Origin of the sequence: Halalkalibacter okhensis, assembly GCF_000787375.1 — a bacterium.
Lineage (GTDB): Bacteria > Bacillota > Bacilli > Bacillales > Bacillaceae_D > Halalkalibacter > Halalkalibacter okhensis.
The window spans coordinates 1-57,671 of sequence record NZ_JRJU01000010.1; the positions used below are offsets into that span (position 1 = coordinate 1).

Consider the following 57,671-nt stretch of genomic DNA (forward strand, 5'->3'; position numbering starts at 1 on the left):
CCCCACCTAACGCATCTGCATGACCACCTAGAAACTTAGTAGCACTATGAATAACGAGATCAACTCCAAGTGTTAACGGATTTTGATTGATCGGGGTGGCGAATGTATTATCGACAAATACAAGCGCATTTACTTTTTTCGCTGCTTTTGTAATTCGAACAATATCCGTAATTTTCACCGTTGGGTTCGTTGGTGTTTCTAAATAAACCAATTGACACCCTTTTGCAATTTCCTTTTCCATCTCCTCATGATTTCCAGTTTCAACGAGCACAACTTCTATATTTAACCTTGGTAGAAATTCCGAGAATATTTTATTTGTTCCTCCATAGGTATCTTTAATAGAGACAATCCTATCACCAGGTTTAAGTATTGTAAGAAGCGCATTTGAAATGGCTGCCATTCCCGTTGAAAAGCTAGTAGCAGCGTCGGCATGTTCCAAAATTTTCACTTTGTCTTCAAATGATTGCACGGTTGGATTCGTATTTCTGCCATAAATATGGCCACTTCTTTTTCCAATCGCTACTTCATACCATTCATCGATATCATCATAATTATAGGCAACACTATGCACCACAGGTACTTGAGTTGCCCCGTGTACTAAATAATCTTTTTCTCCAGCCCATACCGACTTTGTTCCTACCTGTAAACCTTTTTTTGCTTCCATGTTGCCACCCCTTTCGTTTGTTACTTTCATCATATTCAATTGCACAAAGCAAAACATTCAACAATTTGTATGAAAAAAAATCAGATCTATTCATCTTTTTTTACAAATGTTCTGACAATGCTATACAATAGAACTTAATCATATTTATCTTCTCTTTTAATAACCTTGTTGTAAGGAGGACGGTTTATTATGACAATTACTATGAATCATGTTCAATCGTTAGAAATCTTTAAATCAGCAGTCATTCGCACGGGTGAATCTGAATTAGAAAAGACTACTGTAGATTGGATATCCGTGATTGAAACACCTGTCGAAACATTCGTCCGTAAAAATGAACTCGTTCTTACAACCGGGGTTGGCTGTGCCGATAATGATCAACTGTTCTATGAATTTGTTAAACAGATTATTGAAGCAGGTGCTTCCGCTTTAGCTGTTGCCCTTGGTCCTTTTGTTAAAGTCATTCCAAACTCTGTCATAGATCTTGCAAGGAAACATCAATTCATTTTAATGGAGCTAGAATGGTCCATTCGTTTTTCGGATATTTTAGAGCATGTTCTTGCTGAAATCCACGAACAAAAACATCAATATCTCGAAAAAATTGAAAATATCCGTAAATCCTTACTCGACTTCATTTTATCTGGCGAATCCTTACACTTAGTAGCTGATCATGTAGCTAAGTCAATTGATTGTGAAGTGTTAATCGCCGATAAGCGTGGTGTTATTCGTGGCAAGTCAAACATTTTCCCTGACGACTTATTAAATAGATGGGCTGAGTTTTTACATAAACAATTAGAAGAAGATGGGATTTATCATTCCCTTGATCAAACATTTGAATGGATTGAATATAATGGAGGTTATGCCTTACAATTAACAATTCATTCAACTGGAAACATCCAAGGTTATATTGTTGTCGGGGGATTTGGCGCTGAACCGTTTAGTGAAGAAGAACATACTGAATGGGTCATGTTACTTGAACATGTAACAACTGCTGTTGCAATTCATTTTTTACACGAACAAGCAGCAAAAGAGGCAGAATGGAGATTAAGAGATGATTTTGTATGGGAGTTATCTCGAGATGCAATCCCTTCTAACGAGCTGATTCTCTCAAGGGCAAAATCATTAAATTATCAAATAAATCTACCGTATATTTGTCTAGTAGGAAAAACCGAACAACTTGAGGAAAGCTTTCGATCTATGACTCATTTAGCAATTACATTTGACCACTGGCTACATGAGTGGATTCGCCATATGGAAGAAGAGGCAGAATCAATAGCTAAATCGATGGCATTAAAATCAATGGTCACTTATCAAAATGAAGAATTGATTATCTTTTTAGAAGTAAATCATCACGTTATGGAACAAGCAAAAACCTACATTACTAAATTACAAACTCGTTTTCAATTCCTGAATCCGTCTATATCGATCGCTTGGGGGATCGCCAAACAATACGGCTATTCTTGCTTTGCTACTAGTTACCAAGAAGCAAAAAAAGCAGTAGAAATAGGGCGAAAAAGAAACGGGAAAAACAGCATATCTATTTACGCTGATACGAAAGTAGATCGGGTGATGGATAGTTTATTAAAAAATGATGAATTAATTGATATCGCAAAGTCCATTCTTGATTCTTTGCTTCGTTATGCGAAAGAAAGACAAATTGACCTTCTTCATACATTTACAGCTTATCATCGAAATCACGGGAACGTCAGCCAAACAGCACGAGAATTGAATTTACACCGCCAATCACTTCTTTATCGTTTACGAAAAATTGAATCGCTAACAAATTGTTCCTTAGATGATCCTGATGAATTATTTTTGCTTGATTTGAGTATTCGTTTGTGGCTTCATGGTATGGAGTTGAAAGAAGCTGAATATAGAGCGTAATCTATATTCAGCTTCCTTTTCCACTATGATATTCCATACTCTTTCTTACATTCTTGCAATTTCTTAAGCGAAAGTTGTGCCCACTCAGACGGCTCTTTTTCAAGCTTTGTCATTTGCTCATCTAAAGCATGTATAAGGGATTCCCTGTAATTAGGAACATCCCCTTCATACCCCTTAAGTGACGAAAGCGGTACCCATGTTTTTTCAAACTCAGCCAAAGCTTTCCGCTGATGAAAAAGAGGGACATTCGTCATCTTAGGATTGTGAAGATCACCTTGTGTAGGATGTTTAACAACAGCTCTAATTTTCACTAGCGCACGGCCATTTTCTTCTTGCCTTTCAATTAATTCAGCAATGTAGGCCCCTGTTTTGTAAAACGCTCGTACTATAACATCTCCCAATGTAATCCCTCCTTAAATGTTACCAAACCCCACTATAAACATAAAAAGTAAATAAACAATAATTAATATAAAACCAATAGCAAAGCTCCATATGGCTCGCTTCTTATTATGATGTAATATACTATAAATACCAATAGCTCCAAATACCCCTGTTAATATAAACAAAAGAAATACACTAATTACGATGACGATTTCCTGTGACATGTGACCTCCTTATAACCCAGGGACTAAAAAAGTAAAGAGTCTCCACATAAATTCTGAAATTGGTACAAAATATTGTTCAGAAATAGCTCCGAGTTGACTTGTATCCGAAAAGCTGTCAATAATAATAAAAGTAAATGTTATTAATATGGCAATAATCGTCACAGCTAAAATAACAGCTAACACAAGAGCGTAAGCTAGTAAAATACGAATCGTCCATTTTAGCCATTCTGGACGACTTTTCCCTTCCATACGTGATTCCAAAACAATCCCTCCAACATTGATCATTCTATCTTTAATCCTACCAAAAAAATAAAGAGATTAAGAGAGATTTACGAAAATATCATGAACAAGTTCTTAATCTAGCTTCAATTTTATAAGTATTTCCTGAATTGGTACTCCTTCTGGCGTTGATACATCACTAAAATCAAAATCTCTAAGATTTAAGACCTGCGTTTCATTGACTTCTTCTTTAATCTCTTTTACGAGTGAGGATTCTTTCCATTCATTGTTTTGTCTAAGATCGTTTTTTTCATTTTCATCACCTTGCTCTTCTCTAGAAGCGTTCTGCTCAACTTCCATTTCTTCATACATTACCTCTACTGAAAACATTTCCTCACCCTGTTTTCCGTTAAATTGCATAAGAACAAATACCCAAACCGTTACAAACATCGCAAAAGCAGAAAAAATTAATAGTAATTGCTTAATCATGGATAAAACCTTTCTCAATTAGTATTCAATTTAAAATTATACCATATAAAAAAATGTAAAAGTGTATGAAAAATCACACTTTCTAAAAAAATTCAACTGACAAAAGACCGTGTATATTATAAATATACACGGTCCTTACTAGTCCATCTTGGAGGCATATCTTTACCCCAGTGAATGTTTGCAATTGTATGATGTTTTTCATGCTGATCTAAATACGTATGATAATGAAAATTAAATACATACCCTTGTTTAGGTGGCTGGTCTCTTCTTACATGAAAACGAAAAATATCTTCTCCACTTTCTTCGTTATAAAGATGGAAAATTTTCTCTCCCAAGCCAGCTGATGGAGTTGACGACATTTTTATTTGCTCCCAGTCTCGATCGGACAATGTTTCAGTTGTCTCGCGTAAGACTGAATTAAGTCGAGGTAGAATTTGCTCTTCAAAAGGCATACTAATCTTCTCACTAATTACCGCGCCAAATTTCAACATACTCTGTTCGGCTGCTTGTTTCATTATAAAATCATTAATTAGATCAGCCGATGATGCATTTCTGTGAATGTATTGCTCAGTTTTTGCCGGTAAGACGTCACCAAACAAATCATAACTATCTTCATTTACTTGATATATTAGCGGATTCTCATTACTTTCACCTTGTGTCTTCTGTGGCTCTTCAGCTTGTACGTCTCGAACAAAGTCAATCGACGGAACAAACAGTCCAAATGTAAGAAGAGCTGATGAAATGACGAGGCCACGCTTCACTTGTCGAAGCATATTCATACGCCCTTTCATAGTTTCAATTTTCTATTAACTCTATTCTCTCATGAAATCTATGAAAACGCCATTACAATCCCGTTACAAGCTTATGAAATTCTATGGTAAATTCGAACTCCCCATTAAGTAACGGTCACATTCTCTAGCTGCCTCTCGTCCTTCATTAATTGCCCATACAACTAAACTTTGGCCGCGACGATTATCTCCAGCTGCGAACACGCCAGGAACACTTGTCATGTACTTTCCGTACTCTGCATCAATTGTCGAACGAGATGTCGTTGCTATTGATAATTCTTCGATAATACGTTCTTCCGGACCTGTGAATCCAATTGCGAGTAGAACTAAATCAGCTGGCCATACCTTCTCGGTACCAGGAATTGGCGTACGGATTTTTCTACCTTTATCATCAATCGTTGTTTCTACACCGATGGTATGAATTTCTTTTACATTTCCCTGTGCGTCACCAACAAACTTTGTTGTACTAACTTGATGACTACGAGGATCTGTGCCATATACTGCTTTTGCTTCCTTTTGACCATCTTCAACTGTATGAATGATTGGGAATAAAGGCCATGGATTCTTATCTCCGCGCTCATCAGGCTTTTGGCGATTGATATCAAATTGAGTGATTGATTTTGCACCATGTCGCACTGATGTCGTAATACAGTCAACACCTGTATCTCCACCACCGATAACAATGACATTTTGGCCGTTTGCAGAAATATAATTCCCATCTTCATGATTTGAGTTTAGTAGACTTTTTGTATTAGCTGTAAGAAAATCCATCGCATAATGAATTCCTTTTAATTCACGACCTTCAACCTCTACGTCACGCGGCTTTGTAGCACCAGTACACAGTAGAACTGAATCGAAATTCTTTTTTAACTCAGTTGCTGAAATATCTTTCCCAATCTCTACATTTGTTTCAAATGTGATTCCTTCTTCTTCAAGAATTTTCACACGACGTTCAACAATATGATTAGCAAGCTTCACATCAGGAATTCCATATGTCAAAAGTCCGCCAATACGGTCTTCGCGCTCAAACACAGTCACAGAATGACCTGCTTTGTTCAACTGAGCCGCAGCAGAAAGACCAGCAGGACCTGAACCTACGACAGCAACTTTTTTACCAGTTCTTTTTGAAGGGGGTTGTGGTACAATCCACCCTTCTTGAAAACCGCGCTCAACAATGTGATATTCAATGCTCTTAATAGAAACAGCATCGTCACTAATTGCTACCGTACAAGATCCTTCACAAGGTGCAGGGCAAACTCGTCCTGTAAATTCAGGGAAATTATTTGTTTTGTGAAGCCTTTCAAGCGCTTCCTTCCATTTACCACGATATACTAAATCATTCCATTCTGGAATTAAATTGTATACAGGGCACCCAATTTCTCCAGAACCGTCCATTGTTGTTCCAGTTTGACAAAAAGGAACACCACAATCCATACAGCGAGCTCCTTGTTGGCGTAAAGCTGGTTCAGGCATTAAAATTTGAAATTCTTTCCAACTTTTTGTCCGTTCAAATGGATCTCGTTTAGTCGGATTCTCTCTTTTATATTCAATAAATCCAGTTGGCTTCCCCATCGCATTCACTCCAATCTCTTCTATCTCTACAAAATTAGAAGGAAAGATGAACTCAGAAAGACGGCTGATCTAAAAAGATACGATCCATCAGCTTAAGATCAATCATGCCGTCCTTTGAGACACCTTAACTATTTTCCACTTACACGTGATTTATCACTTTTATTTTCATCAAAAGCAACCATCACAGCATCACTATCAGTAAGTCCTTCTTGCTTCACACGGTTAATAGCTTCAAGCATTCTTTTGTAATCTTTCGGAATCACCTTAACGAACTTCAATAATGATTCGTTCCAGTTTGCAAGAACAGAAGCTGCCTTTGAGCTCTTCGTATAATCAAAATGATTTTCAAGTAGTGTACGTAAAAGATCCATGTCTTCTTGTGCTGTTAGATCTTCTAAATGCACCATTTCTTTGTTGCATTTAGATGCGAATGTCCCATCCTCATCAAGTACAAACGCTATCCCGCCAGACATACCAGCAGCAAAGTTTTTCCCCACTGAACCTAGGTTCACTACAACTCCACCAGTCATGTACTCAAGACCGTGGTCACCAACACCTTCAACCACAACACTCACACCAGAGTTACGAACAGCAAAACGCTCACCAGCAATCCCATTGATGTAAGCTTCTCCGCTTGTTGCTCCATAGAAAGAAGTGTTCCCAATTAGGATATTTTCTTCAGCTTTAAAGGAAGATCCTACCGGAGGGTGAACAATTATTTTCCCACCTGATAATCCCTTACCGGTATAATCATTCGCGTCACCTTCAAGACGTAAAGTCATTCCTTTTGGAACAAAGGCACCGAAACTTTGACCAGCTGACCCTTTAAAGTCAAATGTAATCGTATCTTCAGGTAATCCTTTTGCCCCATATTTCTTACTAATTTCGCTTCCGACAATGGTCCCAACTACACGGTCGATGTTTCTAATTGCAAATGTGCCTTGAACTTTTTCTCCATTTTCTAAAGCTGGCTTACTAGCTGCTAAAAGTTCTCTTGCATCCAGTGACAACTCAAGCTGATGATCCTGGCTCTTTGTACAGTAGTTGCTTTCATGATCTTCTGGATTAGGTTGATAAAGTAAGTTTGATAAATCAATGTGCTCTGCCTTCCAGTTATCAACCTCTTTATTGGTTTCAAGAAGATCTGTACGACCAATTAAGTCATCCAACTTTTTAAATCCTAACTCAGCCATAAGTTCACGGATCTCCTGTGCTACAAAGTGCATAAAGTTCTCAACATGTTCAGCTTGACCCATATACTTTTTGCGAAGTTCAGGGTTTTGTGTTGCAATCCCAACAGGACAAGTATCTAAGTGGCAGACACGCATGATGATACAGCCTAGAACAACGAGAGGTGCTGTTGAAAAAGCAAACTCTTCAGCCCCAAGTAATGCAGCAACAACGACATCACGTCCCGTCATTAACTTTCCATCCGTTTCAAGTGTTACACGGTCACGTAAGTTGTTTAGTAGAAGCGTTTGATGTGTTTCTGCTAAACCAATTTCCCAAGGTAAACCAGTGTGCTTGATACTTGTTCTAGCTGCAGCTCCAGTACCACCATCATATCCACTAATGATAATTCCATCAGCACGACCTTTTGCAACCCCTGCTGCAATCGTACCAACACCTGTACCAGCAACAAGTTTAACGCTCACTTTTGCTGTTGGATTCGCATTCTTTAAATCATGAATTAGCTCGGCTAAATCTTCAATCGAGTAGATATCATGATGTGGTGGTGGTGAAATAAGACCTACACCTGGTGTTGAACCACGAACTTCTGCAACCCAAGGATACACCTTGTTTCCAGGTAATTGACCACCTTCACCCGGTTTTGCTCCTTGTGCTACTTTGATTTGGATCTCATCCGCATTTACAAGGTAATGACTCGTTACACCAAATCTACCAGATGCTACTTGTTTAATAGCACTTCTGCGTAAATCTCCATTTTCATCCGGAGTAAAACGAGCTGGATCCTCTCCACCTTCTCCTGTATTACTTTTACCTCCAATGCGGTTCATTGCAATGGCAAGTGTTTCGTGTGCTTCTTGCGAGATCGAACCAAAGGACATGGCCCCCGTACGGAAACGTTTGAAGATTTCTTCTACCGGTTCAACTTCCTCAAGTGGAATAGATTTACGGCCATTCTTAAACGCGAGCAATCCGCGTAACGTTGTTTGCTCTTTTGTCTGCTCATTGATCGCATTTGAATACTTCTTAAATAAGTCAAAATTGTTGTTACGACAAGCATTTTGTAGCATATGAATCGTATGAGGATTGTATTGATGCGGATCTCCATTACGGCGCCATTGAAGATCATCCCCCGGATCTAATGCCTTATCCACACCTTCTTGCTTTGAGTAAGCACGGTTATGACGTGTACGCACTTCTTTTTCAATGATTTCTAGATTGACTCCACCAATTCTCGTTGTTGTCCATGTAAAGTATTTATCAACGACAGATTCATGTACACCAACCGCTTCAAAAATTTGTGCACCACGATAACTTTGAATTGTTGAAATCCCCATTTTAGAGAGAACTTTCATAATTCCTTTTGCTGCAGCTTTAATATATTTATTTACGGCTTCTACATAAGAAATATCTTCAAGTAAGCCATCTTGAATCAGTCCATCAATTGAATCAAAGACAAGATATGGATTAATTGCTTCAGCGCCATAACCTAATAAACATGCAAAGTGATGAACTTCTCTTGGCTCACCAGATTCAACAAGTAAGCTCACTTTTGTTCGCGTACCTTGACGAATTAAGTGATGGTGTAATCCTGATACAGCAAGTAAAGCCGGAATAGCTGCTTGAGTCTCACTCATTCCACGATCACTTAAAATAATAAGTGTATGACCACCTTTAATCGCAGCATCTGCGCGAGCAAATAGTGAATCTAATGCATCTTCTAGTTGACTATCGTCCTTTGATACATCAAACAAGATCGGTAATGTAATAGATTTAAAACCTTCCATTTTATTATGACGAAGCTTCGCTAACTCTTCATTGTCTAAAATTGGGTATGGAAGATGAATATGACGACAGCTTAATGGTTCAGGGTTTAACAAATTACGCTCTGATCCAATTGTTGTACCTGTTGCTGTAACTACTTCCTCACGAATTGCATCAATAGCCGGATTCGTTACTTGAGCAAATAACTGTTTAAAATAGTTGTACAAAAGTTGAGGTCTCTTTGATAATACAGCAAGTGGTGAATCATACCCCATTGAACCAACAGGATCAACTCCGTCTTTTACCATTGGTTGGACAACCTTTGACAACTCTTCATACGTATACCCAAAAGCTAGTTGACGTGTACCAAGGTTTTTAAAGTCAGTATTTTCAACGTGAGCCGTTTCAAGTACGTCTTCTAGTTGAATTAAATGCTCGTTCACCCAATCCTCATATGGATGTTCACTAGCAATTTGATGCTTAATTTCCTGATCTGGAATGATACGGCCTTCTTCTGTATCAACTAAAAGCATGTGTCCTGGGTGAAGGCGTTCCTTATAAAGGACGTTCTCAGGATCAATATCAAGTACCCCTACTTCAGAAGACATCACGATATAGTCATCTTTTGTTACATAATAACGAGACGGTCGTAATCCGTTACGGTCTAGGCATGCTCCAATTTGCTTTCCATCTGTAAATACAATCGCAGTAGGACCATCCCAAGGCTCCATTAACGTGCTATGGAACTGATAAAATGCTTTCTTTTCCGCACTCATTTGCTCATCATTTTGCCATGGTTCCGGTATCATCATCATGGCTGAATGAGCCATCGATCGACCTGATAACGATAAAAATTCAATCGTATTATCAAACATTGATGAATCTGAACCACTACTATCAACTACAGGTGAAATTTTTTCCATGTCCTCACCGAACGCCTCTGTTTCAAACATAGCTTCTCTTGCATGCATCCAGTTAACATTACCCTTTACCGTGTTAATCTCACCGTTATGGATCATATAACGATTTGGGTGTGCTCTTTCCCAACTAGGGAATGTATTTGTACTGAATCTAGAATGAACTAGCGCAATGGCTGTTTCAAAATCAGCATCAGGAATATCTAAGAAAAATTGGTCAACTTGTTCTGTCGTAAGCATCCCTTTATATACAATCGTACGACTTGAAAAACTTGCAAAATAAAATGACTCATCTGGAGGAACAAGACTTGCAAGTTCGTGTTCAGCACGTTTACGAATCACGTAAAGCTTACGTTCAAAATCTAATTCTGTTTTAAGTTCTGAGCTACGTTTAATAAAAAGTTGACGAATAAATGGCATTGCTGCTTTTGCCGCATTACCAAGCATGGAATCATCAACAGGAACATCGCGCCAGCCTAGAAGCTCCAATTTTTCTGTTTCTATAATGGCTTCTAGCCCTTTTTCGCAGTTCTCCCGTGCTTCTTCATCCTGTGGCAAAAATAGCATCCCTACTCCGTAGTCACCTGCTTCAGGAAGAGCTATACTATCTGCTAAACAGACTTTTTCAAAGAAATGATGGGGAATTTGTAACAGGATCCCTGCACCATCTCCTGTATTTACTTCGTCACCTTGCCCACCGCGATGCTCTAAATTTCGCAGAATTTGAAGTGCATCTTCAACTACTTGATGCGACTTCTTCCCTTTCATATGGGCTAAAAAGCCGATACCGCAATTATCATGCTCAAATTGTGGATCATATAGGCCTTGTTTTTTCGGTAATTGTGCGTACCGCATTGGCATCAACCCTTTCTCCAAAAAAGTAAAAATCAATCAACTCTCCCCAAAAACTATGAGCTAATATACAGGATCATATCATTTTTCTGACATTTCGGCAAATTGAAATTTGCGGAAATATGTAATGAAAGCGCTTCCTGTATGGTATTTCCTCAAAATTTTTTTCTGATTTGTTCATAACGACTAACCGCCCGTTTGTATAATAACAATGTTTATTGCATAAAAATTCAACCGTTTTGTTCAATACATATTTGTATCATTATTTCTTTAACACCTCAAATGAAATATCAACCTTATCTCGTATCTTCCCATTTGGACCATACGCTTGTTCAATAAAACGAATCGTTCCTCTTTTAAATAAAATAACTGTAGAAGCACGCGTCCCGTACTCGGTCCCTTTTATAAAAATTGGTGAAAGCATTCGTTCTAACTCAAGTGTAACGCCCGTATTTGGTAACTGATCATCACGAGCTAGCTCGTCATCCTGTAGAATATCCATACATTTGTTAATAAGCTGCTCTTCAGTGAATGGCTCATTAAGTACATATTCAAACTTTTGTTTTAATTTTCTTGTTTTTGGCCATTCAGTATTTAAACCTGCATTACTTATAACATGTATGCCCTTGTCTAAATTTTCCATAAGAGAACGGTTTGATGTGTAAATCCATTGATCACCACTCCCTGTGATCAAATTAAAGCCCTGATATTGATCTTTTTCTTTCAATACCTTTTTTACATAACGTTCCGGTTCATCATGAGTAAAAAGAAAATCAGTAACCAATACTCCTCGTGATTTCATCCTTTCTTGTTTAAACGGTTCTCTTACATTCGTTACGCCTGCCAGTCTGCCCGTCTTTGTCACGCCTAGCCAGGTCCCGCCCAATTCTAAATCTTTGCCAGCTACCACGTCGGGATTTTCTTGCCATATATGTGCCCTTTTTGTTTTCCTCTCAAAAAATTCATCTCTGTTGCTAACTAGAATCAAATCATAATCTGGATGAACATGTAATCCTACAGAAAGCAAACACATATAATCACGTCCTTTATTTTCTAATCTTTATTTCAAATGATAAAAGATCTAACACTTTATTTCTATTGATTTTCCTTCCCACTCCTTCATTAATATACCTGTTAATTCACGAAATGATCTAGTGAATGATTGTATTCCCTTCTAAAATCCATCATAATATTACATATCTTGAAACTGGATGTGCCTTAAATACGTAAGTTAAAATAAAGGCAGAAATCAAAGGCTGCTAAAAAGAAGTTCCACTTTCACTTTTTTAGCAGCCTAGAACATTGCACATCATCGTCATTTATGGAGGAGGATTAGGTCAAATGAATAACACGAACCAGCACACAAATAATGTACTAAATCAATACAAGCAAGATGATGATCTATCAAAACTCTTAAGCTCATTAGATTCTTTAGGAGAAACAGAACAACGGGAAGCAGGTGAATCGCTAGAAGCTTTAAAGCGTCCCGTAAAGGAAATGATGCAAGATCAATCAAACCAATTGCCTACTCAATTACACCAATTGAAGGAAACCGTCAGTCAGTTAGAACCAACATATTTGAAAGATAGCCAAACAAAAAAATGGATTAATAAACTACTACGTCGCAACCCTATCGAACAATATGCTCGTAAATACCAAACGGTCGAAGCACAAGTAGACGATATCGTAGAAGGGCTTTTAAGCGGTAAAGATAAGTTGCAAGAAGATACACTCATGCTTCACCAACTAAAAAAAGTCGCTAAAGAGCGGATCACTAATTTAAATGAGCAAATTGACCTTGGGAATCAATTAAATAAAATGCTTGAAGATGAAATGGTAAAAGAACAATGGGCTGATAATCCAAGCGAACTAAAAAAAGGGCAATTAAAAGTCATTTCACGTGTTAAAAACATGTCTCAAGCTGTTATGGTATTACAGCAATCTTTGGCTTCTGTTGATTTAATTGTTGAAAATAACGACAAACTTGAAGAAGCGATCTTTAATGCAATCACAATGACGAAAAATGTGATCACCGTATCAGCTTCCATTCAATTAGCACTATCAAATCAGCAAAAGGTGATTAAAGCCGTAAAAAATGTGAATGAGGCGACAGAATCCATGTTGCTGTCTAACTCTGAACTATTAAAACAAAACACTGAAGAAACGTTAAAAACGCTTGAAGAGCCTGCTATTGCTATTGAATCATTTCGTAAAGCTTATAACAATGTCTTTGAAGCCATTGAATTAACAGAGAAATCAAATGAACGAATTGTACAGACAGGCCAAGAGTTCATTACAGAACTTGACTCCTTAAACAAAGAAATGAGAACAAAATTATTAAATTAATAGTTGTGTCACTGTGGAAAGGCGGGGTTTGATGGAGTGGGTAGATAAAATTAAGTTGATGTTTACACCAGCTCACAAAAAGACAGTCGAGGATCATATTATTAAAGATACCTCGACTAGAAGCATGTTAGAAGATGCTGAAGAGTTACTTGTAAGAATGGCAGAAAATGCGCCTAACACTAATCAGAAGAAATCGATTCGCCGTAAACAAAAAGAATGGCTGATTAAAGTAAAAATAACACATAAAATGATCTCTGTCGTATTGCAGGACCAAAAACTCTCATCATCCCCTATCAAAAAAAGAATTGTCATTTCCTGTTATCGTAAATATATGAAAGCAAAAAATGGAATTGGCCTTTGTAAAGAAGCTTCGATCCATTATGTAAAGGATGGACGAGCTCACGTTCGCTCCATTCGTGAGTCTTCCTTGTTTCAAAGTCTTTTTTACAGAATTCATCACCTCGATTTAGCATATTCGAATGATGGGGTTTTGACTCAACAATCTACTAAAGAATTATTAACTACTCAGCAACAGCTTTTGCAAGAAACTAAATCAAATGACTTATCCATGTTACTTGAAGAAGCGAGGCGCTATGTTCGAACGGTAAATCAGTTTTCTGTAGACCCCCTCATCGAGGGCAAAATGCAAAGGCTCATACAGCAAGGCGAGAAATTACAAAGCGACTTTACTTTATTAGATTTTGAGGAACGACATACGGTAAGACGCATGTTTAAAGAGGATGTCCCTTCTATTATTCATACTTATTTATCGCTTTCTTTAAAACATCAAATAGATCATAAAGAAGAGCTTTATGTCGCTTTATCTAAAATGGAACTAACATTAATCAAATATGTTGAGCGTTTGGAGCAACTTCGGGTAGAACGTATGACTCATTTATTAAATTTACAATCAGTAAGGTATGATAAATAGCACCAATTAAAATTTGATAGGTTTTGTACTATTTTTCCTTGTCACCTTCGATATCTATGTTTACACTTACTGTAAGTGTTTTCATTCGATTGGAGGATATCATTTCATGTCGACTATTATGAAACTCTCACCATCCATCTCTTTAATTGACGGATATGATTCAAACCTTACCTACAGGACAGGTACATACGTATTACATGAAGAAAAAACGACATTAATAGAAAGTGGCCCTTCTCCTTCCGTTTCGTATGTGTTAGAGGGACTATCTGCACTTAATATTCACCCAGCAGATGTAGCATATCTAATCGTTACTCACATCCATTTAGATCATGCAGGCGGAGCAGGCCTTTTACTTCGGCATTGTCCTAATGCCAAACTAATCGTCCATCCTAGAGGATCAAGACATATGATCAATCCCTCACGCCTAATAGACGGGGCAAAAGCTGTGTACGGAGAAAGGTTTGATTCTCTCTTCGATCCGATTATTCCCGTAGCACAGGAGCGTATTATTGAACTTCATGATAGGGAATCAGTAAACATTGGGGAAGGATCAACACTCACTTTCTATGATACACCAGGTCATTCTAATCATCACTTTAGTATTCATGACTCAAAATCAAATGGGATTTTTACAGGTGATACATTAGGGGTTCACTATGAGTTGCTTCAAAAAGAAGGTCATCACTTTGTACTCCCTTCAACTTCTCCAAGCCAGTTTGATCCACATGCCTTGATAAAGTCATTAGAGTTGATTGAAGAACTTAACGTAGATGCGATCTACTTTGGACATTTCAGTGCTTCTTACCAACCTAGCTTAGTGTTTCAACAAATTAGAGAGTGGCTCCCACACTTTGTTTCTCAAGGTCAAGCCATTTTCGACAAACAAGGAAATGAAAAGGATTTAGCTGAAACTTTACACTTAATGATTCAAAGTGAGCTGGATCAAAAAAAGATTCCAAGGAGTCATCCAGTTTATGAGCATATACACCTTGACTTACAAGTATGTTCTTTAGGAATATTACAATATTTCCAAAAACAAGTTCAACAATAAGAATTCGGTCTTAACACTTGCCTACTTGCATAAAGTAAGCCTTCCTTTTTATAATATATATACTATTTTATTTGATACAATCACCGATGAAGCGAGGGGTTTTATGGACCGGAAACAAGCGCAATCAAACATTGGCAATATGGTAAAAATCAATGAAGGTGCCTCAGGTACTTATTATGGAACACTCCAGAAAGTAATTGCCGAGCCTAAAAAACCATGGAGAGGCATTGTCGTTGTCCAAGGTGTATTAGAACTACCTACTACAAAAGATAAAAACCACCCCTTAGAAATCGAGCCACTTCTATATAAAAAGGGAGAATCTTCCGAATTCGAAGGAGGAAAATTAACGGTCATCTTTGAAAAGGACCTTCCGAATACTTATGATTTAAGTGTTGAGTTAGCCGTTAAGAACCGACATAATGAATGGCAAGAGGAAATTAATACGCTTAAAACAAAACAAGATATGTTATTACACTATTTTTCTACATCTATACTTAATAGTAACAACTTACTACTACACAATCAAAAAACATCAGAGGTAATTACCTATACATTTCACCATGATGGCGATCGTTTCATACTAATTGATGAAAATGAAGAACGTCTAGATTTAGAAGACTGCCCCTTTACTATAAAATGGGAAGCTCAAAATGAAAAGATGATTGGTACATATGAACGAAATGGCGTATTTGTATCAGAGCATGGTTATCGGTATCGTCCGAAAGAAGGCGATCTATTTATGATTGATCGAGAGCAATTTGATCCCTATGTCATTCTTCGCAATGAGCTAGAACCAGCTGCTCTCTCTTCTTTCGAGAAAAATTTAGCTCATTTTCAGTTGACACATGATGATCTAGTTGATTGCCATAACTCTCTTTTAACACAGCTATTAAATACCCAAAATCAAAAAACGTTCCGCGGCGCTAATTTTTTACAATATAAAGGGACTAAAGGAATGATCCTTGTGCAGCATCATTATGAACGAACTCTAAATGATGATAAAAATGATCGGATTTATGACCGATTTGAATTTACAACTGACCAAGGAAAGCGAGCAATCGCGACCTATACGAATGAATATTCACGCTAAAAAGACGGTCTAGCTTTACCTGAAGATTTTCACCGCTAACAAGGCTTTTATTAGATATATCAACTCCACTGCATGAGCCCCAAAAAGGAAAACCTTTTGGGGCTCATGCTTTTTATTCATCTATTACGTTTGCTCGGCTTGAATACCAAGCTAGCATCCCACTAGCTTGGTATTGATCAAGGTCTACAACAGTGAATGACTTCCCAACAACACTTGATAAGATGGAAAAGCGGAAACTAGCTAACTGTTTTCGTCTTTGAAAAAAGGAGGAATGTATTTCAACTGCTTGAATTTTTGATTTTTCTGAGACCACAAGCATTTGACTTATTTTTCGATAACGAATCCAAATATGCGTATGATTCATTCCCGCCCCGGCATCTTTGTATTGTAATAAACCCAAAACAAAGCAAAGTGCAACAAGAATAAAGCCGTAATATCCTACTGGATGGATGAATAAGCCAATCAATACTGTTACTACTAACGGAATCGCTACAGCACGAATAAAGAAACGAATCAGTGATCGTTTAGGCACAGGTGTGACATGAAAATAGTCTGCATACTCCGGTAAAACCTTAGACAATACACCACTCATTTCTTCGTCATTGGTAATAGGAAGTAGTACAGTAGATAGTTGTTCATCATTTGTCCCACCACCGGCACTCTCAACATAGACAGAACCAAAACCAAAAGGTTGGCGAAATATATTTCGAACAACACGTACAGCTGTTACTTTATCCGTATGTATTGTAAGCTGTCTACGTTCAAGTAGTCCTCTTGAGATGACCAATTCGTTGTTAAATTTCTCAATATTAAACCGACCATATTTTAAGAGTGTCCCTATAAATGAAATACACCAAGAAATAAAAACAACAAAAACGATAATCACAAAAATGATAGCCACTCCTGAATCTGATAAGAACCCAAATATTTGTTCATAAATCGCTTCCGGTAAAAATTGTTCAACTTGAGTAAAAAGCGCAGCTACTGCCGAGATCGTTAACCCTAATCCACTTGATGTTAAAGCAGCAATGACTAACCGACTTGAGGACAGCTGCCAACTAAACTCTGCTTGATCCTCCTTTTGTATTTCTTCGTTCATTGATAAGTCGTGGTGCTTTTTTAGTAACTCTGAACGAATACCTTCTGCTTCTTCGCGGGTAATAGCGATCAAACTTACTTCTGGCTCTGCACCACCACCAGCTGTTTCAATTCTTACTTTAACTAATCCGAATAAACGTTGAAACACACCTGCAGTAACATCGATACTTTGGACGCGCTTTTGTTGTATATAGCGCTTCTTCTTAATAAGGAGTCCTTTCTGGATATAAAGTTCTCCTTCTACAATTCGATATCTGAATGTAAACCAGTTCACAATGCCGCTAATTATTACAAAAATTAGAATCCCTAACCAAATATATTCAAACCGAAAAAAACCATTCGAATCGCTCGTACTCCCTAAAAAGAAAGTTAAAATAAACGGAAGTAAAAAACTTCGTAAAGTAGTCAAAAACGAAACGAAGATCGCGGCTACATGTAGTCTCTTAAGTTCACTCATCCTCAGCCACCGCCGCCAACTCTGCAATTCGATCACGTAATTCATCAGCAACTTCGATTGTTAATGATGGAATTTGGTGAACTGTCGCCGCAGTAGAAATGGAAACAGCGGCTAATTTATACCTTCTTAATAAAGGGCCTTGCTCTGTGTCAACATGTTGGACCCGCGTCATAGGAATTAACGTCCGTTTGACAATAAATACCCCACGCTGTAAGTCGATTTCATCTGCCAACACTTCATAACGCCATTTTTTCCAACGTATCGGCGGAATGACAAGTACTGTAATAAAAAAATAAACTAGAAACCCACTTAATAATATCCAGAAGATCCACAGAGGAATTGCAAAGAAATATACAAGCACAGCATAACCAATTGGAATAAGAGCTACAAAGAGACTCTCAAAACATGCTCGAAGTCTCCAAACTGGCAATGCTTTTTTAGATAAGAGTTGAGATGGTTCGTGGCGCAAAACACAACCTCCTACTGTCAAAATAATCTACGAGCCCTCTTCCTCATCTGTTACATATATTATTTGGACACCTAGATCTTTCAATATACGTAATAAGGCACTGTTAAGCTCTTTGTCATAAACTAGGCCAATGGATTCAACAAGTTCTAATTCCTCAAGATGACCTGCTTGTGCATCTTCAATTAATTCCACCATGTCATCCATCTCTTTGCTTTTTAGCTCATTTAATACTTCTTCTAATGACAATATAATCCCCCCTAATCGTTGTTTTTCCGAGATTCGGTCATTTGCTTCCACACAGACCCTTTCGCTTCTTCTCCACCTTCAATTCTTGCAAGTGCCATTTTCGCTTGTAAAGCCACTTCAAATTCAGGATCTGCTGAGGCTTCTCTTAGCGCTTCAATTGCCCGTTCATCACCAATCTCATATAGGAACATTGCAGCACGCCAACGTACCAATTTATTTTTATCTGCTAATGCGTCAATCATAGCTGGTGTTGCCTCTTCCATCCCTAAGTCTGACAAACAGTCCCCTGCAGTTCGACGCACTGTAACAGATGAATCCTTTAATGCTTCATATAAATAAGGCAACACTTCCTTTGTTTCAATCATTCCAAGATAAACAGTTGCTAAACGTCTAATTGACGCCTTTTCATCTTGTAATGCTTTTGCTAGTACAGGAATATCCTTTTCCTTTGGATTCATCCGTTCAAGTAATGCATAGCGATCACGCCAATCTTCTTGATCAAGCATATCTAAAGAGACCTCGATAAATCGTTCGCGCTGAGCTGCTTGAATATCCTCTTTCCCATTTGCCATTGCAACGAGCCCATTTAGCCTCTCTTGGGAATAAGCAGCTGATAATTCATCAGCAACCTCTTTGGCAATATCATCTAGCTCACCGTAACGTACACCTTTTTCAACCCATTTCCGCTCCATTACCACATTGTCGTCTTCTTTTTGAGCATTGGCAATTGCAAGAGCAAAGCGTTCTGGTAACCCCTCACGTTTTTCCTGTTGCCCATCTGTTAATTTAATTTGCATTGGGATCCCTTTAAATGTTTGGACAAATACATTTACTTCTCCAAAATGATCATTCACTTCATTTTCCTCTGCTTGTGATTCGACATCTTCTCCAAATACAGCACGAACATGAGGAAGGATATTTTTCCAATCTACTTTTGGATGTCTATCAATTGCAATAAAATCTGCAACATGGTATACACCTTTCACTCCATCGATGCTAAACAATGATTGTATGTATGCTGGAGCTTCGTTTTTATTTTTCTCCGTATAGCTATTTCTAGCACTTTCACCAAGACTCTCGCTTAACGTTAATTTCATCGTATTAGGACTTGGTGTTGGTTCAATTGATGTTATTTTCATAAAAATTACCTCCAAAGCTTATTATCTCTCCACTCTTTGATCTTATCATAGCACCAATTTTCGTGCCAATCAGATGATTCTTCTCTAAGATTTAACTAGTATGTAAAAAAAATGATTAGAACCATGAAAAATATAGCTAGTCTGTTATAATAGAACAAAAGGGAGGGTTTTTTCAATGAGAATAGCTTTTTTATCTGATATTCATGGGAATGCTACTGCTTTAGAAGCAGTGTTACGTGATGTACAATCTCAACGTGTCGATAAGATTTGTTTCCTTGGTGATTTATGTTTTCGCGGTCCTGAACCGAAGCGTGTCTTAGATATAGTTCGTAGCCTCGATGCGCACGTCATCAAAGGGAATGCTGATGAATGGCTTGTTCGAGGAATTCAAGAAGGAGAAGTCCCTGAAAGCGCTCTTACTATCATGCAACAAGAACGAGATTGGACACTACAACGACTTAGCGAAGAAGACCTTACATATTTAAAGGATCTTCCAACTGAGTTGGTATTAGAAGATGGATTAGACTCCATTGTTCATGCGTTTCACGCAACACCTAACAGCTTATTTGACGTTATATTACCTGATCAAACTTCAGAAATTGAAAATACACTCATGCAACGAGACGACGCAGACCTTTATGTATATGGACATATTCACCATCCATACATCCGTTCACTTCACGGAAAGAATGTCGTAAATACCGGAAGTGTCGGTATGCCATTTGACGGACACCCACTTGCTTCTTATTTAGTAGCTGAAATTGAAGAAGGTCGTCATCGCCTTCATTTAAATCGTGTTCCATATAACCGAGAACATGTCGTTGAAATTTATAAGCAAGGTGGATATCCGAACATTGAAACAATGGGACGAGTTATATTTTACGGTGTGAGACCGTAATTACGTTGCTTCTAACTTTCGAGTAAAGAAGCAACACCTTTCATAATATCCATTATGGTTGCCTTATCATGATAAATGAAGGCAACCTCTTTTTTTTCGTTTAAAAGAACCGTCGTAGGCACCCCCATACACTGATACAGATCATACACTTTTGTTCCATTGTCTTTTAATACTGGAAACGTATAGCCATTTTTCTCTATAAATGCGTTTAGATCTACTTCTGGGTCTCGTCCCGTAACATGAATCATAATCATTTCAATTTGATCGGTTTCCATTGATTGATAAAGCGTCTGCTTTGCTTGCAAGTCTCTTTGCGAATCTGGACACCATGATGTCCAAAATGAAATCATCGTTACTTTTTTATCGGCTTTTTGAAAAGACCATTCGTTCTCTTCCCTAACCATAGGTAAAGCAAATTTAGGTGCTTGTTTCATCTCTCATCATCCTTCTCATAAAAATAGTGAATTAAAGAGGGCACTAAAAAGGGAGATTTTAAGGCCACTGAAAAAGGTGTAACTTTCACCTCTTTCAGTGGCCTTAAGCAATAAGCGGAACCGTTAACTTTGATTGAGTGGGTTTCTCGTAGCTGGCGCGCAACGTGTGGAGCCATTGCTGCTTCCACGAATCTTTCTAAAAGGACTCATTCATCGCTTTCGAGATTCCCCTTTTTTAGTGCCTAGATTTCAAGCTTAGTTTAAGTTAACCTTCCGCCATTTATTTACTACAATGCTCATTGTAAGCAAGAGCTAAATTACGAATAATATCTTCAGGAGCCGCCCCCTCAATTTGCTCACGTGGAATAAAGTGAACAACTTCTTTCCCTTTTAAAATGGCCATTGATGGCGAAGAAGGTGGGATGTCCCCAAAATATGAACGCATTTTCGCAGTTGCCTCTTTATCTTGTCCGGCAAATACTGTTACAAGATGCTCAGGTGTATGGTCGTGCTGAAGAGAAGTTACAGCAGATGGACGTGCTAATCCAGCAGCACAGCCACATACAGAGTTAATAACTACTAAAGTAGTCCCTTCTGCTTGCTCCATATATTGATCTACTTCCTCAGCTGTTTTTAATTCCTTAAACCCATTTTCTGTTAACTCCGCTCTCATTGGTAAAACTACTTGACGCATGTATTCTTCATAAGCCATTGACATTTGTTTTATCCCCTTTCAGTCTGTTCATTTTCCAGTAAAGACCACGCGGCCGCATAAGGCTTCAAAATGTTATGGATGTACCCTATTGAGTGGAATGCATAGATTCGCTCTACACCAAGTCCCTTTTGAAACAAAAGTAAACATGGTACACTTTGAATTTTCCACTTTTGTGCAAATACAGGAGAATGGTTAATATTTAAAGAAAAAATAGGCAATGACTCAAATGTTGAATCCACAACTGCTACCATTTTTTCTGCTAACTTACACGTCCCACACAACGGTGTATAAACAAAAACAACCGTTAATGGTTCGCGATCAGAAAGCATCTTCTCCAAGGTGCTATTTGAAATATCCTCCATTTCATACCCTCATTTCTTCATTCTCTATTTTAGCAGAAAAAGAACAAATATGCATAGAAAGCAACAGAAAAAGGACGAGTTTACCCATATTGCCCCTGCATAGATATCCTTTTAATACAAGAAAGGAGTTGTCGTAATACGACAACTCCAAAGAATATTGACTTTTTTACTTAGCGTTTTAGTATGAAATGATTTTGTAGTTGATTCACTTGAATCTGCGTACGGTACAATTGATCGCGTTGCTCCGGAGTCGCTGCATGCATAAGAGTTCCAAGCTCATCATTTAATTCTTGTAAATTCCTTTGTGCTTGTATGTACTCTCCGTAGTCTCCTTCTTGTACACGTTGTGAATCGTCAAAAGTCTTCTGTGCTTCTTCAAGTGTTGTTTCAGCCTTTTCAAGAAAATGTTCGAGATGAGTGCGCTCTGCCATGATCATTCCTCCTATAGTGAGTGATTATGATCTTATTTTGCACAACTATATCAAACGTTATTCATTAACCTATAGACCATCAAATCATATGCCACTATTGTCTCTGCCATTACAGAGCGAGCCTCTTCTTCTAACTCATCTTCCTCCCCGGCATATCTTGAACTAATGTGAGTTAAAATTAACTGATCAACTTTCGCTCTTTTAGCAAGGGATGCCACGTCTGTAATGGTGGAATGCCCAAATTGTTCAGCATGGCTTTTTTTCTCTTCACGAAATGTCCCTTCGTGGATCAATAAATTAGCTGAATCAGCAAAAGAAACCATTTGCTCTAGTGGACGTGTATCACCAGCGATTACAACCGTTCTTCCTTTTTTATTCTCATGGATAAACTCGGCGCCATTAATTGTACGACCATCTGGAAGTTCAACTGTTTCTCCCTGCTTTATTCGTTGATAAATCGGTCCAGGCTCTATTCCCAATTCTCGTAATAATTCAACTTTAAGTGATCCTTGTTGGTCTGCTTCTGTCAATTTAAAGGCATAACTAGGCATGACATGATCTAAACCCATTGCCTCTACCTTGATAGAACAGTCCTCATAGATTATCCCCTCATGAATCGTAATAATGTGGATATCATACGAAAGAAAGGATTTAGAGATGGTTAACGCCGTTTGTACAAATGCTTCAACACCTTCTGGCCCATAAATGGTTAACGGGGTTTTGGCACCTTGTGCCGATCTTGAACATAGCAAGCCAGGCAGGCCAAACAAGTGATCACCATGTAGATGACTTATGAAGATTCGATCGATTTTTGATAGCGTAATTGGACTCTGCAAGATCTGATGTTGTGTAGCCTCGCCACAATCAAAGAGCCATTGTGTACTTTTCTTTTGCAAAAAACGTACAACTAAGCCACTCACATTTCGACTTGTCGAAGGAACACCTGAACCTGTTCCTAAAAAATGAAACTCCATATTCCTCACCTATTCTTTTCCATTACTTAGCTAATGCATCAGCAAATGCTTTTGCATAAGGAGGCAAATCTGGCGGTCTTCGGCTAGAAATAATATGGCCATCTACAACAACCGCTTCATCAAACCACTCTGCTCCCGCATTTTCCATATCATCGCGAATACCAGGCGTGCTAGTTACTTTTCTTCCATTCAATATTTTGGCCGAAATTAAAACCCAACCCGCATGACAAATTTGGCCTATCGGCTTCTCATCTCGGTCCATTTCTCTAACGAAGGATAGCACTTCTGGATAACGACGTAATTTATCAGGTGCCCACCCACCCGGTACAAGGATCCCATCATACTCTTTAGATGTGACATCTTGATAGCTAAAATCAGAAGTAGCTGGTACTCCATACTTTCCTATGTAAGTCTTCCTCTTTTCATTCCCAACAAAATGTACAGTGGCCCCTTCTTCGCGCAATCTCATAACAGGATACCAGAGTTCTAAATCTTCAAATTCCTCATCTACTATAGCCATTACTTTTTTACCTTCTAATCTCACAACTACCACTCCTTTTCATCTTGTAATTGTAAGTATAGCATGTCTAATTGAACAGCAAAAATGATTAAAATAATTTCATTAAACATAGTTGCACAAGAAAGGAGGTGCAAAAGGTATTATTGACCTTTTGGTACCTCCTTTGCTCAAGGTTTTAAGATAGTTCCACTTACACCTAATCTTTATGACTCAGACATTGTCTGTGACTGAGCTTTTTCATACACTGGTTGCTCCGTTGGAACTTTAATCGGTGATTTCTTGTAACGCCCTATAATCACACTTGCTACAAAGATCACAAGGACAGATAGGAAAGCATTACCCCATCCAACTAAAAGACCTGCAAACACAATAATGGATAGATCACAAATGAAAATGGAAAACCCTCGATTAATGTTCCATTTTTGATCTAAGTATAGTGCTAAAATGTGAATTCCACCGAGTGATGATCCATTATTTAAAACTAATGTAACTCCAAACCCTATACACAACCCAGCTAATATCGTTGCAAGCCACATTGGTACCGAAAAGAAAGGCAATAAATCCAATCCGTCACGAACAATAGAGATTCCAATAATCGACATAAAACTGGAAATGGTAAACCATTTGCCTAACTTTTTTAATGACATCCAGAAAAATGGTAAGTTCACTAAGAAAAACAGCACACCCCACGACCAAGGGCTTATGTATGTTAATACTGTCGCAAGTCCTGCTGTTCCTCCAAAAGTAAGCTCATGCAAAGCTAAAAACTTTAACCCGATCGAAGTAAGAAATAATCCAATTATTACCAATGAAACCATTTTAAGTCGTTCTAACATTGCACCTCACCTCTCTTTCTCTACTAACTACCTTACGAGAAAAAGATAGATTGGTCAATGTATATACATGAATTTTTATTCATCAGAATTATCAGATAACTAGATTTTACTAACACTTTGTTAAATTAACTAACAATAATTATGCATTTTTTATTCATGTTTACATATAAAAAAACGAGAACACTCATAGATTTATTGAAAGATTATACATTTTGTTCATTGTGACCAACAAAACATATAAAGGTATAAATCTATCGTTCTCGTTTATTTTTTATAAAATTAATTGATCAATCATTTCAATTAGTTTTATAATTTCTGGCTTGCTAACTTGACCATCTGCTCCTACACCCTTCCCTTTATGGTAAAGGTCTCTTGTAATTAATGAAGAGAAGATCACAACAGGGATATTTTTTAACGTTTCATCTCCCTTTATTTGCTTTGTCAAATGGTGCCCATCCATTTGTGGCATTTCCACATCCGTTATAACAAGCTGGACTTCCTTTAAGACGTCTTGATCTTCATCCTTTAAAAATTGTAAATATTCCCAGGCACCTCTGCCGTGCTCAAAAAATGTGATTTGATCATAACCCGCTTCAGCAAGCGTATCATGAAGTAGCTTTCGTAACATCGCTGAATCTTCAGCTACAACGATCTTCTTGTCACTTCTTGTACGTTTTCCAAGTGCTTTTACTTGCTCGACATTCATTCCTTTTTCAGGATTAATCTCAACTACAATTTTTTCGAAATCAAGTAATAAAATCATTTGATCGTCCATTTTGACAATACCAGTAGTTGCATTTTCTAAACCTTGTGAAAGCTCAGCAGGTTTTTCAATTTGTTCCCAAGAAATACGATGAATTCTTGATACATTCTGCACACGAAAAGCCACTTTAATTTGATTTAATTCTGAGATAATCATTTTGTCTTGACTTGGATTTTGGGACTGTCCAAGACCTAAAACGGTTGACAAATTCACGACTGTTATCACTTCATCCCTTAAGCGGATAATTCCTTCAATATGCGGGTGACTATTTGGCATTGGTGTGACAGGTGGTGCTTGGATAATTTCCCTTACTTTCATTACATTAATGCCAAACGTCCCTGCCCCAACCCCAAAAGCAATCACTTCTAGCTCGTTCGTTCCACTTTCGAGTAATATTCCTTTTTGTTGTTCAATCACTGATGACCCTCCTTTTGCTTGCCTCAAATAAGTAAATGAAATAAGCTTTCATCTTTATTAATTTCTTGATAATCAAACCCTTTTTTCATAAGACGGTCAATGAGGCCCGGATAGTCATCACGGCATTTTAGTTCGATTCCAAGTAGAACCGGTCCGTTTGATTTGTTGTTTTTCTTTGTATATTCAAAACGTGTAATATCATCATCTGGCCCGAGCACATCTTGAATAAATTCTCTTAGCGCTCCAGCACGCTGAGGAAATTGAACAATAAAGTAATATTGAAGCCCTTCATAAATTAAAGATCGCTCTCTCATTTCCTGCATTCTTCCAATATCATTATTTCCACCACTAACTACACATACAACCGTTTTCCCTTTAATTTCTTCTTTATAAAAATCAAGAGCGGTAATAGACATAGCTCCGGCTGGTTCTGCAACAATTGCATTTTGATTATACAGTTCCAGAATCGTTGTACAAATTTTCCCTTCAGGAACTAACACAATATCATCTAAGACACTCTGACAAATTTCAAATGGAATTTGTCCGACTTTCTTCACGGCAGCGCCATCTACAAACTTATCAATTTTTTCGAGCTCAATTACTTGCCCCTTCTTAAGGGATTCTTTCATCGCGGGAGCACCAGCTGGCTCACAACCAATTATTTTTGTATGGGGACTTATGCTTTTTATATAGGTCCCAACTCCACTTATTAAACCGCCGCCACCAATTGAGGAGAATAAATAGTCGATATTTTCGTCGATATCGTTCATTATTTCCATTCCAACTGTTCCTTGTCCTGCAACAATCTTTTCTTGATCAAAAGGGTGAATAAAAGCCATTTCATTGTCAGTACAATATGCCATTGCTTCATTAAACGAATCATCAAATGTATCACCTGATAACACAACATCCACATATTCTTTACCAAAAAATTTCACTTGATCTACTTTTTGGCGCGGTGTCGTTGAAGGCATAAAGATTCTCCCTTTAATTTTTAGCGTTCGACATGAATAAGCAACACCTTGAGCATGGTTACCGGCACTCGCACAAACGACCCCATTATTTAACTCTTCCCTTGATAGACTGGAGATTTGATGAAATGCACCTCTAATTTTAAAAGACCTAACAACTTGTAAGTCTTCTCGCTTTAAATAAACGTTACATTGATAACGCTCTGATAATACTTCATTTCTTTGTAAAGGTGTATGTGTCACTACATCTTTTAAACGTTGATTTGCAATGATAATATCCTCAATATGTACGGTTCCCATAATCGTAATCCTTTCAATTAAAAACTATCTGACATTTTACAATACGTTTATCTTATCACACCGTCATTCATTGCGTAACCCCTCTCTATACAAAGCTATAAAAGAACAAATGAAGCCGTTTCCGCTTAATTCTTTTTTGATGATTGATTATTTAATAATTCGTATCTATAATAAAGAAGATACATTGAAATTTATAACAAATACATATGTCATTTAAAAACATGGTTTGTTTTATTCAAGGAGGGTTGACCATGAAAAAAAAGATTTCATTAGTTACAGCCGTATTATTTGTGTTATTTCTTTTACCAGCACAAGTTCTTGGTGCAGGCGGTGGTGGAGCTGAAGAAGCTGCAAGTAGCGAACCATCCGGTATGCTTGTACTAGCTCTAACAATTATGTCAATATTAACACTTATTACTATGATTTTCTTTTCATTTCGTGATAATGGATAATGACACAGAACGTGGACATGATGTCCACGTTTTTTCATGTGTATAATACTAACTTGGAGTTGACTTAATATGTGGGAAGTATTAACTATCATTGGAACAATTGCTTTTGCGCTAAGTGGAGCCATCGTTGCCATGGAAGAAAAATATGATTTAATGGGTGTGTATATTTTAGGTCTTGTTACCGCTTTTGGTGGAGGAGCTGTAAGGAATCTCCTTATTGGCGTACCGGTTTCTGCACTTTGGGAGCAAGGGGCATTATTCATTGTTGCAATTGTTGTCATGACCATTGCCTTCTTGTGTCCTACTCTGCTGCTTCAAAAATGGATAAAATTTGGAATTCTTTTTGATGCGATTGGCCTCTCCGCTTTCGCTATTCAAGGTGCAATCTATGCAACAGAGATGGGGCATCCATTATCAGCGGTCATTGTCGCTGCTGCATTAACCGGCACAGGTGGCGGTATGATTCGAGACGTTCTTGCCGGAAGAAAACCGCTATTTTTGCAACAAGAAATATATATTGTTTGGACGATGGTTGCCGGTGCATTGATTGGTCTTCATGTTGTTACTACATCGGTTGGCTATACGATCTTATTTATTACTGTGATTATTCTAAGAATGTTATCGGTTCATTACAAATGGCAGCTACCAAAACGAGAGTTAAAAAGCTCCTACGATACAAGTCTTTAAAAAGTTCCTTTAAGTATAAGAATGACACACCTTCCTTTTGGAGATGTGTCATTTTTTATGTTAGCTTTTTAATGCTTCGCTCAATTGTTGTAGAACATACTCGACGGATTTATATGTTTCCATTTGGCGTTTTCTACCGGTTCCTTTATAAAATGTCTTAATAGCAACAATTTCAAGGTTTTCTTCAGTTTGTTGTAATTGACTTGGATGTAAATGCAAGGGCTTCTCCTGTTGCACAAATTGTTTAGCTAACGGTAACCATTCACTCCTTATTTGATCTATTTTTTCAGCAAAAGGTTTTACAGCCCCGTAAAAGTCTGGTTTATAATTTTCATCTACTTTCACTATATCAACATACATTTTCTCTGCTTCTTTATTTAAATGTCGTAACTCATCAGTTAACGTCATTAATTTGGAACGGTTTACCTCATTCATTACAGCACCTCCGCTCCCATCTTAGCAGAAAATCAATTTTTATTAAAAGAAAGTCTATTCGAGTCTGCCGGAAGAGGTGAAATTCGCACCTTTTTTCAGCGGCCTCTCTATTTGTTTCCTTATTATAAAGAAAACAACTGCATGAAAGATCGCCATTTTTTCGGCTTGACATTTCCTCCAACAACTAGCGGTAATTCATTATTATCTGATCCAGTTCGTACCGGCTGATGAACTTTGTTTTCCATATCACTTAGACGTTCCTCTAAATTTTTAATCATTTTCATCATCTCCTCTAATTCGGTACGATGCTTTAACAGCTGATAGCTAACAACATCATCTGCTTTTTGAGAGATTTTTTTCATCTAATTGATTTACCCTGCTCATCACGGCTTCTAGCTTCTCTTCATAAATAGAGGTTTCTACAAACTGTTGTTTTACGTCCAATGGCTTGACATTTGTATCTTCGATCTGAATATCTTTCATGCGTTTTCCTTCCTTAAGCTGGTCTTGTACGTTTCGCATAATGGCCACATGTTCATTAGTAAATAAATAATGCCCATGCTCATTTGTCTCACAAACTAAACCAAAATATTTCGCCCACCGTTGTACCGTTGTTGGATTCACACCTAGCTGCTCAGATACCTCTTTTGTTTTCATAGTCATTTCCATCAGACGTACCTCCCTATTTTTAATCTTGTACAACGAATTCTCTTCTAGAAAAGAAATCCCTTCACCCTTGACAAAACTAGAACTGATTCGTCAAAGAAAGTGGGAATATTCCTTTTTAAAATTAATCCCATTCAGATTTTGACAAAACTTGTTATTTTTTGTTCTCCCTCATCATGAATGTAGTAAGTTGTAGACTCGCATACTAATAATGAAAGGAGGCGTGCACATTGAATAAAGAACGCAAACGAAACAATGAAATGAACACTGCCGACAAAACAAAAGAACAAAGAAAACAAGGATACACAGGTGATAAAAAATTAGGCGGGCCAAACCGTCCGGCAGAATAATCGTTAATAAAGGGTACTGAAGAAGTCCATTCACCTTTTTCAGTACCCTCGATCTATTTATAATTAAAGATAACTTTTCGCCTTGTGCAAAAAATAGATTTCCACCCACTTACTTTGCAACCACTTCGTTCGATCTACAGGTTTAATGGTTTTAAGCTTTGAATAATAACACTCCGTTTTAGTAACCGATTTTGACCAATCCATTTTCCCTTTCCAATGATGAGAGACTAATGGATATGCTTCTCTTAGTTTTGGGGAAGAGTTGCCAGTGGACCACAATAAGTATTGTTCATAATCTTTTCTTGAGCCTGTAGGTACGGTATGCAAACAAAATTGATAGATAAAAGCATGGATATTAGGATGAAACAAAAGGGATTGTAACTGTCTGCCTAGCCATATTCTAGCGTCAACTTTTTTGAAGTTACGGACATATAGCCCATATATTTTCCCCTCCATTGTTGGAAAGATAACATAACTCATATGTGCATGCTCTTCTAAGAAATATAGCAAAGTTGAGAAAACGTTCTTTCGATATAAAGGGTGTTTCATAACTGGTTTTTCAATCGTAAATTGTTCATTGATAATTAATGAGGTACAAAGTCTCTCTTCATCTCCGTACTCCCAAAATCTCTTCCACTCCTTTTGCATAAATTCCGATACTTGCAATTGAGTAAGTAATGAATAATCGGCTTTCTTTTTATTCTTACAAAATTCATACCAAAGCAGTTGTGGATACGCATCTGCAAAAATCGTCCAATTTGCTCGCTCAAATGTTTGAAATAACAAGTCACTAAACGGTTCTGTAATTAATTGTTGAAACCATTTACTCTTTAAATCCGTCATATTCCAGCCAGCATTTCTTGACACTAGGCTTGCTAGTAAAGCCCACTTAATTTCAGGGTTTTTCATATAAAATTTTTCATACATTACGGTACGTGAAATATTATCGATATTACCTCTTTCGGTTTTTTTCCATATTTCATCTATAATTTTTAATTGTTTCATCTTTTGATGTCTCCTCGTTAGTTTTACAAGAAAATTTATATCAGAAACTTGACTTAATATGGTAAGATTATGTGATGGAGTCTACTTATACTTTTTCTAGTTATCGGTGGATCCATTCATACAAATGATTTTGTTTTGAAAGGTTTGTGAAAAATGGCGATACGTTATCCTAATGGACGGCGTTTTAACGAGCAAAAGTACCCCTACAAAAAAAGTTCAAAAAAAAGAGTTGACGTATAGCAATCGTGGAATGACTTTAGAAGAGGATTTAAACGAAACAAACCAATATTATCTTGAGAAGTCGATGGCTGTTATTCACAAGAAACCGACACCCGTACAAATCGTCCAAGTGGATTATCCAAAGCGAAGTGCAGCAGTAATCAAAGAAGCCTATTTTAAACAAGCATCAACAACCGATTATAATGGCGTTTATAAGGGACATTATTTAGATTTTGAAGCAAAAGAAACGAAAAATAAAACCTCTTTTCCATTGCAAAATTTTCATGACCATCAGATTGAGCATATGAAACAAGTAAAGCAACAAAATGGGATTGCTTTTGTCATTTTGCGTTTTTCACTCACTGATGAAATTTTCTTACTTGACGCCGCCCATTTAATACAATTTTATGAACAAAAAGAAACATCTAGGAAGTCCATTCGAAAGATTGATATTGAAAAATTGGGGTTTTTGATTAAAATAGGATATCATCCACGTATTGATTACTTACAAGTAATTGACACAGTTTATTTACAGGATAAATGAACTAAAGAAAGAAAGGGAGAAAGACGATGTCGAATGAAACGAACAATACAAGACAAGGGCGTCGACAAGCCCGTGGAAAATCAAACAATAAGACAATGAAAAGTAAAAAAGGAATTTGGAAAAAGATATTTATTGCTCTGGTCGCGTTATCTGCTATAGCTGTCATTGCAGGTGGTATTACCGTTTTTGCAATGATTCAAGGCGCTCCACCACTTGACGAAGAGAAATTAATGTTGACACAAGGATCGCAGTTTTATGATCAAGATGACGTCTTTGTATCACAGTTAGAGACATCAGAACGCAGACAAAATGTCAGTATTCAAGATGTACCACAAGTAGTTGAGGATGCCTTTATAGCTGTTGAGGATATTCGATTTAGAGATCACTTTGGTATTGATATTAGAAGACTTTTCGGTGCAGTAAGAGCCAATATTACGGGTGGTTTTGGAGCTGAAGGTGCTAGTACAATTACACAACAGCTAGTGAAAAATTTATTTTTAAATGAGCAAAAACAATTAACTAGAAAAATTCAAGAGCAATATTTAGCAATAAAGTTAGAGCAACAATATTCAAAAGACCAAATTCTTGAAATGTATTTAAATCAAATTTATCTTGGTTCTGGTGTATATGGTGTTGAATTAGCATCACGTACGTACTTTAACAAATCTGTTGAAGACTTGTCGCTTGCTGATGCTGCATTACTTGCAGGGATCCCTCGTCGCCCAAGCTTCTACGATCCAACAAAAAATCCTGAAGCGGCTGAAAGTCGACGAAATCTAGTCCTTTCATTAATGGAGCAGCACGGCAAAATTACAAGTGAGGAAGCCAAAGAAGCTCAGGCCATCCCTCTAGCCGATCAATTAGTATTAACCGAACGTGAGTCTTATCCATATGAAGCCTTTTATAACCAAGTATTAGAAGAACTTGAAGCATTGGAAGGTATTACAATTAACGATATTTATAATGCTGGATTAAAAATTTATACCACTCTTGATGTAAGTGCACAGGAACACGTAGAAAATGTCCTTCAAACGGATGAATTTGTGAACGTGTACCCTGACAATGAAGATTTTACAGCTGCCGTTACCCTACTCGATACGAAAACTGGTCAAATTAAGGCACTTGGAAGTGGGCGTGAGGATACTGGGTATCAACGAGGCTATAACCTAGCAACAGATGACCGCAGACAGCCAGGATCAACGATTAAACCGATTCTAGATTATGGACCTGCAATTGAATATTTACAGTGGTCTACTGCCCACCGTATCGTCGATGAGGCACATTCTTATTCAAATGGAACACCGATTAATAACTTTGACCGTCAATTTCAAGGTCCTTTATCAATGCGGACAGCTTTAGCGCGTTCTAGGAACGTGACCGCTGTAAAAGCATTACAAGAAGTGGGCATAAGCCGCGCACAAACATTTGGCGAAGATTTAGGAATTCCGTTTGAATTGCCAGAAGGTCAAACAGAAATGGATGAAGCTTATGCTCTTGGAGGGTTTCATACTGGTGTTACAACAAAAGAACTTGCAGGAGCTTATGCTGCCTTTGGAAACAATGGTACGTACACTGAGCCCTATACCGTTCGTAAAGTTGAATTCCCAGATGGGCGTATTATTAATATGCAGCCAGAATCGAGTCAAGCGATGAGTGATTATACAGCCTATATGATTACAGATATGTTGAAAACCGCAGTCACAAACGGTACAGGTGGAGTAGCAAACATCCCTAATCTACCAATGGCCGGTAAAACAGGGACAACAAACTTCGCAAGTGAAACTCGTGAGTCGCGTGGCTATCCTGAAGGTGCTGCCCCAGATATTTGGTTCTCTGGTTATACAACCAATTATACAATTTCTGTTTGGACAGGTTTTGCTCGACAACCTGAGGATATAAGTAATAACTATTTCCCTAGTGGTTCAAATTCACGTCAGGCCGCACAGCAAATCTTCAAAGCTATTATGCAAAATATCTCAGCCGATATTGAAACAGAAGATTTCACGATGCCAAATTCTGTTGTACGTGTCGGAGTAGAACGCTCTACTGGATTACTGCCTAGTGAATTTACACCACAAAGTGAAATCATATATGAGCTATTTGTTCGTGGCAATGAACCAACTCGTGTTTCTGACGAATATAGACAACTTAATGCGCCAACAAACCTGATGGCAAGCTATGAAGAAGGTTCCGATCAAATTATTGTCACCTGGGATTATCCAGAAGAACATGCCGATAATGTCACATTTGAAATACAAGTCGCTATAGACGGCGGCAGCGCACAAACACTTGATCGCAAGAAAGAGATGCAATATATCTTCGGAGAACCTCAACCAGGATCTAGTTATGTCTTTAGCGTTATAGCTATATCAGATGAAGATAGTAGCTTGCGTAGTGATCCAGCTTCTGTTGAAGTGAAAATGGAAGAAGAGATTGAAGAAGAAGAAGAAATTGAAGAAGAAATTGAGGAAGATACTGAGGAAGAAGACGAGACAATCCCAGACCCTCTTGATGAACTCGAAGAAGATGAGCCGGAAGATGATGATGAACAAGCTGATGACGGCGATACAGCAACAAATGAAGAAGAAGCTGATAATGAATAACCAAGAAGCCCTGCACTTATGCAGGGCTTCTTTATTAAATTACGTGATCTCTTTTAATTGCTTGATCTCTTGTCTTAACGATTGAACATGTTTAGGGTCAGAAAGTGAATCGAATCGTTCTAACTCTCGTCTCAAAGCTTCAATCAGTGATTGTTTTGCTGAATGAACTAACTCCTCAAATTGACGTTGCAATTGCTCTGTAGTTTCTCGTTCTAACTCTCTTAACAATTCACTTGTTTTCTTCGCCCCCTCTTGCACAAGGTCCTCCTTCAGCTGTTTGGCCTTTCCTTGTTCAAAGAAAGCCTTTAATGATTGAAAATAGCTCCCATAGGACTCTACCTCAATTGGGATATACCTTTTTATAGTCCCCGGGCTTATGTCGACCTTTTCTACTTCATGAGACATTGAAAATGACTGAAACTCGGTACGTATAGAATGAATGGTCTCTTCAATCCATTCTTCTATTGCTTGATAAAGAGCTAATTCAATTCTCACAAACGTTGCCTGAAGTTCCTGTTTTATATAATGCTCGCCTTCGCTCCGCCATTCTTTTAATGACGAAATTAGCGCTTGTTGTTGTGCACGTTTACTATTTCCAACAACAGTTGAAACATTAATCGACTCTGCAAACTGATCACCTAATACATACCGAGCTCGATCACGTAAATATAGAAACAACTGACTTACTTCTTGTTTACTTATTTGTGCAGCAGTTAATGGCTGATAGGATTCAATCTTTTCATTCCACAAAGAGATTCTTTCTTCCAGCTGTTTTCTTCTCCGTGCTTTTGATGCTTCTTCCCCAGTTGCGTATTCGAGCCCTTTTTCTAAAATAGCCTCATATCTCTTCGATTCTTCTTTAACTAATTCATAACTTAACCGTTTTAATTCAGTGATCGTATTTTGATAAAAGGACTTCTCAAATGCGTCAAACAATTCACCTGCAGACTGACCATTCCGTTTTGCTGCTAATCCTTGCTTACTAGAGAGTGGATATAACCTTGGATTGTGTACTCCATTTTGTACAAGTTGATCGAATACATGTTTTTTCACACCGTTTAATTCATATGGACTACTTGCCAAGTCAGCCGCATTTAAAATGAAATAAAGCTTATCTGTTCTAAAACCTTCATTCACTTTTGCCATCTGCTGTAAAAATTGCTGATCAGCCTTTGAAAAGGCATGATTGTAATACGTTAAGTAAAAGATAGCATCTGAATCGCGCAATTGCTTAAAAGCAACATTCGTATGCCTGCCGTGGATTGAATTTACCCCAGGTGTATCCACGAGGACAATCCCTTTTTCTGTTAACGGACAATCAAAATACAATGTTACTTTTTCAATAAGACACGCATCATGTTCATTGGCAACAAATGGTTGCAACTTATCTAGAGTCACTTCAAACGAACTTCCTAACTCCCACTTTGCTTCTGCAATACTATTTTTTAAAGTGGTCAAATAGGACTGGTATGTTTTTTGCCAACTTGTTGTTACGTTTTTATCTTCTTTCCACATATGGATTGTATCTAGACGCACATGGCTATCTAGATGAGAAGCAACTGACTCTATTTCTCTCTTTAACTGTTCCTTTGATTTCACTTTCACCATTGCCGTTTTTGAAGCATGACCTTCTTCTGATCGTTTCACGACATTTACCGTTGCTGTCGTTGGATGTGGCGAAACTGGCAGTACCGTTTCGCCTAGTAAGGCATTTGCAAAGCTCGACTTGCCTGCACTAAATGCACCAAATAATGAAATAGTAAATGATTGATCTCGGTAGCGATTAAGTCTATTTGTCAAAATGGATCGCTCATAGTTCATCCGTTTTTCTTCTCGATAGTTGGAGAGAACAGATTCTACTTGTTTCGTCCACTTGCCCGCTTTTTCTTCATCAAACTCTATCTGTTCGTACGTTTGCTCTTGTTCCCAGTTTGTGTCTATCACTGTTTCCATCGGCAAAGTAATAGCATCAAAGGAAGAGACTTTAGGGAAATCTGGTATCGGTTTTTCCATCGTCTCGATAAGTACTTTCTCATAAGCACCAGCATCTTGATATTGATTTACTTTGTCTTTTTGAACATTTATGCACTCTGTAAACCGGTCCTTAATATTTGTTAGCTGCATTACAAAAGCGTCTAAATCATGCAATACCTCAAGCTCTCTCTCTAGTTCAATTCGTTCTTCATCCCAATGCTGTTGCATCCCTTTAGACATGAGGTCAAGAATGGATGCAGCTTTTTGGCGTAGCTGTTTAATGACGGCTGCTGTCCGTTCCTTTGTAAAAGTGTAGACATATTCTCTATTTTTAGGCCCAGCTTGAACGGCCTTTTGAAAAAAGGTTCGGTCAATGGTTGCATGTAAGTTTTTGAGCTCTTTTTCGACGCTTTCTCGATTCGATAACTTCGTAAAATCATACGATTGAAAAATTTGATGTAGATGAAACTCTAGTTGACTTTTTACTTTATCCTGGGTTTCTTCAATTAGATCTTTTAATCTTACCTCTTGTTCTTCTACTGTTTTCTTCTTTGAAAATAAAAACCCTACTTTAAAGCCTGGTTGAATACTTTCTAGCCAGTTACGAACTAATTCAGTCGTCGTATAAGGAAAAATCGTGACATCCTTAACAAGTTCCTGCCATTTTTTTTCAAAAGCTTCTTCAAATCGATTTTTAGCATGAAACGTTTCATCGTATTTCACAGCTATTTCATGTCTTCTTTCTAATTGCTCAACTGAATAACCTTCCTGATTCATCCGCTCTTTGACTTGGTCTAATTCATCTTCTTTTTCCTCTTCTAGTCGTTGAATGATACTGAGGTGAAAACCCTGTTGCAGACGCTGTTTCGCATAAGGAAGTAGCTTTTCACCATGAAATAATACCGCTTTCATATCTTGTTCAAATTGAGTGACTTGATTGAGTGAATGATGACGATCTTTCATACTCAAATAAGTTAGTTTAATCATATTTATGCCCCACGCTGTAAATGTGTCGCGTACAGACTTATCAAATGTGTCAAATGACAGCTCAGATTCATCATGCTTATCGATTTGGTTCACAATTAAATAGAGAGGTTTCTTTTCATCCGATAACTGTTTTAAAAACGTTAAATTCGTTTCTGATTGAACATGATTATAATCCATTACATATACAATAAAATCGGTTGTATATAACGCTTCTAATGTCACAGCCTGATGAGTTGGATCCGTTGAATCCACTCCGGGTGTATCATAAATCACACTGTGATCACCTAGAAACGGTAAAGGCGCTTGGATCGTTAATGATGAAATCTCTCCGCCATTCATCCCCCATTCTCTCACTCTTTGCCAAGGAATTTCCCCTGTCCATTGCTTTTTCTCGCCATTTAAAGAATGAACCGTAAGACCTAATTCGCCATTTTTTATCCCAATAATATTGGCACTCGTTGGAATCGGACTTGTTGGTAACATTTCTGCTCCAAGTAAATAATTTAAGATGGTTGACTTTCCTGCTGAAAAATGTCCACAAAACGATACTTGAAACATACCTTTTTCTTTTTTTTCTTGTACTAATTGTTGACGTTCACGTTCTTTCTCTGTCACGTCAATAATCTTAATAGGTGTCTCTAACCCTATTGCTTTACTCATCTAATCACCTGCTCCTGCAAAATCTATCTATGTATTCTGAAAATATTTAATGTGCAAACGACGAAAGGGAAGTAGTGAGCTCACAGAAAAAGCTAAAATTTTCACCTTTTTCTGTGGTCTTTAAGATAGCCCCTTTTTTTAGTTTCATCGTTTGCTTTTATTTGCCTCTAAAACTTTTGATTTGGCATAAAGTTTTCCAAGCTCCACGTACATTGCTTTTAGCTGTACATACGTATGATAACGAATTGGCCCATTAAGGATAAATGCAAGCCTCTCTTCACAATTGACTGGTTTAAATTGCAACGAGTTCACCTTTTTAGCTATCGTTGTTATCCCCTGAACTTGAGTTTCATTCATCCAAAACAACGCATCGATAAAAACCGCTGTCATGACGATCATTTTTTTGTTTGCTGCCTTGGGATTTCGTTTAGCGTAGAAATGCTCAAGTAATGGTTCTTCATCTTTCCACCAATCAAGTAGCATTGGAACATACGTATGCTTTTGCTTCCAAGGTCTTTTTTCCAGCGTTATATCATAATAGAATGGAACAGCTTGGCATATGTCTTTTAAAGAAGCAACTGTATCTTCCTTAACAACATATGATTCGTTATAAAAAGGTGGAACCTGAAATGCTTCCGGAATGTCTATTTTCATTTGCGCTTTCTTGCTTTCATTCGTTTTTGTCCTTCACGACACATTGGCAACAATGGGCATATATCGCATTGAGGAGATTGTGCTTTGCAATGATAACGACCAAAAAAGATCAGTTGATGGTGAGAATCTGACCAGCGTTCAATCGGGATTTTCTTCATTAATGTGTCTTCGACTTGGCGGACATTATCCTTCCAACGACAGATGGCAAGACGCTTAGAAACTCTTTCTACATGTGTGTCTACAGCGATAGCTGGTACGCCAAAAGCTACAGAGGCAACTACATTAGCTGTTTTCCTACCAACACCTGCCAACTTAACAAGTTCATCTCGTTCTTTGGGTACTTCTCCGTTGTATTCTTCAAGTAATGCTTGTGCAAGCTTTTTTATATTTTTGGCTTTACTACGAAATAATCCAATTGAGCGTATATCCTGCTCAAGCTCTTCTAATGGAACCTCAAGATAATCTTCAGGCTTTTTATATTTAGCAAAAAGCTTGGGTGTCACTTTATTTACGAGTGCATCTGTACATTGAGCAGAAAGTAAAACAGCAATCACTAATTCAAAAGGATTAGAATGAGTTAACTCACACTCTGCATTCGGATACATCTCCGCAATGACATCAAGTGCTTCTATTGTCTGTTTCTTTGATAACATGAACCTAATCCTCTCCTTAAATCGACTTACGTTTGATCGAGCCAGCTAAAACCAGGATAAGAGTCAGCGTTTGCTCGTTTTTGTTCTTGTTTAGGCTGATGCTGATACTTACGAAATTTTTCGCCATGTACGCGAGCTTGGTCTGTTGTTTTTATTCCATTTCGTTTCCATTCAAATAGGATCCGATCGATATATCGAAAGTTTAATTTTCCAGACACAACCGCTTCTTTTAAGGCTGCAGTAATCAGCTCAGTCGTATGCTTATCTTGATCTAGCCACATCCCAAGTGTTTCAGCTTCAATTGGGGAAAGCGGTCTACAGAATTCCTCTTCAAATCGTTTATATAATTGACCTTCATTACTTTCCTTTTGTTGTTCTTCAGAATTAATTTGCTCACCTTTTAATAATTGGATTAAGCGAATCCACAATGGTTCTAGTGTATAATATTCAAACAAGATCCCTTGCTCATCCCATTTTTTATCTAATGTTAAAAAACCTTTTCGAATTAATTGTCCTAACATTTGGGCACAATCATTCATAGATAGTGTCATACGTTCACTAAGAAGTTCAGGGGTTGGGAAGCCATCCCCATCCTCAATAAATGATTGAACATGTAACAATGCAACTAGTTCGTTTTCTTTTAGTCCTAATTCAGAGTAATGTTTAAGCAGCAAAGTTGGAATGGATAGCTGTCTTTGGGTTGTCCATTTCAAAAGTAAATTATGATCCATTTAAAAACACCTCGTCCACTATTATAACATGATCATTTGAACTAGTCGTTTCCTTTTCCTTACATAGAACTTAAGATATAACCATCGATAAGAAAAATCAGGGGTTATCCCTAAAGGTATAATTTAGACCTTTTGAGATAACCCCGTACTTGTATATTGTAGATTACGGATATAAACGATTTAACAATCGTGGGAATGGAATCGTCTCGCGAACATGCTCTACTCCTGAAATCCATGCAACTGTTCGCTCAAGTCCTAAGCCAAACCCAGAATGTGGTACAGAACCATATTTACATAAATCAAGGTACCATTGATACGCATCAAGTGATAAATTATGTTCTTTTAGATTACGTTCTAATAAATGATAATCATGAATGCGTTCAGAACCTCCGATAATTTCACCATACCCCTCTGGTGCAATTAAATCAGCACAGAGGACAACATCATCTCGATTTGGGTCAGGCTGCATGTAAAATGGTTTTAACGAAGTTGGGTAATGGGTAATGAAAACGGGCTTCTCGTAGTGCTCTGCAATCGCCGTTTCATGTGGTGAACCAAAATCATCTCCCCATTTTATATCATCAAAGCCTTTCTCATGTAAAAATGTAATGGCTTCATCATAAGTAATGCGTGGAAATGGAGCTTTAATTGCTTCTAGTTTAGATAAATCACGACCAAGAGTTTTTAACTCTAACTGGCATGATTTGAGTACAGACTGAACAACGTATGATACATATTGTTCCTGGATTTCTAGGCTTTCATGAAATTCAACAAATGCCATCTCAGGTTCAATCATCCAGAATTCAATCAGGTGACGACGTGTTTTTGATTTTTCAGCACGGAATGTTGGTCCAAAGGAAAATACACGTCCCATTGCCATCGCAGCAGCTTCCATATAAAGCTGTCCACTTTGAGAAAGATAAGCATCTTCATCGAAATATTTTGTTGCAAACAACTCAGATGTTCCCTCAGGAGCACTTCCTGTTAAAATCGGAGGATCTATCTTGACAAAACCATTCTCATGGAAGAAATTGTATGTAGAACGAATGATCTCATTTCTAATTTTCATTACGGCATGCTGACGCTTAGAGCGCAACCATAAATGACGATGATCCATTAAGAACTCGGTTCCATGCTCTTTGGGTGTAATGGGATAATCTTTAGCTTCATGTAATACTTCTATTTTTGTTACAGTTAATTCATACCCTGATGGAGCTCGGTCATCAGAACGCACTACTCCAGTAACATATAATGAACTTTCTTGCGTTAGATTCTTTGCTTGTTGGAACATTTCTTCCTCTACGTCTGCTTTGACAACGACACCTTGAATGAAGCCTGTACCATCACGCAATTGTAAAAAAGCAATTTTGCCACTTGAGCGCTTACCGGCAAGCCAAGCGCCAATTGTGACTTCTTGCTCGACAAATTGACCGATTTTTGCAATTGTTGTTTTCACTTTCATACCTCCTACTATGTATACCAATCTACATTATACCCTTGTACAAAATTTCAAGTCAACGATCCTTGAATGAAACCCACGAAAAACAAATATTCAATCTATTCTAATGGAACTGTCTAAAAAAAATAAATGATAGTGGAACCATCAATAAGAAAAAAGCCGCTTTTGCGGCTTTTTTCTTATTTTGTATGATTACGCACGAATCGTTCGATACGTGTTAGGGCTTCCTCTAATAGATCAAATGAAGTAGCATAAGAAAGGCGGACATTATCTGGTGCACCAAAACCTGAACCAGGAACTAACGCAACTTTTTCTTCCTCTAAAATGGCCTCAACCCATGAATCAACATCAGAAAACCCGTTCAGTTTTACAGCTTCACTCACGTTTGGAAAAAGGTAAAATGCTCCTTTTGGCTTCACGCAAGAAACACCTGGAATCGCCACAAGCTTGTCAAATACACCATTTAAACGTTCTTCAAACGCTTGTCTCATTGTCTCAACCGAACCGTCATCCTCTGTATATGCAGCAATCGTCCCATATTGTGCATTCGTTGTAGGATTTGATGTACTGTGACTAGCAAGGTTGGTCATTGCTTTAATGATTTCGGCGTTCCCTGCTGCATAACCGATTCTCCAACCAGTCATTGAGTGCGACTTAGATACTCCATTAACAACTATTGTCTGTTCTTTTAATTCTTCAGAAAGCTCGGCAATCGATGTATGAGTTGCTCCCCCATATACAAGCTTCTCATAAATCTCATCAGAAACAATTAATACATCATGCTTTATACAAACGTCACCAAGTTCACGAAGCTCGTCCGCTGAATACATAGAACCAGTTGGATTACTTGGTGAATTTAAAATGAAAGCTTTTGTTTTCTCTGTTATAGCTTGCTCAAGTTGCTCTGCCGTAACTTTAAATTCATTACTCTCAAGTCCTTCGATATAAACAGGGTTTCCCGCAGCCAGTTTTACTTGTTCAGGATAGCTTACCCAATATGGTGTTGGGATAATGACTTCATCCCCCTCATCTAAAAGCGCTTGAAACAACGTATATAGGACATGTTTTGCACCTGAACCAACAAGGATTTCAGCTGGCTTATACGAAATTTTTTGATCGTTCTTAAATTTACCAATGATTGCTTCTTTTAACTTTGGAAGTCCAGCCGAAGGAGTATATTTAGTATGGCCCTCCTCCATCGAACGAACAGCAGCATCTATTATGTATTGTGGTGTATTAAAATCAGGTTCTCCTGCCCCAAGACCAATTACATCATGTCCTTGTTCTTTTAACTCTTTTGCTTTTGCTGTAATCGCTAATGTTGATGAAGGTGTTAATGTCGAAACTCTTTTCGCTAATCTCATATGTATGTCCCTCCCAAATAATATATATACACTATAAATTGTCCTGAGCTATCATTCAAGTAGAATTCATTAATCCGTTCGCAGTAAATACCTTTTCATGAACGTTCCATCTTCAAACGTTACATAATAATAGCCTTTTCGGTTTTCGTTAGTGAAGTACGTAATTTCGTATACAGGCAGCCCTCTTTCAAAACCTAACTTGGTTGCTTCAATTCTTGACACTTCTTCATCACGCTGAACAATGGCAATCGCCTCTTCTCTTGTGATTCCATCACTTGCTCTTTGTACGTGTTGAAAGTCAAAATCATCTGAGACCCATACAAGCGTTTCCTCACCATCATCATCTAACCCATTAAAGACATAATATGCATCTGTCCCATGATAGTAAGTGACATTCATAACGGTTTGCAGCAATGATTGTCCAACTACGTAGTTTTCAGCTTGGTCATAATGATGCAAAAGAGGTTCTCGAATCGTTTGATACGCATAGACACTTAGTCCAGTTAACAATGAGGCGCTAATAATAACAATTATAATAATCCATTTTTTCATATATATCTCTCCAGTTACGACCGATAAATCGTAAATACCATTGAATTCTTATCTTTATCATCTAGAGCTATGCCAAATAATAAATCCTCTTCTTTCAAGGTTCGATTTAATGCATCAACAATTTTATAGGTATCTGCTGCTCTTTTTATTCTGGTCGTTGATAAAACAACTAAATTCGAATCCATGTATTCCCCTCCAGTATTATGATCTTCCTAGTCGTACAAGTTTTGCTAAACATAGTAATAAGCGATATGGTGATACTATAAGTACGCCAAACAAAGGGGGCGTAACTATTGTCAAACCATTATCAATCTACAGCGATGCGTTATCAAAAAGAAAAAGAAGAAATAGCATTGCTTAGCCGCCAAGGATTGAAATGGCATCAAGTCTTTCCCATTTCAATTCGACAAACGTTATTTCCTTCTATTTTTCAGAAGGATCACGAATAAACTGCACAATGTTCGTTAAAGTATTACAAGCAAAATTATAGCCTACTCACACCTCAAAATGTTCTGCACAAATGCCTCGTGCAGAACATTTCACCTTAAATTCATATGCATTTATTATAGCATTAGCTACATAATTTAAAAAACATATCAATATCACTCTTTAAAATGAACGGTGACAAGTTCATAATCCGCTTGATTCACTTTTATAATAACAGCCCCATTTTGTTTCATTCGATATGTGTCAATCCATGTTTCCTGTAATCGTTCTAACAACTCAGCACTTACTTCTGCATTTTCTCTCGTAAACAAAACAGCTACTTGTGGATCAATCTCATTTAAAAAGCGCTGAGTTGTACCATCATTGGTCCCGAATTCCGCCACTTTTAGTACCGATACAGGAGACAAGTCTTCAGCCATCCATAAACGCTCTATATCTTCATTCGCTTCGGATGAGAAGAGGAATTGATGTTTATCATGAACAGATATGATAAATGAAAGTGTTGGCAAAATCGTATAGGAACTTGGTAACATTGTAACCGTTACATGATCTGCTAATTCTTCCTTTTTTTCATCGGACCAGCCGACAATCTCTACATCAAGTGTCTCATACTGAGTCTTAGCTTGATTTATGCCCTCATTCGGTACAATTAACGTTTTCGTCCCAAAAAGAGTAACAACTTCTTCAACATTCTCGCTGTATTCTTTTTCAAACCTTGGCAAAATAATGGTTTCAATGGATGATACATTTAATTTTTTCAAGCGAAAAAACAACGAATCTGCAGAACTTTTTGCCCCTGTACCAATAAGAATGGATTCTCCATTTGGCAACTCCATATAGGTTGACTCACCATTAGGTAGGTCCAAAAAAACAAACCCAACGTCTTGTTCCTCTAGCTGCAAATCTAACTCCATTTCTTCTTGTCCATCAGAAGGACTAACCATTCGAACTTCCAACCCTAACATTACAGCCATAAAGACTATAAAAGTGAGTCCGATCAGAATGTTACGCATTTTGCATTAACCCTCCAAATTATCGAGATATCGATGACATTTTTTACATGAAATCTTGAAATTCCTCAAGGAGATCTTCTAGCTTCCCTTCATGTACAGGAACATTTGGCAGGGAGCGAATAAACTGCTTTCCATAACGAGTCGTGGAAATACGTCGGTCTAAAATAAACACGCAGCCACGATCTTGTGTCGTTCTAATTAATCTGCCAAACCCTTGTTTAAAGCGAATAATTGCTTGTGGCAATGAAATTTCCATAAATGGATTTTTGCCTTCCTCTTTTGCTCTTTCATACTGGGCCTGCAGCAATGGTTGATCTGGCGGTGAAAATGGCAATCGAACAATGACTAAATTTCGAAGTTCGTCCCCTGGTAAATCGATCCCTTCCCAGAAGCTACTTGTTCCAAATAGAATAGCTTGATTTGTTTGTTTAAACATCTTCATGAGTTTGGCTCTACTACCACTTGTCACTCCTTGCCCAATTAACTGAAATGCAGAGAATTCATTAAATTTTTTCACATGATAATACACTTGTTTAAGCATCTCATAAGATGTAAAAAGTACTAACATTTTTCCGCTTGATGCTTCCATCATTCTCCAAAGTTTAATTGACACTTCGATAGCAAAATCTTCATCTGAAACGTCCTTAATTGTAGGGATATCGCTAGGTAAGAGTAACCTAACCTGATCCATATAAGAAAAGGGTGAGGGAATTACACATTGTGTTACTCCAAAGTCGGTTAGACCTAAGCGCTTTTCTTGGTAATGAAATGAACCATTAACAGAAAGAGTAGCTGAGGTCATAACAACACTTTTCTTCTTTGCAAAGAATCGATCTGCTAAGATTTCTGACACATCAATTGGCTTGCTGTACAAAAAGGTCGCATTTTTAGCACCTCTTGGTTCTACTTCTAACCAGTACACCATGTTTGGATCATGTTCAAGCAACAATTCATATAATGTTTGTTCTTCTTCATACACATGATCAATCAACCCTTCAATATCTGCAATAAAACTTCGATCTTTGTATGTCATGTCATCCTTCTTTTCAGAAAATGGCTTTATCCACCTTTGGAGCTCTGCAATGCAATCCTTTGTTTGCATGTGCACTCGCATGGCACACTCGAGAATCGCTTGCCACGTTGAACTTGATTCTAAGTAGCTCTCATAACGGTAACGCAATCGTCCTACATCTGTTGCGCTTGCTTTTGTCTTTGACAAAACATAGCCATGAAGCATGCGAAACAATTCATCGACTTCATCTTTTAATATTTGGACAAAATCTAAGCTAGTACTTGACTTTGATACATTGGCAATTTGATATTCTTGAATTAAGCGAGTTAGTTGCTCTAACATTCCATCTTCTTGACTTAACCCTAATCGTTGAAATAAGTAAGAAAACGAGACAAAATCAGCTTTTGCTCCTAAATGATCACTTGCTGTTTCTTCTAAATGGTGGGCTTCATCTAAAATCGCATAAGAATACGTTGGTAATAATCGTTGTTCATGAACAAGATCTGTACTTAAAAGCGCGTGATTTGTAATCACGATATCTGATGATTGAGCACGTTTTCTCGCTCTGTGATAAAAGCAACGCGAGAACCAAGGACTATAGCGGCCAAGATCTGAAGCTGCATCGCTTTGTACTTCATACCAAAAACCTTTGCCGCCAGATGGAAGATTTAACTCTTCCATATCTCCATGCTCTGTTTCTGTTAACCAAATTAGAATTAAGGCTTTGGTCAACAACACATCATAACTGTCTTCGTTAGTATGCAATAAGGACTGTTCAAATTTACGTAAGCACAAATAATGACTTCTACCTTTTAGCAAAGAAACACGTACCGGGAAAGGAAGAAGGTGATGAAGTAATGGCAAATCTCTTGATAGTAATTGTTCTTGAAGAGGAATCGTTTGTGTGCTTACAATAACAGGCTCATTTTTTGTATAGGCAAAAAATGCAGCCGGGAGTAAATACGCTAATGACTTCCCTGTACCTGTTCCGGCTTCAATCATTTTATGCCCATTTTGTTGAAATGCCTCTACTACTTCCAACATCATTTTTTGTTGTCCAGGTCTAAGTTCGTAATTCGTAAAAGCCGTTTGCATCTTACCATCTTCATTATATAACCCTTGTAAAAAATCATGAAAAGAAGGCTGATCCTTTCTTTCTTCTAATTCAGATTTCCCTTCTATTTTTCTTAAGGCGATTTGGCGATAACAATCATATTGTTCATCATCCATTAACCCTTGAGACAACTTCTGTTGAATAATGGATTGCAACATAGGTTCTAAATCACTTTTAAATCTTCTAGAAAGTGGTGCCAATTGTTGTAGTGTTAACAATGGCAGTTGATTTAATTTATGTAATAATGACAAAAATAGCGTAGCTGTAACTTCGGCATCACTATCTGCTTGATGGGGTCTGTCATGAGCGAAACCAAGTTGCTCTGCTAGTTGTCCTAGTTTATAACTATCCTGCTTTGGTAGTAATACCCTTGATAATTCAACAGTATCAAAAATAGGCATACCAGGTAGATCATAGCCTTCTAATGCCATTTGATTTTTTAGAAATGCTTGATCAAAATCAACATTATGAGCAACAAAATTGCTATTTTTAAATAAGGTTAGTAATTCAGGGATAACCTCACGAAAAGAAGGGGCATTCTTTACTAGATCATCAGAAATGCCCGTTAGCTCTTCTATAAATGGAGGGATTTCTTTTCCAGGGTTAATAAAAGAAGCAAAAGTTTCAACAATTTCTCCTTCTTCTATCACTACTGCTCCAATTTGAATTACTCGGTCCCCTTTTGTAACCGAGTGCCCCGTTGTTTCAACATCAACTACAACATAACGTTCGTTCATTGTACACCTCGTTCTAAAAACCCTATTCAACAAGTTGTAGTTCCGAAATTTCTGGCCAACTCTTTTGCAACCACTTTAGTGAGTGAGTAATGTTTTCATTATTTGGGTCTAATTGGATGGCTTCATGAAATGATTTTAATGCATTGGTTTTGTCATCTAATAACGCATAATTCCAAGCTAGACCATGTAAAACATGTACTGAACCTAAATGCTTTTCTTGCACCCGTTTGTAACAATGAATAGCTGCTTGATGATAGCCATGCCATTCACAAACGTAAGCTAGAGCAAACAAAGACTCTTCGGAATCTAAAAGGGAAATGCTTGTTGTCCAACACGTCCAGGCTTCATCTAGATTCCCACTTTGCCACTGGCAGCAACCTAAAAAAAAGAATGCTTCTCCGTCGTCAGGAACTTGTTTAATATAGGATAAGAAATATTGTTTTGCCATATGAAATACTTCATTAAAATAATAACAGATACCTAAATTATACACGACATCATAAGATGAAGTAAGTTCATTTGCCTTCTCAAATGAAACGATTGCATCATCTAGACGTTCTTCTCTCGTTTGTACGCAACCTAATCCAACATGTGCAAAGTGCAAAAGAGCGGGGTATTCGCATACTTGTACAACATACAAAAAAGTTTCTTTTGCCTCTTCTAGTTGTTCTGAAAATAGGTAAGAAAAGCCTAAATAAAGCCTGCGTAATTCATCATTAGGTCCCATTCCTGATTCTTTCTTTAACGTACGTGCCGCCTGCTCAAACATCTCCAGTTCATAAAATGTTGTTCCTTTTGAGTGATAAGAAAAGGACGGCTCTCTTTTTGGATTTTTTAACTCATTTATTTTTTCATCAAGCTCTGTCCATTTGTCTAAAAGCGAACCTGCTGTTTCTTCCAAATATTTCAGTTGATTTTCTTGTTCTGATTCAGACATGAAAGCCCATTTTTTTTCTATATTTTCATAAATGGTATTCCAGGAAGTAATCCAATCGTTCAAAAAAACCCCTCCTCTCGATAACTATACTTAAAGTGTTTATCGAAGAGGACGGGAATATTCGAATTATAAGACGGTAGAAGCTGGCTCTTTGTCTAACATTTCAACAATTTGGTTATTTTCATTCATGATCGCTACTTTTGGCTCATGAGCCCTCACATTCTCTTCTGCAACTTGTGCATAAGAAATGACAATAATCACATCTCCTTCATGAACAAGTCTTGCAGCAGCCCCATTTAAACAAAAAACATTACTTCCACGTGGACCTTTAATTACATACGTTTCAAATCTTTGACCATTATTATTATTGACAATTTGCACTTTTTCATTTTCTAAAATATCAACAGCATCCATAATGTCTTCATCAATGGTAATACTTCCAACATAATTTAAGTTCGATTCTGTTACTCGTGCGCGGTGTATTTTTGACTTCATCATCGTGCGATACATTACTTTTCCCCCTGAATATCAACTATATAATTATCAATTAACCGAGCATTCTTATAAACATAGGCAACTGCAAGGATGACTTTACCACTAAGACGTTCCGATTGTTCTAGACTCGGATAACTTAAAACGTCTATATAATCAACCTTCCCAGATCCTGACTCAAGACGTTTCTCCAACTCCGCTCTTATGAACGCTCGACTCGTTTCTCCAGATCTGATCAACTTGGCTCCTTCCTTTAGAGCCTCATATAGAAACGGCGCTTCATCTCTTTCCTCTTTCGTTAAATAAACATTTCGAGAACTTTTTGCTAATCCGTCCTCTTCCCGAACCGTCGGACAACCATGGATGATTACAGGCACATTAAAAGCATCAACCATGTTCATAATAATAGCTAGTTGCTGCGCATCCTTTTGCCCAAAATAAGCCTCATTCGGTTGTACAATTTGTAGTAACTTCATAACAACCGTTGCGACACCGTCAAAATGGCCAGGTCGACTAGAGCCACAAAGAACATTTACACCACTTGTAACATGAATGGACATTGGCATATTTGTAGGATACATTTCGGGAACTGAAGGATAAAAAATAACATCTACCCCGGCTTTTTGGGCGATTTGTTCATCCCTTTGAAAATCCCTTGGATACCGATCCAAATCTTCATTTGGTCCAAACTGAAGCGGGTTTACAAAAATACTCAAAACAACAAAATCATGGTCTTTCCTTGCTGCTTCAATTAAACTCACATGCCCTTCATGTAAGTAACCCATAGTTGGAACAAAGCCGATCGATAAACCAGTTTGTTTTGCAGCTATCACTTCATTTCGTATAGCTTCAATTGCCTCAACTACTTTCACTTGCTCACGCCTCCGTACAAACCTGACAGTGCTTCCTCACTCATTGTAAAGGAATGTTCTTTAGCAGGAAATTTCTGTTCTTTGACTTCTTGCACATATAACTTTAATGCCTGCTCGATTATTGGTGATACATTCGCATAACTCTTAACAAACTTAGGCACATGAACATCCCCATACCCAAGAATATCATGGTAAACAAGAACTTGGCCGTCCGTATCAACACCGGCCCCGATACCAATAATAGGAATATTACATTTTTCCGACAACATCTCTCCTACTTGCTCCGGGACACATTCAACGACAATAGCAAAAGCACCAGCTTCTTCTAACGCTTTAGCATCTGCTAGCAGTTTTCTCGCTGATTCAGGGTCTTTCCCTTGCACTCGATATCCACCTAATACACCTACCGATTGAGGTGTCAATCCTAAATGGCCCATTACAGGAACGCCTGCTTCTGTTAGTTTCGCAACTGTTTCAATAACTGGTCCTGCACCCTCAAGTTTAACCGCACTCGCACCACCTTCTTGAAGTAACCGTTTCGCATGGGCAAATGTATCCTGTAAACTAGCGTGATACGTCAAAAATGGCATATCTGTAACAATGAATGTATTTTGTGCTCCTCGTCTTGCCGCCTTCGTGTGAAGGACCATGTCGTCAATGGTTACTGGTACAGTTGAATCATAGCCAAGAACGACCATTCCAAGAGAATCGCCTACAAGGATCATATCCATACCTGATTGTTCAACAAGGCGGGCAGCTGGTGCATCATAGGCAGTCATCATGGTAATTTTATCTTTCCTTTGTTTCATCTTCATAAAGCTGGCTGTTGTTTTCATCTTTTCTTCCTCCCTTTTTACGAGGAGAGCTCATGACGTCAAATAAAAAAGGACTGCTCCTCATCTCACATACATAGTTATGTAGTGCCAGACAGGAGGGCAGTCCCTTCTTTAAAGCATTCAAAAACAAATTTGTCCAAAATACAAACTGTTTTTTGACGAAATGTTATGAACCCCTCTGTCCTAGTCCTGATGGATCAAGGCAGACCCGTTTTTCATTGTGCTTACTTGGTGCAGTTCCAAATTGGATACCGCCCATCAAAAAAAGTATAACAGATTACTCTTCAACTTGGGAAGCAATTTCAATGTCCGCTGAATAAATCTTATGCTCTTGACCTTTTTCATCTTCTAACAAAAGGACTCCATCATTTGTGATTCCTTTAGCATAACCATAAATTACTTCACGCATTGTTCGTGCATAAATATAGGTTCCTACACTGATCGAATACACTTCCCAAAGCGACCTTATTGGTGTAAATCCCTCGTTTAAATACAAATCATAAAGATGCTCAAATTCATTTAAAACTGCTGAAATGACTTGTGCCCTTTCCACTGTTTTTCCTTTCTCAATTGCTAATGAAGTCGCAAGGTCCCTTATCGATGGATCGAAGTCATCCGACCGCTGATTAACATTGATGCCTATGCCAATGATAATCGAATGCACCCGATCAGGGTCTGCTTGCATTTCTGTTAATATCCCAACAAGCTTCTTTCCTTTTAAAAGGATATCGTTCGGCCACTTTATATCACACTCAATTCCCACTATGTTTTTAATTGCTCGAACAACGGCAACCGCGGTCAGCAAGGTGAGCTGTGGAGTTTTTTGCGGAGGTAAATCTGGCCGTAAAATCATACTGATGGATACACTCGTGCCCTTCCTTGAATACCAATCACGACCTAGCCTCCCTTTTCCAGCTGTTTGTTCATTGGCAATAACGACATGGCCTTCGGTTGCACCTTCTTGAGCTAATTTATGAGCAGTAAACTGTGTTGAGTCCGTTGCATCAAAATAAGTTAGTTCTTGCCCTAATCGTTTTGTTGACAACCCAACTTTCACTTCATGAGGATGGATTCCATCACCTTTACTGACGAGGCGATACCCTTTTCTTGGTGCTGATTCTAGTTGATATCCATTTTTTCTCAGTTCATCAATGTGTTTCCAAATGGCCGTTCTTGAACAGCCTAGTTGCTGACTAATCATTTCACCAGAAACAAACTCGCCTGAATGCTCAGCAAAGATTTTGAGAAGTTGCTCCTTCATCACTCATCCCTCCTCTAAAATAGCGTTCAATAAAACTTCTTTCTCATTTTGACATTGACCAGTAACAACGAGCTGTTCAGCTAACATAAGAGCTTCCTTAACCCACGGTCCTTGATTCTTTTTTAATGCGTGAATGAGATCTCGTCCAGATATGGCAAGTTCCGACCTTTGATGAATAGGCAGAGATTCCCACATTTCTAGCAATTGAGCAATATTCTGATTTTCTTTATTATATAAATTTCTTAAATTTTCAACATCAATCGCTACTTGTATCGATGCGTCATACAGATCCAGGCGATTCCATTGTTTTTTATGCCGTAGTTCATAATAGAAAAGTCTAGCTTGAATTTTCTTTACTTGTTCGTTAGACAACGCCAGATTCTTTAAATATTGTTCATTTATTCTACTCAAACATAGACAAAATGCAGTTAAACAAACGGTGTCAGTAGACTGCTTTAAAGACTTAACATTAGATAAGCCGTCTAACGCCTGTTCGGTTAACTCAAGTCCTGGAATTGATTTGAATAAACATGTACTCATGATCAAATCTAGGGCTAGGTTGCGGTGTTTCCCTTTTAATAACTTAATCCATTCCTTTATAACTCGCTCAATTGCAACGTCCTGTATTCGTTCATGATTAGTCGAAATAATAGACAATAGTTCTTGATCAATATCAAATCCTAACTCGCTAACGAAGCGAAATACCCGGAGCATTCTGAGTGGGTCTTCGATCATCCGATCAAAAGGTTCACACGCCCTTAACACGTTTTGAAAGAGATCATCCTGCCCCCTTACAAAATCAAACACTTCACCATTACAGTCCATAAGTAAGCTATTAATCGTCAAGTCACGGAGACTCACATCATCGATAATGGTCACACCTCTAATTGTTGTTACTTCATATTTCTCATCTCCGTGTTTAACGATCACAGTTTGGTGAAGGTTATTCATTCTATATGTTTTTGAAAATAATCTAGACACCTCATCGGGAGTAGCCGTCGTCACAATATCGATATCAGCTACTTTACGTTTTAATAAATAATCACGTACAGCACCTCCAACAATATAGGCGTCAAATCCATTTTCATTTAATCTATGTAGGACATCTTTCGCTTTCTTCCATTCACTTGCCAAAACGAATTCCTCATTTCCGATCTATTCATTTTGCAATAATTGCTGATAAAGCTTCTCATACCTCGATACAATGATTCGAGAATGAAAAATATCTTTCACTCTTTCTACTCCACGAACAGAGAAGGCCTCATAACTTGCTGAATCTTGTAATAGTGAAATAGCTTTATCAGCTATACAATCGATATCACCAATTTCACAAAGATATCCTGTTTCACCGTCTACAATCACTTCTGGAATTCCTCCCGTTTTTGTCCCTATAACTGGGACACCACAAGCCATCGCTTCTAATGCAACAAGTCCAAAGCTTTCCTTCTCACTTAACAAAAGCATAAGGTCGCTCATCGATAGGAGCTCAGCAATATGCTTTTGATTTCCTAAAAACAACACATGATCTTCGATGTGTAACTGCTTTGCTAACTGTCTAGCAACAGCAAGTTCTGGTCCATTTCCAATTAACAGTAGTTTTGATTTAACTCTGGCTGTAATTCTTGCAAAACTTTTGATCACATCAGACACTCGTTTGACAGGCCGAAAATTTGAGATATGAATCAAGACTTTTTCATCCTCTTGCAGTTGGTAATGCTTCTTTAAATCAGTAACTTCTCGTTTCATATAGACGCGTTCATCAATAAAATTATATACGGTCTCTATTGGCATATCGGTTGATACAAGTTCACGAGTTTGCTCAACTAAATCATTAGAAACTGCCGTCACAAGATCTGATTTCTCTATGCCAAACTTAATGATATCTTTTAGTGAAGGGTCATAACCTAGTACGGTAATATCCGTCCCATGTAACGTTGTCATAATCTTCACATTATGCTCAACCATTTGCTTGGCTAAAATGGCACAGATCGCATGAGGAACTGCATAATGAACGTGGATAATATCGAGTTTTTGTCGCTTTACAATCTCAGCCATTTTACTAGCAAGTGTTAAATCATACGGAGGATATTGAAAAACAGAATATTGATTTACTTCAACTTCATGATAATAAATATTTGGATACACACGATCTAAGCGAAACGGAACACTAGAAGTAATAAAATGAACTTCATGCCCACGTTCAGCAAGCAGTTTCCCAAGTTCAGTTGCAATAACCCCTGACCCACCAACTGTAGGGTAACAACTGATTCCTATTTTAAGACTCATAAACGCTGTTCCTTTCCTGCAAATAAGTTCGTTATGACTATTGGTTTAGTCGTTTTAAATCCTTCTGCATAGGTTACCCCGGCTTCTTTTCCAAATAAACGCTCTCTCGCCTCAACAACAGCTATGTATCCATTTGTTAAAGGCGTATCTACAGTATTTACCGTTTTTATAAATTGACTTTCATAGGCTTGTAACGCTCGCATTTTTGTTTCAAAGAAATTCGTGACATCTACAACAAAATCTGGATGCTCATATCCATTAATAAAATAAAAATACACATCATCAGGACGAAAGGCATTTAATTTTTCACTACATATATAACGCTTAATTCCCGCATTAAACACAGCCTCTTTTACAATATCCGAACAAGCACCATGGTCAGGATGGCGATCCACTTGGTAAGGGGTAAACACAATTGAAGGTTTATATTTCCGAATGACAGACACGACATCGGAAAGTTGGTCTTCTGTAATGTTCTTCAATCCTCGGTCGCTAAGAGAAAGTTGTATACGTGCTGTAAGTTTTAAGATCTCTCCTGCCGTTTTAGCCTCTTTTTGCCTTTGTTCAACTGTTCCATTTGATGAGTACTCCGCCTTTGTTAAATCACAGATGCCTACACGAAAACCTTCACTTGCATATTTAGCTAAAGTTGCACCCATCCCGATTTCAACATCATCGGGATGGGCACCAAAGGCAAGGATATCTAACCTATCCATTATTATATTCATCCTTATCTGCTTTTCTCCAAGCAAAGTCACCGCGATCTAACCCTTTTATTAAAACCTCGGCCGTACCAATATTCGTTGCAAGCGGAACATTTCGAACATCACACAAACGGATTAATGCTGTTACATCAGGCTCATGAGGTTGCGCTGTTAATGGATCACGGAAAAACAAAATCAAATCAAACTTATTTTCTGCTACAAGAGCACCAATTTGCTGATCTCCTCCAAGAGGACCAGATTTAAACCTAGTTACAGACAATTGGGTTGCTTCCATTATACGAGTCCCCGTTGTACCAGTTCCAAACAATTCATGTTTTTCTAAAATGTGTTCATATGCCGTTGCAAATTGAACCATTTCTTCTTTTTTCTTGTCATGGGCTATAAGTGCGATTCTCATCCGTGCTTCTCCCCTTTTACGTAATTATTATTATTCTATAATATGCTCTAAACCATAAACCAACGTATCAATTCGAAGCACAGCATCAACAGCTAATTTCACTCCAGGCATAAATGACGTGCGATCAATAGAGTCATGGCGAATGGTTAACGTTTGACCAACACCTCCAAAGATCACCTCCTGGTGAGCGACTAATCCAGGCAAGCGCACACTATGTATTCTCATCCCCTCAAAATTAGCTCCACGTGCTCCGGCCAATTCTTCTGTTTCATTTGGGTGCCCTTGAGCCTTTTGCTCTCTCACTTCAGAAATAAGTTGAGCTGTTTTGATAGCCGTTCCCGATGGAGCATCTAACTTACGATCGTGATGCCGTTCAATGATCTCAACATCTGGCAAGTATTTCGCCGCCATTTGTGAAAACTTCATCATCAAAATTGCACCAATAGCAAAATTAGGTGCAATAATTGCGCCAATCCCCTGTTCTTCCGCTGTCGCTCTGAGCTCAATAATATCCTCTTCTGTAAATCCTGTTGTGCCTACAACTGGACGAACCCCATTTTCAAAAGCTGTTTGCATATGCTTTTTCCCGAATGCAGGAGCAGTCAAATCAATCAGGACATCAACTTCATTTTCTTTAAAGCATTGTTGCATATCTGTATAAATCGGTATATCAATACCTTGAAATCCTTCTATTTCACTTAGCATCATTCCAGCGTGTTTTGAATCAACAGCAGCGACAAGTGTAAATTCATCCGTACTTGAAACCATTTTCACTGCTTCTTTTCCCATGTTTCCACGCGGGCCAGCCACGACAATTTTAACTTTACTCATTTGACACACCTTCTTCTTCAATTCTTGTCCAACGATCTTTATCACGTGATTCGAATTTATCCATCACGAGGGCAAAAGCTTCTTCTAAATCAATATGTAATGAATTAGCAAAACAAATTAAAACGAACAGAATGTCGCCCATTTCTTGTTCCATTGTTCGGTTTTCTTCCGTTAATTTTTTCGGCTTCTCACCGTAATAATGGTTCACCTCTCTTGCTAATTCCCCTACTTCTTCACTCATTCTAGCCAGCATGGCTAGAGGACTAAAGTATCCTTCCTTAAACTGCCCGATGTACTGATCAACTTCCTCTTGCATTTGTTTCATCGACTTATCATTCAATTAATCTTCACCTCACATCCCTATCAAATCCATGTTAGCGAAATGTTGCCACTTTGACAAATAAAAAAGAAAGATTTGCCGATAAATGGCAATTTTTATATAATAAGCGTATTGTGCTTACATGTTGATCAATGCAAACAGCTACCTTTTTCAGGAAATTAGTCTTTGTAACCCAACTATTGTATTTTATCACAAGGAGGGCAAAATGGCTTATAAGGTTCATACCAAAAATATACTTTTTATTTTTTTTGGCTCAGCTATTCTTTCATTTGGTCTTGTTTACTTTAATATGGAAAACAATTTAGCGGATGGCGGATTTACAGGAATCACCCTCATCCTCTATTTTATGTTTCTTATTAATCCTGCTTTATCTAACCTTGTCCTAAACATTCCACTCTTTTTCATAGGATGGAAAATCTTAGGTAAGGTTACCTTCGTATACACAATCATTGGCACAGTAGGAGTTTCTTTCTTTTTAGAGATATTCCAACGTTATACGTTTATTCGCATTCCTTTGCATGACGATATGACGCTAGCTGCTCTATTTGCTGGTGTATTTATCGGAGTTGGTCTTGGAATCGTATTTAAGTATGGAGGGACGACAGGTGGAGTTGATATCATCGCCAAATTAGGATTTAAATATTTAGGTTGGAGTATGGGAAAAACGATGTTTATGTTTGATGCAGTCGTCATTGCAACGTCGTTAATTTATTTAAATTACCGTGAAGCGATGTATACACTCTTAGCTGTTTTCGTTGCAGCAAAAGTAATAGACCTTATCCAACAAGGTGCTTATTCTGCCAAAGCTTCTCATATTATCTCTGATAAAGTTCCTGAGATTGCAGGTGCCATTATGCAAGAAATGGACCGTGGCGCTACAATACTAAAAGGAAAGGGTAGTTTTACAGGAACAGACAAAGAAATCCTCTACTGTGTAGTTGGACGGAATGAGCTCATTCGTCTCAAAACATTAGTCGAACGAATTGATC

59 protein-coding genes and 1 pseudogene (1 of these 60 running past the window's edge) are annotated in these 57,671 nt (G+C 37.8%); 13 read left to right on the plus strand and 47 right to left on the minus strand.

Annotated elements, in window-relative coordinates; translation table 11 throughout:
- Positions 1 to 664 (minus strand): aminotransferase class I/II-fold pyridoxal phosphate-dependent enzyme (locus LQ50_RS09030; RefSeq protein WP_034628376.1); only part of this gene is annotated, 664 nt, incomplete at its 3' end.
- A gap of 189 nt (positions 665 to 853) precedes the next feature.
- Here LQ50_RS09030 and LQ50_RS09035 point away from each other — a divergent pair.
- Positions 854 to 2,545, plus strand: a complete 1,692-nt coding sequence (locus tag LQ50_RS09035; protein WP_034628378.1) for a PucR family transcriptional regulator — start codon at positions 854 to 856, stop codon at positions 2,543 to 2,545.
- 23 nt (positions 2,546 to 2,568) lie between these two features.
- Here the strand turns inward: LQ50_RS09035 and kapB are convergent, their stop codons facing one another.
- From kapB to LQ50_RS09075, 8 genes are all read right to left on the minus strand, one after another.
- Positions 2,569 to 2,952 carry a kinase-associated lipoprotein KapB gene (gene kapB / locus LQ50_RS09040; RefSeq protein ID WP_034628381.1) on the minus strand — a complete coding sequence of 128 codons (384 nt, stop codon included), beginning with the start codon at positions 2,950 to 2,952 and terminating at the stop codon, positions 2,569 to 2,571.
- A gap of 6 nt (positions 2,953 to 2,958) precedes the next feature.
- On the minus strand, positions 2,959 to 3,150 hold the full coding sequence (locus LQ50_RS09045) for a hypothetical protein (RefSeq protein WP_034628382.1): 192 nt from the start codon (positions 3,148 to 3,150) through the stop codon (positions 2,959 to 2,961).
- A 9-nt stretch (positions 3,151 to 3,159) separates the two neighbouring features.
- Entirely contained in the window at positions 3,160 to 3,411 is a 252-nt protein-coding gene (locus LQ50_RS09050) for a hypothetical protein (protein ID WP_034628615.1), read from the minus strand.
- Between the two features lie 93 nt (positions 3,412 to 3,504).
- A complete protein-coding gene (locus tag LQ50_RS09055) occupies positions 3,505 to 3,858 on the minus strand; it encodes a hypothetical protein (protein WP_034628384.1) in 354 nt (117 codons plus the stop codon).
- A 116-nt stretch (positions 3,859 to 3,974) separates the two neighbouring features.
- Positions 3,975 to 4,631 carry a YpjP family protein gene (locus LQ50_RS09060; RefSeq protein ID WP_034628385.1) on the minus strand — a complete coding sequence of 219 codons (657 nt, stop codon included), beginning with the start codon at positions 4,629 to 4,631 and terminating at the stop codon, positions 3,975 to 3,977.
- Positions 4,632 to 4,730: 99 nt separating this feature from the next.
- Positions 4,731 to 6,218, minus strand: coding sequence for a glutamate synthase subunit beta (locus LQ50_RS09065; RefSeq protein WP_034628387.1), 1,488 nt, complete (start codon positions 6,216 to 6,218; stop codon positions 4,731 to 4,733).
- A gap of 128 nt (positions 6,219 to 6,346) precedes the next feature.
- On the minus strand, positions 6,347 to 10,942 hold the full coding sequence (gene gltB / locus LQ50_RS09070) for a glutamate synthase large subunit (protein WP_034628616.1): 4,596 nt from the start codon (positions 10,940 to 10,942) through the stop codon (positions 6,347 to 6,349).
- 259 nt (positions 10,943 to 11,201) lie between these two features.
- Positions 11,202 to 11,972 carry an NRDE family protein gene (locus LQ50_RS09075; RefSeq protein ID WP_034628390.1) on the minus strand — a complete coding sequence of 257 codons (771 nt, stop codon included), beginning with the start codon at positions 11,970 to 11,972 and terminating at the stop codon, positions 11,202 to 11,204.
- Between the two features lie 308 nt (positions 11,973 to 12,280).
- Here LQ50_RS09075 and LQ50_RS09080 point away from each other — a divergent pair, with 308 nt between their 5' ends.
- The 4 genes from LQ50_RS09080 (at position 12,281) to LQ50_RS09095 (ending at position 16,357) form a co-directional block, all read left to right on the plus strand.
- Positions 12,281 to 13,285: a toxic anion resistance protein gene (locus LQ50_RS09080; protein WP_034628391.1), complete on the plus strand. Its 1,005-nt coding sequence runs from the start codon at positions 12,281 to 12,283 to the stop codon at positions 13,283 to 13,285.
- 31 nt (positions 13,286 to 13,316) lie between these two features.
- Positions 13,317 to 14,216 carry a hypothetical protein gene (locus LQ50_RS09085; RefSeq protein ID WP_034628393.1) on the plus strand — a complete coding sequence of 300 codons (900 nt, stop codon included), beginning with the start codon at positions 13,317 to 13,319 and terminating at the stop codon, positions 14,214 to 14,216.
- A 106-nt stretch (positions 14,217 to 14,322) separates the two neighbouring features.
- A complete protein-coding gene (locus LQ50_RS09090) occupies positions 14,323 to 15,267 on the plus strand; it encodes an MBL fold metallo-hydrolase (protein WP_034628394.1) in 945 nt (314 codons plus the stop codon).
- Between the two features lie 103 nt (positions 15,268 to 15,370).
- The gene (locus LQ50_RS09095) at positions 15,371 to 16,357 is read left to right on the plus strand and encodes a DUF2777 family protein (RefSeq protein WP_034628397.1); all 987 of its coding nucleotides are present in this window, start codon (positions 15,371 to 15,373) and stop codon (positions 16,355 to 16,357) included.
- 112 nt (positions 16,358 to 16,469) lie between these two features.
- Here the strand turns inward: LQ50_RS09095 and LQ50_RS09100 are convergent, their stop codons facing one another.
- Genes LQ50_RS09100 through LQ50_RS09115 form a run of 4 tightly spaced genes read right to left on the minus strand, consistent with a single transcriptional unit; the run spans position 16,470 to position 19,766 of the window.
- Positions 16,470 to 17,912 carry a PH domain-containing protein gene (locus LQ50_RS09100; protein WP_034628400.1) on the minus strand — a complete coding sequence of 481 codons (1,443 nt, stop codon included), beginning with the start codon at positions 17,910 to 17,912 and terminating at the stop codon, positions 16,470 to 16,472.
- Positions 17,905 to 18,381 (minus strand): PH domain-containing protein, encoded by a 477-nt coding sequence (locus LQ50_RS09105; RefSeq protein WP_034628402.1) that lies wholly within the window; start codon positions 18,379 to 18,381, stop codon positions 17,905 to 17,907. The genes LQ50_RS09100 and LQ50_RS09105 overlap by 8 nt, the downstream gene beginning before the upstream one ends.
- Positions 18,382 to 18,408: 27 nt before the next feature.
- The gene (locus tag LQ50_RS09110; protein WP_034628404.1) at positions 18,409 to 18,627 is read right to left on the minus strand and encodes a hypothetical protein; all 219 of its coding nucleotides are present in this window, start codon (positions 18,625 to 18,627) and stop codon (positions 18,409 to 18,411) included.
- Between the two features lie 11 nt (positions 18,628 to 18,638).
- Positions 18,639 to 19,766, minus strand: a complete 1,128-nt coding sequence (locus LQ50_RS09115; RefSeq protein ID WP_034628406.1) for a conserved virulence factor C family protein — start codon at positions 19,764 to 19,766, stop codon at positions 18,639 to 18,641.
- A 175-nt stretch (positions 19,767 to 19,941) separates the two neighbouring features.
- Here LQ50_RS09115 and LQ50_RS09120 point away from each other — a divergent pair, with 175 nt between their 5' ends.
- Positions 19,942 to 20,664: a metallophosphoesterase family protein gene (locus LQ50_RS09120; protein ID WP_034628408.1), complete on the plus strand. Its 723-nt coding sequence runs from the start codon at positions 19,942 to 19,944 to the stop codon at positions 20,662 to 20,664.
- An 11-nt stretch (positions 20,665 to 20,675) separates the two neighbouring features.
- Here the strand turns inward: LQ50_RS09120 and LQ50_RS09125 are convergent, their stop codons facing one another.
- From LQ50_RS09125 to ilvA, 9 genes are all read right to left on the minus strand, one after another.
- Positions 20,676 to 21,098: a TlpA disulfide reductase family protein gene (locus LQ50_RS09125; protein WP_034628411.1), complete on the minus strand. Its 423-nt coding sequence runs from the start codon at positions 21,096 to 21,098 to the stop codon at positions 20,676 to 20,678.
- A 280-nt stretch (positions 21,099 to 21,378) separates the two neighbouring features.
- A complete protein-coding gene (locus tag LQ50_RS09130; protein WP_034628413.1) occupies positions 21,379 to 21,816 on the minus strand; it encodes a BrxA/BrxB family bacilliredoxin in 438 nt (145 codons plus the stop codon).
- Positions 21,817 to 21,821: 5 nt separating this feature from the next.
- Positions 21,822 to 22,175, minus strand: coding sequence for a thioredoxin family protein (locus LQ50_RS09135; protein WP_052144670.1), 354 nt, complete (start codon positions 22,173 to 22,175; stop codon positions 21,822 to 21,824).
- A 170-nt stretch (positions 22,176 to 22,345) separates the two neighbouring features.
- Positions 22,346 to 22,606, minus strand: a complete 261-nt coding sequence (locus LQ50_RS09140) for a DUF2524 family protein (RefSeq protein WP_034628415.1) — start codon at positions 22,604 to 22,606, stop codon at positions 22,346 to 22,348.
- Between the two features lie 50 nt (positions 22,607 to 22,656).
- A complete protein-coding gene (rnz, locus tag LQ50_RS09145; RefSeq protein WP_034628417.1) occupies positions 22,657 to 23,580 on the minus strand; it encodes a ribonuclease Z in 924 nt (307 codons plus the stop codon).
- A 22-nt stretch (positions 23,581 to 23,602) separates the two neighbouring features.
- Complete coding sequence (locus LQ50_RS09150; protein ID WP_034628419.1) at positions 23,603 to 24,124, minus strand: type 1 glutamine amidotransferase domain-containing protein; 522 nt, start codon at positions 24,122 to 24,124, stop codon at positions 23,603 to 23,605.
- A 179-nt stretch (positions 24,125 to 24,303) separates the two neighbouring features.
- Entirely contained in the window at positions 24,304 to 24,936 is a 633-nt protein-coding gene (locus tag LQ50_RS09155; RefSeq protein WP_052144671.1) for a YitT family protein, read from the minus strand.
- A gap of 271 nt (positions 24,937 to 25,207) precedes the next feature.
- Positions 25,208 to 26,113 carry a chemotaxis protein gene (locus LQ50_RS09160; RefSeq protein ID WP_034628625.1) on the minus strand — a complete coding sequence of 302 codons (906 nt, stop codon included), beginning with the start codon at positions 26,111 to 26,113 and terminating at the stop codon, positions 25,208 to 25,210.
- A gap of 26 nt (positions 26,114 to 26,139) precedes the next feature.
- Positions 26,140 to 27,387: a threonine ammonia-lyase IlvA gene (gene ilvA, locus LQ50_RS09165; RefSeq protein ID WP_084138696.1), complete on the minus strand. Its 1,248-nt coding sequence runs from the start codon at positions 27,385 to 27,387 to the stop codon at positions 26,140 to 26,142.
- A 251-nt stretch (positions 27,388 to 27,638) separates the two neighbouring features.
- Here ilvA and LQ50_RS09170 point away from each other — a divergent pair, with 251 nt between their 5' ends.
- Together LQ50_RS09170 and LQ50_RS09175 are read left to right on the plus strand one after the other, a co-directional pair.
- Entirely contained in the window at positions 27,639 to 27,839 is a 201-nt protein-coding gene (locus LQ50_RS09170; RefSeq protein ID WP_034628423.1) for a hypothetical protein, read from the plus strand.
- Between the two features lie 69 nt (positions 27,840 to 27,908).
- Positions 27,909 to 28,526, plus strand: coding sequence for a trimeric intracellular cation channel family protein (locus LQ50_RS09175; RefSeq protein ID WP_034628425.1), 618 nt, complete (start codon positions 27,909 to 27,911; stop codon positions 28,524 to 28,526).
- A 60-nt stretch (positions 28,527 to 28,586) separates the two neighbouring features.
- Here the strand turns inward: LQ50_RS09175 and LQ50_RS09180 are convergent, their stop codons facing one another.
- From LQ50_RS09180 to LQ50_RS25980, 3 genes are all read right to left on the minus strand, one after another.
- Complete coding sequence (locus LQ50_RS09180; protein WP_034628427.1) at positions 28,587 to 28,961, minus strand: YppE family protein; 375 nt, start codon at positions 28,959 to 28,961, stop codon at positions 28,587 to 28,589.
- A 122-nt stretch (positions 28,962 to 29,083) separates the two neighbouring features.
- Positions 29,084 to 29,323, minus strand: coding sequence for a hypothetical protein (locus tag LQ50_RS25975; protein WP_052144672.1), 240 nt, complete (start codon positions 29,321 to 29,323; stop codon positions 29,084 to 29,086).
- Complete coding sequence (locus LQ50_RS25980; protein WP_052144673.1) at positions 29,295 to 29,630, minus strand: MerR family transcriptional regulator; 336 nt, start codon at positions 29,628 to 29,630, stop codon at positions 29,295 to 29,297. The genes LQ50_RS25975 and LQ50_RS25980 overlap by 29 nt, the downstream gene beginning before the upstream one ends.
- A gap of 227 nt (positions 29,631 to 29,857) precedes the next feature.
- On the opposite strand from LQ50_RS25980, the gene LQ50_RS25745 reads away from it, so the two are divergent.
- Positions 29,858 to 29,977, plus strand: coding sequence for a spore protein (locus LQ50_RS25745; RefSeq protein ID WP_202595369.1), 120 nt, complete (start codon positions 29,858 to 29,860; stop codon positions 29,975 to 29,977).
- A gap of 63 nt (positions 29,978 to 30,040) precedes the next feature.
- On the opposite strand, the gene LQ50_RS09190 is transcribed toward LQ50_RS25745, so the two are convergent.
- Entirely contained in the window at positions 30,041 to 30,982 is a 942-nt protein-coding gene (locus LQ50_RS09190) for a DUF2515 family protein (RefSeq protein WP_034628429.1), read from the minus strand.
- 153 nt (positions 30,983 to 31,135) lie between these two features.
- On the opposite strand from LQ50_RS09190, the pseudogene recU reads away from it, so the two are divergent.
- Positions 31,136 to 31,745 (plus strand): annotated as a pseudogene (gene recU, locus LQ50_RS09195) (Holliday junction resolvase RecU).
- Positions 31,746 to 31,771: 26 nt separating this feature from the next.
- A complete protein-coding gene (locus LQ50_RS09200) occupies positions 31,772 to 34,348 on the plus strand; it encodes a PBP1A family penicillin-binding protein (protein WP_034628430.1) in 2,577 nt (858 codons plus the stop codon).
- A 39-nt stretch (positions 34,349 to 34,387) separates the two neighbouring features.
- Here LQ50_RS09200 and LQ50_RS09205 read toward each other — a convergent pair whose 3' ends face one another.
- The 8 genes from LQ50_RS09205 to LQ50_RS24630 all read right to left on the minus strand — a co-directional run bounded on the left by LQ50_RS09205 (position 34,388) and on the right by LQ50_RS24630 (position 43,567).
- Complete coding sequence (locus LQ50_RS09205) at positions 34,388 to 37,969, minus strand: dynamin family protein (RefSeq protein WP_034628433.1); 3,582 nt, start codon at positions 37,967 to 37,969, stop codon at positions 34,388 to 34,390.
- Between the two features lie 144 nt (positions 37,970 to 38,113).
- Positions 38,114 to 38,623 (minus strand): YpoC family protein, encoded by a 510-nt coding sequence (locus tag LQ50_RS09210; protein WP_034628434.1) that lies wholly within the window; start codon positions 38,621 to 38,623, stop codon positions 38,114 to 38,116.
- Positions 38,620 to 39,276 (minus strand): endonuclease III, encoded by a 657-nt coding sequence (gene nth / locus LQ50_RS09215; protein ID WP_034628436.1) that lies wholly within the window; start codon positions 39,274 to 39,276, stop codon positions 38,620 to 38,622. The genes LQ50_RS09210 and nth overlap by 4 nt, the downstream gene beginning before the upstream one ends.
- A gap of 26 nt (positions 39,277 to 39,302) precedes the next feature.
- On the minus strand, positions 39,303 to 40,007 hold the full coding sequence (locus tag LQ50_RS09220; RefSeq protein ID WP_034628439.1) for a DnaD domain-containing protein: 705 nt from the start codon (positions 40,005 to 40,007) through the stop codon (positions 39,303 to 39,305).
- A 163-nt stretch (positions 40,008 to 40,170) separates the two neighbouring features.
- Entirely contained in the window at positions 40,171 to 41,463 is a 1,293-nt protein-coding gene (asnS, locus tag LQ50_RS09225; protein WP_034628441.1) for an asparagine--tRNA ligase, read from the minus strand.
- Positions 41,464 to 41,645: 182 nt separating this feature from the next.
- Entirely contained in the window at positions 41,646 to 42,830 is a 1,185-nt protein-coding gene (locus LQ50_RS09230) for a pyridoxal phosphate-dependent aminotransferase (RefSeq protein WP_034628442.1), read from the minus strand.
- 69 nt (positions 42,831 to 42,899) lie between these two features.
- A complete protein-coding gene (locus LQ50_RS09235; RefSeq protein WP_034628444.1) occupies positions 42,900 to 43,382 on the minus strand; it encodes a cell wall elongation regulator TseB-like domain-containing protein in 483 nt (160 codons plus the stop codon).
- A 14-nt stretch (positions 43,383 to 43,396) separates the two neighbouring features.
- A complete protein-coding gene (locus LQ50_RS24630; RefSeq protein ID WP_070808128.1) occupies positions 43,397 to 43,567 on the minus strand; it encodes a DUF4264 family protein in 171 nt (56 codons plus the stop codon).
- A 108-nt stretch (positions 43,568 to 43,675) separates the two neighbouring features.
- On the opposite strand from LQ50_RS24630, the gene LQ50_RS25420 reads away from it, so the two are divergent.
- Complete coding sequence (locus tag LQ50_RS25420; RefSeq protein ID WP_161784676.1) at positions 43,676 to 43,831, plus strand: hypothetical protein; 156 nt, start codon at positions 43,676 to 43,678, stop codon at positions 43,829 to 43,831.
- A 153-nt stretch (positions 43,832 to 43,984) separates the two neighbouring features.
- Here LQ50_RS25420 and LQ50_RS09240 read toward each other — a convergent pair whose 3' ends face one another.
- From LQ50_RS09240 to LQ50_RS09300, 13 genes are all read right to left on the minus strand, one after another.
- On the minus strand, positions 43,985 to 44,842 hold the full coding sequence (locus LQ50_RS09240) for a ComEC/Rec2 family competence protein (protein WP_034628445.1): 858 nt from the start codon (positions 44,840 to 44,842) through the stop codon (positions 43,985 to 43,987).
- A 43-nt stretch (positions 44,843 to 44,885) separates the two neighbouring features.
- Positions 44,886 to 47,705, minus strand: coding sequence for an ATP-dependent DNA helicase DinG (gene dinG / locus LQ50_RS09245; RefSeq protein WP_034628446.1), 2,820 nt, complete (start codon positions 47,703 to 47,705; stop codon positions 44,886 to 44,888).
- A gap of 22 nt (positions 47,706 to 47,727) precedes the next feature.
- Positions 47,728 to 48,705, minus strand: coding sequence for a tetratricopeptide repeat protein (locus tag LQ50_RS09250; protein WP_034628447.1), 978 nt, complete (start codon positions 48,703 to 48,705; stop codon positions 47,728 to 47,730).
- A 63-nt stretch (positions 48,706 to 48,768) separates the two neighbouring features.
- Entirely contained in the window at positions 48,769 to 49,152 is a 384-nt protein-coding gene (panD, locus tag LQ50_RS09255; protein ID WP_034628449.1) for an aspartate 1-decarboxylase, read from the minus strand.
- A complete protein-coding gene (panC, locus tag LQ50_RS09260; protein WP_034628451.1) occupies positions 49,152 to 50,006 on the minus strand; it encodes a pantoate--beta-alanine ligase in 855 nt (284 codons plus the stop codon). Before panC ends, panD begins: the two co-directional genes overlap by 1 nt.
- Complete coding sequence (gene panB, locus LQ50_RS09265; RefSeq protein WP_034628452.1) at positions 50,003 to 50,842, minus strand: 3-methyl-2-oxobutanoate hydroxymethyltransferase; 840 nt, start codon at positions 50,840 to 50,842, stop codon at positions 50,003 to 50,005. The genes panC and panB overlap by 4 nt, the downstream gene beginning before the upstream one ends.
- Positions 50,843 to 51,119: 277 nt before the next feature.
- A complete protein-coding gene (locus LQ50_RS09270) occupies positions 51,120 to 52,103 on the minus strand; it encodes a biotin--[acetyl-CoA-carboxylase] ligase (protein ID WP_034628455.1) in 984 nt (327 codons plus the stop codon).
- Between the two features lie 3 nt (positions 52,104 to 52,106).
- Positions 52,107 to 53,237 (minus strand): CCA tRNA nucleotidyltransferase, encoded by a 1,131-nt coding sequence (locus LQ50_RS09275; protein WP_034628456.1) that lies wholly within the window; start codon positions 53,235 to 53,237, stop codon positions 52,107 to 52,109.
- Positions 53,238 to 53,258: 21 nt separating this feature from the next.
- Entirely contained in the window at positions 53,259 to 54,389 is a 1,131-nt protein-coding gene (bshA, locus tag LQ50_RS09280) for an N-acetyl-alpha-D-glucosaminyl L-malate synthase BshA (RefSeq protein ID WP_034628459.1), read from the minus strand.
- Complete coding sequence (bshB1, locus tag LQ50_RS09285) at positions 54,386 to 55,105, minus strand: bacillithiol biosynthesis deacetylase BshB1 (RefSeq protein WP_052144674.1); 720 nt, start codon at positions 55,103 to 55,105, stop codon at positions 54,386 to 54,388. The genes bshA and bshB1 overlap by 4 nt, the downstream gene beginning before the upstream one ends.
- Entirely contained in the window at positions 55,098 to 55,511 is a 414-nt protein-coding gene (locus tag LQ50_RS09290) for a methylglyoxal synthase (protein ID WP_034628460.1), read from the minus strand. The genes bshB1 and LQ50_RS09290 overlap by 8 nt, the downstream gene beginning before the upstream one ends.
- 30 nt (positions 55,512 to 55,541) lie before the next feature.
- Positions 55,542 to 56,342: a 4-hydroxy-tetrahydrodipicolinate reductase gene (gene dapB, locus LQ50_RS09295; RefSeq protein ID WP_034628461.1), complete on the minus strand. Its 801-nt coding sequence runs from the start codon at positions 56,340 to 56,342 to the stop codon at positions 55,542 to 55,544.
- Positions 56,335 to 56,667 (minus strand): nucleotide pyrophosphohydrolase, encoded by a 333-nt coding sequence (locus tag LQ50_RS09300; RefSeq protein ID WP_034628631.1) that lies wholly within the window; start codon positions 56,665 to 56,667, stop codon positions 56,335 to 56,337. The genes dapB and LQ50_RS09300 overlap by 8 nt, the downstream gene beginning before the upstream one ends.
- Before the next feature lie 220 nt (positions 56,668 to 56,887).
- Here LQ50_RS09300 and LQ50_RS09305 point away from each other — a divergent pair, with 220 nt between their 5' ends.
- On the plus strand, positions 56,888 to 57,671 hold the 5' portion of the coding sequence (locus LQ50_RS09305; protein WP_034628463.1) for a YitT family protein. Its footprint extends 89 nt past the window's final position; only the first 784 of its 873 coding nucleotides appear in the window; it begins with the start codon at positions 56,888 to 56,890; its stop codon lies off the right edge, out of view.

Excerpts from the sequence above, each read along its gene's own strand:
- LQ50_RS09200 (WP_034628430.1), top strand. The coding sequence starts at position 31,772 with ATGTCGAATGAAACGAACAATACAAGACAAGGGCGTCGACAAGCCCGT.
- rnz (WP_034628417.1), bottom strand. The coding sequence starts at position 23,580 with ATGGAGTTTCATTTTTTAGGAACAGGTTCAGGTGTTCCTTCGACAAGT.
- LQ50_RS24630 (WP_070808128.1), bottom strand. The coding sequence starts at position 43,567 with ATGGATTCGAATTTAGTTGTTTTATCAACGACCAGAATAAAAAGAGCA.
- LQ50_RS09140 (WP_034628415.1), bottom strand. The coding sequence starts at position 22,606 with ATGGCAGAGCGCACTCATCTCGAACATTTTCTTGAAAAGGCTGAAACA.
- gltB (WP_034628616.1), bottom strand. The coding sequence starts at position 10,942 with ATGCGGTACGCACAATTACCGAAAAAACAAGGCCTATATGATCCACAA.
- LQ50_RS09130 (WP_034628413.1), bottom strand. The coding sequence starts at position 21,816 with ATGTCAATGGCTTATGAAGAATACATGCGTCAAGTAGTTTTACCAATG.
- LQ50_RS09095 (WP_034628397.1), top strand. The coding sequence starts at position 15,371 with ATGGACCGGAAACAAGCGCAATCAAACATTGGCAATATGGTAAAAATC.
- nth (WP_034628436.1), bottom strand. The coding sequence starts at position 39,276 with ATGTTATCAAAGAAACAGACAATAGAAGCACTTGATGTCATTGCGGAG.
- LQ50_RS09240 (WP_034628445.1), bottom strand. The coding sequence starts at position 44,842 with ATGCGTAACATTCTGATCGGACTCACTTTTATAGTCTTTATGGCTGTA.
- LQ50_RS09220 (WP_034628439.1), bottom strand. The coding sequence starts at position 40,007 with ATGGATCATAATTTACTTTTGAAATGGACAACCCAAAGACAGCTATCC.
- LQ50_RS09235 (WP_034628444.1), bottom strand. The coding sequence starts at position 43,382 with ATGAAAAAATGGATTATTATAATTGTTATTATTAGCGCCTCATTGTTA.
- panB (WP_034628452.1), bottom strand. The coding sequence starts at position 50,842 with ATGAAAACAACAGCCAGCTTTATGAAGATGAAACAAAGGAAAGATAAA.
- LQ50_RS09035 (WP_034628378.1), top strand. The coding sequence starts at position 854 with ATGACAATTACTATGAATCATGTTCAATCGTTAGAAATCTTTAAATCA.
- LQ50_RS25975 (WP_052144672.1), bottom strand. The coding sequence starts at position 29,323 with ATGAAAAAAATCTCTCAAAAAGCAGATGATGTTGTTAGCTATCAGCTG.
- LQ50_RS25980 (WP_052144673.1), bottom strand. The coding sequence starts at position 29,630 with ATGGAAATGACTATGAAAACAAAAGAGGTATCTGAGCAGCTAGGTGTG.
- LQ50_RS09085 (WP_034628393.1), top strand. The coding sequence starts at position 13,317 with ATGGAGTGGGTAGATAAAATTAAGTTGATGTTTACACCAGCTCACAAA.
- LQ50_RS09135 (WP_052144670.1), bottom strand. The coding sequence starts at position 22,175 with ATGGAGGATATTTCAAATAGCACCTTGGAGAAGATGCTTTCTGATCGC.
- LQ50_RS09175 (WP_034628425.1), top strand. The coding sequence starts at position 27,909 with ATGTGGGAAGTATTAACTATCATTGGAACAATTGCTTTTGCGCTAAGT.
- LQ50_RS09270 (WP_034628455.1), bottom strand. The coding sequence starts at position 52,103 with ATGAAGGAGCAACTTCTCAAAATCTTTGCTGAGCATTCAGGCGAGTTT.
- LQ50_RS09100 (WP_034628400.1), bottom strand. The coding sequence starts at position 17,912 with ATGAGTGAACTTAAGAGACTACATGTAGCCGCGATCTTCGTTTCGTTT.
- LQ50_RS09080 (WP_034628391.1), top strand. The coding sequence starts at position 12,281 with ATGAATAACACGAACCAGCACACAAATAATGTACTAAATCAATACAAG.
- LQ50_RS09065 (WP_034628387.1), bottom strand. The coding sequence starts at position 6,218 with ATGGGGAAGCCAACTGGATTTATTGAATATAAAAGAGAGAATCCGACT.
- ilvA (WP_084138696.1), bottom strand. The coding sequence starts at position 27,387 with ATGGGAACCGTACATATTGAGGATATTATCATTGCAAATCAACGTTTA.
- LQ50_RS09230 (WP_034628442.1), bottom strand. The coding sequence starts at position 42,830 with ATGAGATTAGCGAAAAGAGTTTCGACATTAACACCTTCATCAACATTA.
- LQ50_RS09290 (WP_034628460.1), bottom strand. The coding sequence starts at position 55,511 with ATGAGAATCGCACTTATAGCCCATGACAAGAAAAAAGAAGAAATGGTT.
- LQ50_RS09125 (WP_034628411.1), bottom strand. The coding sequence starts at position 21,098 with ATGAAACAAGCACCTAAATTTGCTTTACCTATGGTTAGGGAAGAGAAC.
- LQ50_RS09120 (WP_034628408.1), top strand. The coding sequence starts at position 19,942 with ATGAGAATAGCTTTTTTATCTGATATTCATGGGAATGCTACTGCTTTA.
- LQ50_RS09115 (WP_034628406.1), bottom strand. The coding sequence starts at position 19,766 with ATGAAAATAACATCAATTGAACCAACACCAAGTCCTAATACGATGAAA.
- bshA (WP_034628459.1), bottom strand. The coding sequence starts at position 54,389 with ATGAGTCTTAAAATAGGAATCAGTTGTTACCCTACAGTTGGTGGGTCA.
- LQ50_RS09205 (WP_034628433.1), bottom strand. The coding sequence starts at position 37,969 with ATGAGTAAAGCAATAGGGTTAGAGACACCTATTAAGATTATTGACGTG.
- LQ50_RS09090 (WP_034628394.1), top strand. The coding sequence starts at position 14,323 with ATGTCGACTATTATGAAACTCTCACCATCCATCTCTTTAATTGACGGA.
- LQ50_RS09190 (WP_034628429.1), bottom strand. The coding sequence starts at position 30,982 with ATGAAACAATTAAAAATTATAGATGAAATATGGAAAAAAACCGAAAGA.
- LQ50_RS09055 (WP_034628384.1), bottom strand. The coding sequence starts at position 3,858 with ATGATTAAGCAATTACTATTAATTTTTTCTGCTTTTGCGATGTTTGTA.
- LQ50_RS09210 (WP_034628434.1), bottom strand. The coding sequence starts at position 38,623 with ATGAAAATAGACATTCCGGAAGCATTTCAGGTTCCACCTTTTTATAAC.
- LQ50_RS09045 (WP_034628382.1), bottom strand. The coding sequence starts at position 3,150 with ATGTCACAGGAAATCGTCATCGTAATTAGTGTATTTCTTTTGTTTATA.
- LQ50_RS09155 (WP_052144671.1), bottom strand. The coding sequence starts at position 24,936 with ATGTTAGAACGACTTAAAATGGTTTCATTGGTAATAATTGGATTATTT.
- LQ50_RS09170 (WP_034628423.1), top strand. The coding sequence starts at position 27,639 with ATGAAAAAAAAGATTTCATTAGTTACAGCCGTATTATTTGTGTTATTT.
- LQ50_RS09060 (WP_034628385.1), bottom strand. The coding sequence starts at position 4,631 with ATGCTTCGACAAGTGAAGCGTGGCCTCGTCATTTCATCAGCTCTTCTT.
- LQ50_RS09300 (WP_034628631.1), bottom strand. The coding sequence starts at position 56,667 with ATGAAACAAATGCAAGAGGAAGTTGATCAGTACATCGGGCAGTTTAAG.
- LQ50_RS09075 (WP_034628390.1), bottom strand. The coding sequence starts at position 11,972 with ATGTGTTTGCTTTCTGTAGGATTACATGTTCATCCAGATTATGATTTG.
- dinG (WP_034628446.1), bottom strand. The coding sequence starts at position 47,705 with ATGAACGAACGTTATGTTGTAGTTGATGTTGAAACAACGGGGCACTCG.
- panD (WP_034628449.1), bottom strand. The coding sequence starts at position 49,152 with ATGTATCGCACGATGATGAAGTCAAAAATACACCGCGCACGAGTAACA.
- dapB (WP_034628461.1), bottom strand. The coding sequence starts at position 56,342 with ATGAGTAAAGTTAAAATTGTCGTGGCTGGCCCGCGTGGAAACATGGGA.
- bshB1 (WP_052144674.1), bottom strand. The coding sequence starts at position 55,105 with ATGGATAGGTTAGATATCCTTGCCTTTGGTGCCCATCCCGATGATGTT.
- LQ50_RS09180 (WP_034628427.1), bottom strand. The coding sequence starts at position 28,961 with ATGAATGAGGTAAACCGTTCCAAATTAATGACGTTAACTGATGAGTTA.